The 57135-nt window shown below is 70.0% G+C and carries 47 protein-coding genes and 3 tRNA genes (1 of these 50 only partly in view); 34 read left to right on the top strand and 16 right to left on the bottom strand.

The genetic code is table 11. From position 1 onward, the window contains the following. The 4 genes in view from JMJ56_RS24535 to JMJ56_RS24520 are tightly spaced (at most 25 nt apart) and all read left to right on the top strand, a layout consistent with a single transcriptional unit that may run on beyond the window. On the top strand, positions 1 to 2181 hold the 3' portion of the coding sequence (locus JMJ56_RS24535) for a GumC family protein (RefSeq protein WP_202834394.1). The gene continues 57 nt to the left of window position 1, outside the view; only the last 2181 of its 2238 coding nucleotides appear in the window; its start codon lies off the left edge, out of view; its stop codon occupies positions 2179 to 2181. Positions 2182 to 2206: 25 nt separating this feature from the next. Further along, positions 2207 to 3373, top strand: a complete 1167-nt coding sequence (locus JMJ56_RS24530) for a glycosyltransferase family 4 protein (RefSeq protein WP_202834393.1) — start codon at positions 2207 to 2209, stop codon at positions 3371 to 3373. Next, positions 3373 to 4899, top strand: coding sequence for an O-antigen ligase family protein (locus tag JMJ56_RS24525; RefSeq protein WP_202834392.1), 1527 nt, complete (start codon positions 3373 to 3375; stop codon positions 4897 to 4899). Before JMJ56_RS24530 ends, JMJ56_RS24525 begins: the two co-directional genes overlap by 1 nt. Beyond that, positions 4896 to 6440: a lipopolysaccharide biosynthesis protein gene (locus JMJ56_RS24520; RefSeq protein ID WP_202834391.1), complete on the top strand. Its 1545-nt coding sequence runs from the start codon at positions 4896 to 4898 to the stop codon at positions 6438 to 6440. Before JMJ56_RS24525 ends, JMJ56_RS24520 begins: the two co-directional genes overlap by 4 nt. A gap of 468 nt (positions 6441 to 6908) precedes the next feature. On the opposite strand, the gene JMJ56_RS24515 is transcribed toward JMJ56_RS24520, so the two are convergent. The 3 genes from JMJ56_RS24515 to JMJ56_RS24505 form a co-directional block, all read right to left on the bottom strand. Next, positions 6909 to 7325 (bottom strand): hypothetical protein, encoded by a 417-nt coding sequence (locus JMJ56_RS24515; protein ID WP_202834390.1) that lies wholly within the window; start codon positions 7323 to 7325, stop codon positions 6909 to 6911. Beyond that, complete coding sequence (locus JMJ56_RS24510; RefSeq protein ID WP_202834389.1) at positions 7298 to 7525, bottom strand: hypothetical protein; 228 nt, start codon at positions 7523 to 7525, stop codon at positions 7298 to 7300. The genes JMJ56_RS24515 and JMJ56_RS24510 overlap by 28 nt, the downstream gene beginning before the upstream one ends. Before the next feature lie 446 nt (positions 7526 to 7971). Continuing rightward, positions 7972 to 8045 (bottom strand) — tRNA-Gln (locus tag JMJ56_RS24505). 197 nt (positions 8046 to 8242) lie between these two features. Here JMJ56_RS24505 and JMJ56_RS24500 point away from each other — a divergent pair. From JMJ56_RS24500 to guaB, 4 genes are all read left to right on the top strand, one after another. Next, positions 8243 to 9364 carry a Ppx/GppA phosphatase family protein gene (locus JMJ56_RS24500; protein WP_202834388.1) on the top strand — a complete coding sequence of 374 codons (1122 nt, stop codon included), beginning with the start codon at positions 8243 to 8245 and terminating at the stop codon, positions 9362 to 9364. After that, a complete protein-coding gene (locus JMJ56_RS24495; RefSeq protein ID WP_407927944.1) occupies positions 9319 to 10029 on the top strand; it encodes an RlmE family RNA methyltransferase in 711 nt (236 codons plus the stop codon). The genes JMJ56_RS24500 and JMJ56_RS24495 overlap by 46 nt, the downstream gene beginning before the upstream one ends. A gap of 53 nt (positions 10030 to 10082) precedes the next feature. Beyond that, the gene (gene cysE, locus JMJ56_RS24490; RefSeq protein WP_202834387.1) at positions 10083 to 10904 is read left to right on the top strand and encodes a serine O-acetyltransferase; all 822 of its coding nucleotides are present in this window, start codon (positions 10083 to 10085) and stop codon (positions 10902 to 10904) included. A gap of 140 nt (positions 10905 to 11044) precedes the next feature. Then, positions 11045 to 12580 carry an IMP dehydrogenase gene (guaB, locus tag JMJ56_RS24485; RefSeq protein WP_082012283.1) on the top strand — a complete coding sequence of 512 codons (1536 nt, stop codon included), beginning with the start codon at positions 11045 to 11047 and terminating at the stop codon, positions 12578 to 12580. A gap of 12 nt (positions 12581 to 12592) precedes the next feature. Here guaB and JMJ56_RS24480 read toward each other — a convergent pair whose 3' ends face one another. Next, positions 12593 to 13378: an SDR family NAD(P)-dependent oxidoreductase gene (locus JMJ56_RS24480; RefSeq protein ID WP_202834386.1), complete on the bottom strand. Its 786-nt coding sequence runs from the start codon at positions 13376 to 13378 to the stop codon at positions 12593 to 12595. 80 nt (positions 13379 to 13458) lie between these two features. Here JMJ56_RS24480 and JMJ56_RS24475 point away from each other — a divergent pair, with 80 nt between their 5' ends. The 3 genes from JMJ56_RS24475 to guaA are packed head-to-tail and all read left to right on the top strand — an operon-like array spanning position 13459 to position 17034. Beyond that, complete coding sequence (locus JMJ56_RS24475) at positions 13459 to 14787, top strand: RsmB/NOP family class I SAM-dependent RNA methyltransferase (protein WP_202834385.1); 1329 nt, start codon at positions 13459 to 13461, stop codon at positions 14785 to 14787. A 49-nt stretch (positions 14788 to 14836) separates the two neighbouring features. Beyond that, complete coding sequence (locus JMJ56_RS24470) at positions 14837 to 15418, top strand: GNAT family N-acetyltransferase (RefSeq protein WP_202834384.1); 582 nt, start codon at positions 14837 to 14839, stop codon at positions 15416 to 15418. Between the two features lie 41 nt (positions 15419 to 15459). Next, a complete protein-coding gene (guaA, locus tag JMJ56_RS24465; protein ID WP_202834383.1) occupies positions 15460 to 17034 on the top strand; it encodes a glutamine-hydrolyzing GMP synthase in 1575 nt (524 codons plus the stop codon). A gap of 10 nt (positions 17035 to 17044) precedes the next feature. Here the strand turns inward: guaA and JMJ56_RS24460 are convergent. The 7 genes from JMJ56_RS24460 to fsa form a co-directional block, all read right to left on the bottom strand. Beyond that, positions 17045 to 17134 (bottom strand) — tRNA-Ser (locus tag JMJ56_RS24460). A gap of 48 nt (positions 17135 to 17182) precedes the next feature. Continuing rightward, positions 17183 to 19387: a hybrid sensor histidine kinase/response regulator gene (locus JMJ56_RS24455; protein ID WP_202834382.1), complete on the bottom strand. Its 2205-nt coding sequence runs from the start codon at positions 19385 to 19387 to the stop codon at positions 17183 to 17185. 93 nt (positions 19388 to 19480) lie between these two features. Further along, a complete protein-coding gene (gene polA, locus JMJ56_RS24450; RefSeq protein WP_202834381.1) occupies positions 19481 to 22339 on the bottom strand; it encodes a DNA polymerase I in 2859 nt (952 codons plus the stop codon). Further along, the gene (locus JMJ56_RS24445; RefSeq protein ID WP_236038406.1) at positions 22320 to 22541 is read right to left on the bottom strand and encodes a zinc-finger domain-containing protein; all 222 of its coding nucleotides are present in this window, start codon (positions 22539 to 22541) and stop codon (positions 22320 to 22322) included. The genes polA and JMJ56_RS24445 overlap by 20 nt, the downstream gene beginning before the upstream one ends. Positions 22542 to 22619: 78 nt before the next feature. Next, positions 22620 to 23555 (bottom strand): tyrosine recombinase XerC, encoded by a 936-nt coding sequence (locus tag JMJ56_RS24440; protein WP_202834379.1) that lies wholly within the window; start codon positions 23553 to 23555, stop codon positions 22620 to 22622. Between the two features lie 4 nt (positions 23556 to 23559). Further along, complete coding sequence (locus JMJ56_RS24435) at positions 23560 to 24246, bottom strand: DUF484 family protein (protein ID WP_202834378.1); 687 nt, start codon at positions 24244 to 24246, stop codon at positions 23560 to 23562. Positions 24247 to 24257: 11 nt separating this feature from the next. Further along, the gene (gene fsa / locus JMJ56_RS24430; protein WP_202834377.1) at positions 24258 to 24914 is read right to left on the bottom strand and encodes a fructose-6-phosphate aldolase; all 657 of its coding nucleotides are present in this window, start codon (positions 24912 to 24914) and stop codon (positions 24258 to 24260) included. A gap of 120 nt (positions 24915 to 25034) precedes the next feature. Here fsa and JMJ56_RS24425 point away from each other — a divergent pair, with 120 nt between their 5' ends. From JMJ56_RS24425 to JMJ56_RS24385, 9 genes are all read left to right on the top strand, one after another. Beyond that, positions 25035 to 27272, top strand: a complete 2238-nt coding sequence (locus JMJ56_RS24425) for a primosomal protein N' (RefSeq protein ID WP_202834376.1) — start codon at positions 25035 to 25037, stop codon at positions 27270 to 27272. A gap of 75 nt (positions 27273 to 27347) precedes the next feature. Then, entirely contained in the window at positions 27348 to 27503 is a 156-nt protein-coding gene (locus tag JMJ56_RS24420; protein ID WP_202834375.1) for a hypothetical protein, read from the top strand. 238 nt (positions 27504 to 27741) lie between these two features. Continuing rightward, the gene (gene atpH, locus JMJ56_RS24415) at positions 27742 to 28344 is read left to right on the top strand and encodes an ATP synthase F1 subunit delta (protein ID WP_328702463.1); all 603 of its coding nucleotides are present in this window, start codon (positions 27742 to 27744) and stop codon (positions 28342 to 28344) included. Positions 28345 to 28346: 2 nt separating this feature from the next. Continuing rightward, complete coding sequence (gene atpA / locus JMJ56_RS24410; RefSeq protein ID WP_202834373.1) at positions 28347 to 29882, top strand: F0F1 ATP synthase subunit alpha; 1536 nt, start codon at positions 28347 to 28349, stop codon at positions 29880 to 29882. A 19-nt stretch (positions 29883 to 29901) separates the two neighbouring features. Continuing rightward, a complete protein-coding gene (locus JMJ56_RS24405) occupies positions 29902 to 30783 on the top strand; it encodes a F0F1 ATP synthase subunit gamma (RefSeq protein ID WP_202834372.1) in 882 nt (293 codons plus the stop codon). 16 nt (positions 30784 to 30799) lie between these two features. Then, on the top strand, positions 30800 to 32227 hold the full coding sequence (gene atpD, locus JMJ56_RS24400; protein ID WP_202834371.1) for a F0F1 ATP synthase subunit beta: 1428 nt from the start codon (positions 30800 to 30802) through the stop codon (positions 32225 to 32227). A 2-nt stretch (positions 32228 to 32229) separates the two neighbouring features. After that, entirely contained in the window at positions 32230 to 32640 is a 411-nt protein-coding gene (atpC, locus tag JMJ56_RS24395) for an ATP synthase F1 subunit epsilon (protein WP_202834370.1), read from the top strand. Positions 32641 to 32815: 175 nt separating this feature from the next. Beyond that, complete coding sequence (locus JMJ56_RS24390; RefSeq protein WP_202834369.1) at positions 32816 to 33670, top strand: ferritin-like domain-containing protein; 855 nt, start codon at positions 32816 to 32818, stop codon at positions 33668 to 33670. Beyond that, positions 33667 to 34800, top strand: coding sequence for an endo-1,4-beta-xylanase (locus tag JMJ56_RS24385; RefSeq protein ID WP_236038402.1), 1134 nt, complete (start codon positions 33667 to 33669; stop codon positions 34798 to 34800). Before JMJ56_RS24390 ends, JMJ56_RS24385 begins: the two co-directional genes overlap by 4 nt. A 51-nt stretch (positions 34801 to 34851) precedes the next feature. Here the strand turns inward: JMJ56_RS24385 and JMJ56_RS24380 are convergent, their stop codons facing one another. Next, complete coding sequence (locus tag JMJ56_RS24380) at positions 34852 to 36285, bottom strand: MDR family MFS transporter (RefSeq protein ID WP_202834368.1); 1434 nt, start codon at positions 36283 to 36285, stop codon at positions 34852 to 34854. Positions 36286 to 36374: 89 nt separating this feature from the next. Here JMJ56_RS24380 and JMJ56_RS24375 point away from each other — a divergent pair, with 89 nt between their 5' ends. The 11 genes from JMJ56_RS24375 (at position 36375) to JMJ56_RS24325 (ending at position 51071) form a co-directional block, all read left to right on the top strand. Next, entirely contained in the window at positions 36375 to 37217 is an 843-nt protein-coding gene (locus JMJ56_RS24375; RefSeq protein ID WP_202834367.1) for an NAD-dependent epimerase/dehydratase family protein, read from the top strand. A 4-nt stretch (positions 37218 to 37221) separates the two neighbouring features. Next, positions 37222 to 38076: an aldose epimerase family protein gene (locus JMJ56_RS24370; RefSeq protein ID WP_202834366.1), complete on the top strand. Its 855-nt coding sequence runs from the start codon at positions 37222 to 37224 to the stop codon at positions 38074 to 38076. A gap of 99 nt (positions 38077 to 38175) precedes the next feature. After that, a complete protein-coding gene (locus JMJ56_RS24365; RefSeq protein ID WP_236038401.1) occupies positions 38176 to 39897 on the top strand; it encodes a DUF3140 domain-containing protein in 1722 nt (573 codons plus the stop codon). A gap of 157 nt (positions 39898 to 40054) precedes the next feature. Then, positions 40055 to 41701 (top strand): acyl-CoA dehydrogenase, encoded by a 1647-nt coding sequence (locus JMJ56_RS24360; protein ID WP_202834365.1) that lies wholly within the window; start codon positions 40055 to 40057, stop codon positions 41699 to 41701. 103 nt (positions 41702 to 41804) lie between these two features. After that, on the top strand, positions 41805 to 43394 hold the full coding sequence (gene crtI / locus JMJ56_RS24355; RefSeq protein WP_202834364.1) for a phytoene desaturase family protein: 1590 nt from the start codon (positions 41805 to 41807) through the stop codon (positions 43392 to 43394). Between the two features lie 22 nt (positions 43395 to 43416). Further along, on the top strand, positions 43417 to 45018 hold the full coding sequence (locus JMJ56_RS24350) for a phytoene desaturase family protein (RefSeq protein WP_202834363.1): 1602 nt from the start codon (positions 43417 to 43419) through the stop codon (positions 45016 to 45018). Continuing rightward, the gene (locus JMJ56_RS24345; RefSeq protein WP_202834362.1) at positions 45015 to 45812 is read left to right on the top strand and encodes a lysophospholipid acyltransferase family protein; all 798 of its coding nucleotides are present in this window, start codon (positions 45015 to 45017) and stop codon (positions 45810 to 45812) included. The genes JMJ56_RS24350 and JMJ56_RS24345 overlap by 4 nt, the downstream gene beginning before the upstream one ends. A gap of 5 nt (positions 45813 to 45817) precedes the next feature. After that, on the top strand, positions 45818 to 46918 hold the full coding sequence (locus JMJ56_RS24340) for a glycosyltransferase (RefSeq protein WP_202834361.1): 1101 nt from the start codon (positions 45818 to 45820) through the stop codon (positions 46916 to 46918). Beyond that, positions 46915 to 48528, top strand: a complete 1614-nt coding sequence (locus JMJ56_RS24335; protein ID WP_202834360.1) for a squalene/phytoene synthase family protein — start codon at positions 46915 to 46917, stop codon at positions 48526 to 48528. The genes JMJ56_RS24340 and JMJ56_RS24335 overlap by 4 nt, the downstream gene beginning before the upstream one ends. A gap of 1 nt (position 48529) precedes the next feature. After that, on the top strand, positions 48530 to 49744 hold the full coding sequence (locus JMJ56_RS24330; RefSeq protein ID WP_202834359.1) for a hydroxysqualene dehydroxylase: 1215 nt from the start codon (positions 48530 to 48532) through the stop codon (positions 49742 to 49744). Further along, entirely contained in the window at positions 49728 to 51071 is a 1344-nt protein-coding gene (locus JMJ56_RS24325; RefSeq protein WP_202834358.1) for an aldehyde dehydrogenase family protein, read from the top strand. The genes JMJ56_RS24330 and JMJ56_RS24325 overlap by 17 nt, the downstream gene beginning before the upstream one ends. Here the strand turns inward: JMJ56_RS24325 and JMJ56_RS24320 are convergent. Next, positions 51068 to 51829 carry a hypothetical protein gene (locus JMJ56_RS24320; RefSeq protein WP_202834357.1) on the bottom strand — a complete coding sequence of 254 codons (762 nt, stop codon included), beginning with the start codon at positions 51827 to 51829 and terminating at the stop codon, positions 51068 to 51070. The two genes, JMJ56_RS24325 and JMJ56_RS24320, sit on opposite strands and share 4 nt — an antisense overlap. Positions 51830 to 51995: 166 nt before the next feature. Between JMJ56_RS24320 and pip the strand changes: the two genes are divergently transcribed. The 3 genes from pip to JMJ56_RS24305 all read left to right on the top strand — a co-directional run bounded on the left by pip (position 51996) and on the right by JMJ56_RS24305 (position 54852). Next, positions 51996 to 52946, top strand: coding sequence for a prolyl aminopeptidase (gene pip, locus JMJ56_RS24315; protein WP_202834356.1), 951 nt, complete (start codon positions 51996 to 51998; stop codon positions 52944 to 52946). A 20-nt stretch (positions 52947 to 52966) separates the two neighbouring features. Beyond that, positions 52967 to 53043, top strand: a tRNA-Arg gene (locus JMJ56_RS24310). A 633-nt stretch (positions 53044 to 53676) separates the two neighbouring features. Beyond that, on the top strand, positions 53677 to 54852 hold the full coding sequence (locus JMJ56_RS24305; protein ID WP_328702464.1) for an MFS transporter: 1176 nt from the start codon (positions 53677 to 53679) through the stop codon (positions 54850 to 54852). Between the two features lie 26 nt (positions 54853 to 54878). Here JMJ56_RS24305 and JMJ56_RS34120 read toward each other — a convergent pair whose 3' ends face one another. From JMJ56_RS34120 to JMJ56_RS34115, 3 genes are all read right to left on the bottom strand, one after another. Continuing rightward, positions 54879 to 55340: a recombinase family protein gene (locus JMJ56_RS34120; RefSeq protein ID WP_407927943.1), complete on the bottom strand. Its 462-nt coding sequence runs from the start codon at positions 55338 to 55340 to the stop codon at positions 54879 to 54881. Between the two features lie 829 nt (positions 55341 to 56169). Beyond that, positions 56170 to 56898, bottom strand: coding sequence for a CBS domain-containing protein (locus tag JMJ56_RS24295; protein ID WP_202834354.1), 729 nt, complete (start codon positions 56896 to 56898; stop codon positions 56170 to 56172). Between the two features lie 52 nt (positions 56899 to 56950). Continuing rightward, on the bottom strand, positions 56951 to 57135 hold a 185-nt coding region (locus tag JMJ56_RS34115; RefSeq protein ID WP_236038397.1), incomplete at its 5' end, for a hypothetical protein.

Raw genomic sequence — 57135 nt, 5'->3', positions numbered from 1 at the left:
GGTGGCGCGATGCTTTCGGCCGAGCCCGCCCGCGGCGTGAACCACCTGCAGTTGCTGAGCATCCTGCGTCGGCGCAAGGGCCTGATCCTGCTGACGGCCTGCTTCGGTGGGCTGCTGGTCGGGCTGGCGGCATTCGCCGTTCCCCCGGGCTTCACGGCCACCGCAGAGATCATCGTCACCCACGGCGCCGTCGCCTCGCGCGGCATGCAGTCTTCCGCAAATGCCGCGTCGCCGGAGGCCGCGGTGATCGATACCCACCTGGCGATGCTTGGCTCCGAGGCAAACCTCTGCGGCGTGCTGGACAGGCTCGCCGTGTCATCCGGCCCAGCGCAGGACGCGCAGCCCGACTGGCCGGAGGTGGCCCGCGCCTGGGTGACGGCTAGGCTCGCGGCGCTTCGGCACCTGCTGGCCTTCGAGGCGGCGCCGGACAAGGCTGAATCCGCCCAGCCGGCAGACTCCTGCTCGCGCAGTACGGCAGGCCTGCCGAGCTTGGAGCAACTGAAGCGCCGGCTGCTCATTTTCCCACGCCGCACCTCCCCGGTCGTTGCCGTGAGCTATACCGACCGGGATCCACGACAGGCTTCGGTCGTCGCCAATGCGATCGTCAGCGACTACGTGAACGGGCAGCGGGATCTGCTGCGCGAGCAGTCGGGGCAGCGCATCGACTGGTTCGTCCAGCAGCTCTCGGCAGCCGACCTGTCGCTTGCGGCGATGCAGGAGACGTTGCAGCGGGAGCGGGTGCGGAGCGGCGGCGCCTCCGGCAGCGACGAGCTCGATGCCCTCGCTGATGCACGCCAGCAGCGGGACCTGGCGCGGTCCGAAAGCGCACGCCGGCGGGCGGCACTCGACCGGGCACGTGGCCTGCAACGCAATGGCGGCGACACCCGGTCCCTTGCCGAGGCACTCGGCATCGCGGTCGAGGGGCGTACGGATGCCCAGTTGGCGGCCGACATCACCGATGCGATCGGCCGTCTCGATCAGGAGGCCGAGGTCAGCCGACTCCAGGCGGAGGCCATCGAGGCGCAGCTTGAAGTGCTGCAGCAGGCCCTCGAGCGGCGGTCGGACGAGCTGACGGCGCAGAATACGCTGGAGCAGCGGATCGCGCGGGAGCTGAGACGATCCGAGCAGCTTCTGCGTGGCCAGCTTGAGGCCAAGGAGCAGCAGCAGTTGACGGCGCCGCCCGTGGCCATCGTCGCGCTCGCGCGGCCGCCGCGGCAGCCAAGCTCCATCAGTCCCATCCTCCTGCTGGTGCCCGGCACCGTGGCATTCGCTTTCCTTGGGGCAGCCATCGCCATGGTGAGGGAGCGGATGGATCGCAGCTTTCGCAGCTGCCGCGAGGTCGAGCAGAGCTGCGGCGTCGAATGCGTCGGACTGGTGCCGGAGATGCCACGGACCCGCGGGGCGGATCCTGCCCAGGGGCTTGGCCGTCCCTCTACCATGCGGGCGATCCGCTCGGTCCTTGTTGGCATGCTGCCGATGCCGCATGCCGATCATGGCTCAAAGCTGGTGCTCGTCACCTCAAGCCTTCCCGGCGAGGGCCGGACCTTGCTCGCCACCTCCCTGGCGGCCTGCGCTGCCCGGCTCGGCCAGCGCGTATTGGTGATCGACCTCGATTGCGGCGGCTGCGATGCCGTCGCGGCCCGGGAGGGCGCCAGCCACAGGATCCGGCGCAACCCGGAATTCGGCTTCGACGTCCTGTCGCCAGGCAAGGACGGCATGGACCTGCTGGCCGTCCTGGCCGGTGGGCGGGGCGACCAGTTCCTCCAGCCGCTGCGCGCCAGCTATGGCTGCATCATCATTGACGGCCCTCCAGCCCTCACAGCGCCGGAGGCGCAGCTCCTGGCGGCGCTCGCCGACGAGGTGCTGCTGGCGATCCGCTGGGGTCATACCCGGCGCGAGGTGGTGGAGAACACGCTGCTGCTCCTCGGGCGCGCCGGTGCGACGCAGGCGAAGCTCAGGACGGTGCTGACGCGGGTGGATCTGCGCAAGTATGCGCTCTATCGCTTCGGCGATGCCGGCGAGTTCCTGGCGCGGCAGGGTGGCCACGCTGCGGCACGTCCTTCCGGCGCCGCACTGCCGGGGTGGCCCGCGGATGCGGAGCGGCCTGCCGCATCCATGGCCGAGGCGCCGGAAATCCCCCACGAGCCGCCCGCCTTCACCGGGGGCAGGACTCCGGCATGACCGGCCATGCCGGCGGTCCACTGCGATGAAGGGCGAGCCGTCGCAGCAGGGGGTGCTTCACTGGTGCTTCTACGCTCCGGGGCGCCGTGCCCTCGATGTGCTTGGCGGCCGCACGCATGCCTCCGGCGGCGCCGAGGCGCAGGTCGCGCATCTCGCCGGCTCCCTGGCGCAACTGGGCCACCGGGTCACCCTCATCTACGGCACCGGCCGCGGCGAGGATGCGCCCGGGCCGCGCATGGTCGGCGGTGTCACCTGCCTGGATGCTGCGCCGGCCTGGCGCCACCCGCGCAGCATCCCGCTGTTCTGGCGCCTGCTGGGCCGGCTGCGCCCCGATATCTGCTATGCGCGGCTGCCCGACGACTTCCTTTGGATGATTGGCCTCCATGCACGGCAGCGGGCAGGGGCCTGCTTCATCTATGCCCTGGCACATGATCGCCATTGCGTGCCCTGGTGGACCTACGACTACAAGCCCTGGTTCCATGGCCCGCTCTATGCCTTGGGGCTGGCCAGCGCGCATGTTATCGCCGCGCAGCATCGCCACCAGTCGGAGGCGGTCTCGCGTCGCCTGCGCAGGCGCATGGTGCACGTGCCGAACCTGATCCGGCGATGCCCGGGCCTGCTGGATGCCGCGTCGCCAAAGCGCTTCGACGCCATCTGGGTAGCCCAGATCCGTCCGGAGAAGCGGCTGGAGCGGTTCCTCGACCTAGCCGAGTCCCTTCCCGACCACAGCTTCGCCGTCGTCGGCGGTTTCGACGCGACCTTGGGCGCCAGGCAGCGGCAGCAACTCGAAACCCGCCTGCGCCGTGCGCCCAACCTGACCTATTTCGGCGCGCAGGATGCGACGGAGGTCGGCAAGTTGATGCTAGCGAGCAAGGTGCTCGTGAATACCTCGGAGGCCGAGGGCTTTCCCAATACGATGCTGGAGGCGTGGAGTCTGGGCGTCCCCGTCGTGTCGATGGACGTGGACCCAGGCTCCGTCATCCGCGACCGGCAACTTGGCTTGGTGAGCGGCAGCGCGGCGGCATTGCGGCAGGATGTGCTCAGCCTCACGCAGCCTGGGATCGGATGGGACTTCGCGGAACGCGGGCTGGCCTATGTGAGGAGCAGCCATAGCATCAATGCCGTACACCAAGCCCTCCGCCTGGCGCTGGAGGCTGCCGGCGGGCATCTCGGTAGCCGGTGGACCGCCTGATGATGGGCCCGGTCGCCCGACAGGTCAGCATGATCGCGCTGGGCTCGCTCTGCTTCGTCATGGCCGGCGTCGCTCTGCTCATGCTGAACGAACCCCGCGGCCCGCTGGTGCTGATTGGGCTCGCCTGTGGTGCCACCGCCAGCCTCGTTCTGCTAGCGCAGCCGATCCTGGCGCTCGAGTTGGCGCTGATGCTGCGCCTCTTGCCGAACGGCCTCTATGCCCCAGAACTCGACATGCTGTTCACGGTCGTGGTCAACGGCCTGCTGGCACTAGCGCTCGGAGCCTGGGTGCTCCAGGCGCTGAGCAGGCGCGAGCCGGTAATCTGGAATCCAACCTGTGTCCTGCTAGGCTGCCATATCGCCTGGTGCGCTGTGACTGTGGCCTGGGCGGCTGACCCCGTCGCGGCACGGCGCAGCCTGGTAGCCTACAGCGCAGGCTGGCTTTTACTCTTCCTCCTGACCAACGAGGTGCGGACTGTCCGCGCACTAGATTCGGTCATGCGGGCGCTGCGCTTCGTCGGCTGGATCATGATCGGCGGCGGCTTCTACGCCGCGCTCTTCTCTGCTTTTGAATTCGGTGAACGGCTGAAGGTCCACAACGTCAACGGGAACCAGTATGGGGTGATCCTGATCGCCATGCTGCCGGGTGTCATCTGGCCGGTTCTGCGGCGGTCCGGTGCCGGGCATAGCCGCTACCTTGGCCTTAGCGTGATCTTCATTGTCAGCATGCTCGTGCTGGTGGCGCTCACGGGGTCGCGGGGAAGCTCGCTGTCCCTGCTGCTGGTCCTCTTCTTGTTCTGGTTCTGGAAGCCGGTGCGCCCCTGGGGCCTGGTCGGTCTGGTGCTGCTCTGTGGCCTGACCGCCGTAGCTCCCTTCGTGCTGGATTCGGTCATGACGCGGTTTGAAACCGGTGACGGCGACCTCGGTGGTAGAAGCGCGATCTGGCAGGCAAGCTTCTGGATACTGCAAGATGTCCTCTGGACCGGCGTGGGCACGGGCAACGGCCCGGCCAGGTTGGCTGCCTATATTGCCGCGGTGACCAGCGACTTCCGCTATCGAGTGGACTTGCCGAGCCACAATCCATTCCTGGAAGTGGGTCTGGATGCCGGGCTCCTGGGCATCCTGCTCTATGGCGCGACCGTCGTCAGCGCGGTGTTGCAGCTTGTCGCAGCCAGGAGCCGGCTGGCCGGCACGGGCCAAGGTCTTGCCGGCTACTACCCGTTGGTCCTAGTGGCCGCGATCGGATATTTCACGGTCTGGATCAAGGGCGGTGGCCTGCAGAGCGACTTGGCCTTCTTCACCATACTTGCCCTGCTGATCATGCCCTCGCAGCTCAGGCCGGCGCCTGCCGCCGCACCCAGCACCCCGACGCCGTCTGGCAAGGCATGGAAGGGCCCCTGGGAACCTGGACGCTACCCGGCAGCGATCCCACCCGCGCTACCGCCTGTCGGCGTTGGGCCAGCCGCGGCCGGCCATGGCCCGCCCAGCCTGGGTCGGACCACTGCGAGGCGCGGCCCCTCCCGATGAGGCGCGCGAGCGACGGCGAGTCTGGGCGCTTCGCCCTCAACGTCGCCTCAAACATCGGCTTCGCCGTCATGAACGTAGCGCTGATGCTGTGGTACGTCCCATTTCTGCTGCAGCATCTCGGTTTGGCAGCCTTCGGTGTGATCCCGCTGGCGAATACGCTGGTCATGTATACGACCATCCTCTCGGCGAGCCTGGATACGTCGGTGACCCGCTTTCTGGCGATGGACCTGAACCGCAGCGACGAATCCGCCGCCAATCGCACCTTCAACGCGGCCGTCATCCTGTCGTTGGTTTCCTCGGCCGCACTTCTGCTGCTGTGCCTGGCCATCGCCGGCCTGCTGCCGGCCCTCTTCAATCTTCCGGCAGGCCTCGAAACCGGCACTCGGTATGTCTTTGGTGGCGTTGCCGCGACCATGCTGACCGGTATCCTGGGCTGCAGCTTCAGTGCCATCAGCGTCGTCATGCACCGCTTCGAACTGCGCAACCTGGTCCGCGCGCTCACGGCGCTCAGCCGGGTGGGCGTGGTTGCCCTCTGCTTCGCCCTCTGGTCGCCGAGCCTTTGGCACGTCGCGCTCGGCTTCGTGGTATCGGCGGTCGTGCAACTCACAGGTGACATTCTGGTCGCGCGGCGGCTGGCCCCGGGCCTGCGCTTCGACCTCCGGTCCGCGGATCAGCGGCAGGTCGTGGCGATGACGGGGTTCAGCGGCTGGTCCAGCGTGAACCAAGTCGGCAACCTGTTGATGCTCCAGGTCGACCTGTTGCTGGTCAACCTGCTGTTCGGTGCGGAAGCCACTGGTCGGCTCGGGGCCTTGCTGCTCCTGGTCGTCGTCATCAACAGCATGACCGAGACGGTCGTGACGGTGCTCAGTCCGCTTGTCATGGCACGCTACGTCGAGGGCGACCAGGCGGCTCTGCAGCGCTTCGTCGTCCGTTCGGTGCGGCTGCTCGGTGTCGCACTCGCCTTGCCGATAGGCTTGCTGTGCGGCCTTGGCTCGCCCATGCTCCGGCTGTGGCTCGGGCCGGAATTCACCAGCCTCGACCTTCTGCTGACCTTGCTCGTGGGACATCTCGCGGTCAGCCTTGCCTGCCGACCGCTGTCCTATGTCCTGATGGCGCATAACCGCGTCAGGCTGCAAAGCGTCGTGACACTGGCCGCCGGCATCGTGGCCATTCCCCTGGCGGTGGGGCTGGCCTCGTGGGCCGATTGGGGCATCGCCGGGGTGGTGGCGGCAACCGCCGCAATGTGGGTCGCCCGAAACGTCCTGTTCCTGGCGCCCTACGCAGCTAGGACCCTGGGGCTGCGGGCGACGAGCTTCCTCGCGTCGCTGGCCATCATTGCCGGCTGCACAGTTGGTGTGGGGCTCGCCAGCGCGGTGGTGGACAGGCTCCTGCACCCGTCAAGCTGGACGGGCCTCGCCGGGGCGGCCGCGTTGGTGACCCTGGTTTATCTGGTAGTGGCCTATGCCCTGGCCTTGGATCGCTCGGATCGGCGCTTCGTCCGCGGCGCCCTCTGGCGGATGCGCGAGGGTGTGCCCGGTTGAGACAGGTTACGCTCCGGCGTCGCTCATTCCCTGCGACGACGGAGGGCTGTGCCGCCCAAGCGGACGAGGGCTGTCGCCGGCGCCCCCCGCGGCGGCAGGCCTTGCGGCGCTGGTGAGACCAAAGCTCGTGCCCTGCGGACCCAGGTCCGCGGCAGCGAGCATCCTGACTGATCAGTTGCCCCTTGCGGTCGCAATCGGTGGCGAGCCACACCTCCGCCGCCGTCTGTAAGGCGCCGCGGATCGCCTTCAGCTTGCGGACCTGTTTGCCGCCGGTGGCCAGTTTGGTGCCATAGAGCCCTTGCGTGCGCGGCAGCATCGACGTCCAAGGCCTCCATTCCGCTGCTATCTCCTCCCGTTCAATGCAGCGGCAACCACGGCGGAAGGGGCGGGCGGGGCGACAACTGGAGCGGCGGTGGAGATTTGAACAATGACCCTGACCAGCCCCCATGAGGAGGTCCGAGCGGATTTTTAATGAAGCGTTGCGGCGGCTTGGCCTGAACCGGAGGATGGTGGGCCAGCGGGGACGGCGGAGTTGATGCCAGGAACACCTCCGGCGCTGGTGCTGTGGCCAGCCACCGCAAGGGCCGGCGAGACCGGTATGGTCGCGGCTGCGGCCAGGATGCCATTGGCCGCCTTAAACGCGGTTTCAAGGCCATCGTCGTACTCGCCCAGCTCGCGCCGGGCGTCCTCGCGGGTCACCTCGGCGAGGACGCGCAGCGCGCGGCGGGCGGCGTCGTCGGGCTTGAGGCCGGCGATTGGGCCAGCCGACGCGCCGATCCGCTCTGCCCAGGCCCGCCCGGAATTGAAATCCTTGCAACGCAAGCCATGCTTCAGCGCCTGCGCTCGTCCCCGCGCCGCTAGATGCCGGCCCTCGGGCGCGGCCAAGGCGGAGCGCTGTGGTCGTCCCGCTTAATGCCGGTCACGGCGGCTAGCAACTGTTCCGCGAGCCCGCCCAGTATCTCGATCCCGCCCGAGGCTTCCAACTCGCCCGGCGCGAGCTGCGCCTCGACCTCGTCCTCGATTGTCGCCGCGACGTCGTAAGGGAGGCTCGCGCCTTGCCAAAGCCGGACGAATTCCTCCAACATCAGCGGGCCACGCCGCCCGGCACCCCTCGCCCTCAACTAACGCCTGGTCGCGCAGCAGCCGGGCGAAGGCAGTCGGGGTAAGCCCGACGGCCGCTGGGGTGATGGGCGGGGTCATGGCAGGGCACCTCATCTAGAGCGGCGTCCACCTGCAGCACGAAGGCGCACGTAACCCGCCGATCCTGGGTGCCTAAGGATAGCCGGGGGAAAACCTGTTTCTGTTTCGCATCGGCCCCTCGCCTAGCCCGAGGTAGGCGCCATGACCAATACCGGATCTCAGTCCGAACCAGGAGGTACAGAGCAGGGCAACGAAAACAAAGTGAGGCATGAGAGGCGGGCGAGGATTCCGACCCGTATGTGGTACAGAGTTGTGGAACAGCATCGCGGCCTCACGTTCGGGGTTCGCGTGATCCCCTAAGATGCTGATTTTTCTGCAAGTTTCCAGAAAGTGGCTGGGGGACCTGGATTCGAACCAAGACTGCCCGAGTCAGAGTCGGGAGTTCTACCGTTAAACTATCCCCCAACGCCCCCGCCAATCGGCAGGGTGGGCTGGCCTGCGAAGCGTCACCACCTCGCAGGGCGCCGCACCTACCATTTCCCTTCGCAGCCTGCAACCCGCCCTCGAAGGAAAGCGCTTGCCCCCGGGGCCGCATCCCCGGATCATGTCCTTCGGGGGAGGTGCGGAGCAGCCCACCCTGGGGAACCCCTTGGCCCAAGACGATGCCGGATGACCTACAGCACCTTCGGCTGACAGAGCCCCCGCTTCCCAACCCGGCCTTGCCGGAGCGGCCGGCCCAGGTTCATGGCCGCTTCGCCGTCTCGCCCGCCCCGGCCTATGCAGCCCTCGACCTCGGCACCAACAATTGCCGCCTCCTGATCGGCTCGCCCACCGCCAGCGGCTTCCGCGTGGTGGACAGCTTCAGCCGCATCGTCCGGCTGGGTGAGGGCCTGGCCAGCACCGGCGAACTTGCCGAACCGGCCATGGACCGCGCCGTGGCCGCGCTCGCCGCCTGCGCCGACAAGCTCTTCCGCCGGCCGATTCGGCAGTTCCAGGCCGTCGCCACGGAGGCCTGCCGTCGCGCTGGCAACGGCGCCGCCTTCCTTGCCCGCGTTGAGGCGGAGACGGGCCTCCGCCCCCGCATCATCTCGGCGCGGGAGGAGGCGGAGCTGGCGATGGAGTCCTGCGCCCCCCTGCTGGAGGAGACGGACCGGCGCGCCCTGCTTTTCGATATCGGCGGCGGGAGTACCGAGATCGCCTGGATCCGCGTGCCGCCCCGCGGCAGCCGCCTGCCCGGCGCGCCGACGGCGGAGCTAATCGGATACATCTCGCTGCCTCTCGGCGTTGTGACCCTGGCCGAACGTGCGGGTGCCTCCTGCTTCACCGAGGAGGGCTTCCATGCCGTGGTCGAGGAGGTGGCGACGCATCTTCTCGCCTTTGACCGTGTCCATTGCATCGGCCAGGAGATCAGAGCCGGCGGCGTCCGGCTGATCGGCACCAGCGGCACGGTGACGACGCTGGCCGGCGTGGCGCTTGCCCTGCCGCGCTACCGCCGCCCGCTCGTGGATGGCCGGACGCTCGACATGGGCATGGCCGACCAGGCGCTCGGCGACCTCTTCGCCCTCGGCCGGGCCGGGCTCGCGGCGCATCCCTGCGTCGGGCCGGACCGGGTGGATTTCGTCCTGCCGGGCTGCGCGGTCTATGCTGCCATCCGCCATGTCTGGCCGCTGCCGGCGCTCACCGTCGCCGACCGTGGCCTCCGCGAGGGGATGCTGCTGAGGATGATGCGCGCAGATCGGTGGCCCGGTGCCCGGGCCGCCACGAGCCGGCGGGCCGTGACCTGAAGGGCCCGCCACCCGGTGCGCGGGGGCTCACCACCCGGTTGAAGACCGCCAAGAAGCGCAAGATCGGCAGCCAGCGCTGGCTCGAGCGGCAGTTGAACGATCCCTATGTGCGGGCCGCGCAGCAGCAGGGCCTGCGCTCGCGCGCCGCCTTCAAGCTGATCGAGCTGGACGAGCGGTTCCACCTGCTGAAGCCCGGCATGCGCGTGGTCGATCTCGGCGCCGCGCCGGGCGGCTGGACCCAGGTGGCGGCACAGAAGGGCGGCGCCCGCATCGTCGCTCTCGACCTGTTGCCGATGGACCCGCTCCCCGGCGCCATCATGTTGCAGGGCGACTTCCAGGACGAGGCGGTGGAGCAGGCCGTGCTTGCCGCCCTCGACGGCCCGGCCGACCTCGTTCTCTCCGACATGGCCCCCAACACCACCGGCCATAACGCGACCGACCATCTCCGCATCATCGCCCTCGCGGAGCTGGCGCTCGATTTCGCGCTGAAGGTGCTGGCCCCGGGCGGCAGCTTCGTCGCCAAGGTGTTCCAGGGCGGGACGGAAAAGGCGCTGCTCGAACTGCTCAAGCGCCACTTCTCCAGCGTGAAGCATGGCAAGCCTCCGGCCAGCCGCAAGGACAGCGCGGAGCTCTACGTCGTGGCGACGGGCTTCCGGCCCGGCTGACCCTTCCCTCGGCCCGCCCGCGCACCGATATGCCGGGGTGGAGGACATCGCCCATGCCACCCAGCACGCCTGCCACCGAGGCGGCGCTCGATCCCTGGCACTCCCTACTGGCGGAGGCGGAGCAAACAGCCGCCGCGGAGCCGCTGCTTGGCGCCCTGCTCCATGCCATGCTGCTCAGCCGGGGCAGCTTCGCCGAAGCACTGGGGGCGGTGCTGGCGGAGCGGCTGGCCGATCCCTTCCTCGGCGCCGACCGCCTCGCTGCCCTGGCCGGGGAGGTGCTGGCTGCCGAGCCGGGCATCGCCGAGGCCGCCCGGGCCGACCTCCGCGCCATCGGCACGCGGGACCCGGCGGCGGCGACCGGACTGCTCGGGCCCTTCCTGTACTACAAGGGCTTCCATGCGCTTGAGGCGCACCGCATCGCCCATTGGCTCTGGGCCGGAGGGCGGGTGGCGCTGGCCGGCTTCCTCCAGGCCCGCATCGCCCGGGTGCTCGCCATCGACATCCATCCCGCCGCCCGCTTCGGCCATGGCGTCTTCATCGATCACGGCACCGGCGTCGTCGTCGGCGAGACGGCGGTGGTCGGCAACGACGTGTCCATCCTCCAGGGCGTAACTCTCGGCGGCACCGGCAAGGAGACAGGCGACCGGCACCCCAAGGTGCGGGACGGGGTGCTGCTCGGCGCCGGGGCCAAGGTGCTTGGAAATGTCGTCATCGGCCGCGGTGCCAAGGTTGGCGCCGGCAGCGTGGTGCTGCGGGACGTGCCGCCCTGTGCCACCGTCGCCGGCGTCCCCGCCCGCATCGTCGGCTGGTGCGGGGAGGCGGTGCCGGCGCTCGCCATGAACCATGCCCTGCCAGCCGGGGAGGACGCCTCCTGAAACGCGGGGCGGATATCACCGCCCTGCAATGCTCGCAGCCGCACCGGTGCTGGACGCGGCCGCTGCCCTGGGGGTAAAGGGGGCCGCCAAGGTAGCGGATCGCCCGCCCCCGCGACGAATCTCGCGCGAAAGGTCCCCCTATGGCCCCCGAGTCCCTTCCCGATGCCGGCCCCGCCCGCAGCCAGCCGCGCTCGCCGATCACCATCGCCGAGGCCTATGCCTTCGACGACGTGCTGCTGGTCCCAGCCTACTCGACCGTCCTGCCGCACCAGACCGATACCCGCACCCGACTGACGCGGGAGATCGCCCTCAACATCCCGCTCGTCGCCGCGGCGATGGACACCGTGACCGAGGCGCCGATGGCCATCGCCATGGCCCAGGCGGGGGGCATCGGCGTCATCCACAAAAACATGACCGCCGAGGAACAAGCCGCCCAGGTCCGGCGGGTGAAGAAATTCGAGAGCGGCATGGTGGTGAATCCGGTGACCATCCATCCCGACCAGACGCTCGCCGATGTCCGCGCGCTGCAGGAGCAGTACCGCATCAGCGGCATCCCGGTGGTGGAGCGCGGCAAGAGTGGCGAACCGGGGGGCCGCCTGGTCGGCATCATCACCAACCGCGACGTCCGCTTCGCAACCGACCCGGGCACCCGCGTCTATGAGCTGATGACGCGGGACAACTTGGTGATCGCCAACGGCGACATCTCGCCCGAGCAGGCGCGCGCCCTGCTGCACCGCCACCGCATCGAGAAGCTGCTGGTGGTGGACGAGGCCGGGCGCTGCGTCGGCCTCATCACCGTCAAGGACATGGACAAGGCCCAGGCCAACCCGAACGCGGTGAAGGACGCGCTCGGCCGGCTCCGCACCGCGGCCGCGACGGGCGTCGGCGAGGACGGCTTCCGCCGCGTCGAGGCGCTGATCGCCGCCGAAGTCGATGTGGTCGTCGTCGATACCGCCCATGGCCATTCCGGCGGTGTCCTGGCGGCGATCGAGCGCATCAAGCGCCTCTCCAACACCGTCCAGGTCGTCGCCGGCAACGTCGCCACGCCGGAGGGCGTCGAGGCGCTCATCCAGGCCGGCGCCGATGCGGTGAAGATCGGCATTGGTCCGGGCTCCATCTGCACGACGCGCGTCGTGGCCGGCGTCGGCGTGCCGCAGCTGACCGCGGTGATGGAATGTGCCGCGGCAGCGAAGGAGCGGGGCATTCCGGCCATCGCCGATGGCGGCATCCGCACCTCGGGCGACATCGCCAAGGCCGTCGCCGCCGGCGCCGATTGCGTGATGATGGGCAGTCTTTTCGCCGGCACCGACGAGGCACCGGGCGAGGTCTTCCTCTACCAGGGCCGTTCCTACAAATCCTACCGCGGCATGGGCTCGATCGGGGCGATGGCGCGCGGCTCGGCCGACCGCTACTTCCAGCAGGATGTGCAGGACAGCCTGAAGCTCGTCCCCGAGGGCGTCGAGGGGCGCGTCGGCTACAAGGGGCCGGTCGGCACGGTGATCCACCAGCTGGTCGGCGGCCTCAAGGCAGCCATGGGCTATACCGGCAATGCCACCGTCGCCGAGATGCAGTCCAATGCCCGCTTCCGCCGCATCACCGGCGCGGGGCTGCGCGAAAGCCACGTCCATGACGTGGCGATCACGCGCGAGGCGCCGAACTACCGCCTCGAGGGCTGAGCCCAGCGCCGCTCAGGGCTGCATGTGGCTGCCGCCGCTGACCGTCATGTTCTCGCCGCTGATATAGACGGCGCCGTTGGAGAGCAGGAAGCAGATCAGCGGCGCCACCTCCGCCGGCTGCGCCACGCGGCCGAGCGGGATGCGCGAGAGCGTCTGCTCGCGGAAGCGGTCGCTGCGGATCACCTCCGTCATCGGCGTCTCCACCGTGCCGAAGCCGACGGAGTTGCACCGCACCCCGTAGCGCGCCCATTCCCGCGCCGCCGTCATCGTCATGCCGAACAGCCCGGCCTTGGCGGCAGAGTAATTGACCTGCCCGATGCTGCCGCGCTTCCCGGCGGTGGAGGAGATGTTGACGATGGCGCCCGTGGTGCCGCTCGGCTCCGGCATTGCCTCCCGCGCGCGGCTGCACATGTGCCGGCCGACGGCCTGCAGCATGAGGTAGCATCCGGTCAGGTTCACGTCGATCACCGCCTGCCACTGCTGGAAGGTCATCTTCTCGATCATCGCCGGGCGGGTGATGCCGGCATTGTTGACTAGCCCATGCACCGCCCCGAACCGCGCCGCCGCCTGGGCGACGCAATCCTCGCCGAAGCCCTCCTCGGCGACATTGCCTTGCACGGCAAGCGTCCGGTCCGCCGGCAGCGCCGCCGCCGTCGCCGCCAGCGTCTCGGCATTCCGCTCCACCAGCACGGCATTGCCGCCGAGATCGAGCACCAGCTCGCTGATGGCCCGGCCGATGCCCTGGCCGGCGCCGGTGACGATGACCGTACGCCCGGTGAGCTCCATCGGGTTGCGCATGTGTGTTTCCTCCCATTCCCGTCCGGGCAGTCTGCGCGGCGTGGCGGCTGGAGGCCAGAGGGGCTAGGGTCCTCCGCCTCATGACCCCTGCCGCACGCCTTGCCGCCGCCATCGACCTGCTCGATGCGCTGGAGGCCCAGCCCCGCCGCCCGGCCGATGCCACGGCCAATGATTTTTTCCGCGCCCGCCGCTATATCGGCGGCGGCGACCGCCGCGCGATCAACGAGCTGGCCTGGAGCGTCGTCCGCCAGCGCCTGCGCCTCGACTGGTGGCTGACGCGCATCCGCTGCCGGCCGACCGCCCGCATGCTGGTCGCGGCGGAGCTATTGCTGGATGGGGGCCTCGACCTGACGCAGGTCCTAGCTTCCTTCCCCGGCGGGCAATACGCCGCCGAGCCGCTGTCCACGCTGGAGGAGCGGCTGCTCCGCCAGCTCGATGCCAGCCGCAGCGGCATCGAGGGCCTGGTCCATCCGGAGATGCCGGAGGCCATCCGCCTCGATCTGCCGGAATGGGTACTGCCCGGCTTCCGCGCCCGCTTCGGCGAGCGGCTGGCGGAGGAAGCGGCTGCGATGGAGGAGGAGGCGCCGCTCGACCTCCGCGCCAACCTGCTGAAGACGACGCGCGAGGAGGCCGCCGCGGCGCTCGCCGCCGAGGGTATCGAGACCCGGCCGACCCCGTTCTCTCCTTGGGGCCTCCGCCTGCCGCAGCGCCGCCCGGTCACTCAGACCCGTGCCTTCACTGAGGGGCTGGTGGAGGTGCAGGACGAGGGCAGCCAGCTCATCGCTCTGCTGACCGATGCCCGGCCGGGGATGCGCGTCGTTGACCTTTGCGCCGGCGCCGCCGGCAAGACCCTAGCGCTGGCCGGAGCGATGCGGAACCGTGGTCGCATCACCGCCTGCGACGTCTCGGCCCCGCGGCTCGAGGGGGCGGTGAAGCGCCTGCGCCGTGCCGGCGCCGACAATGTGGAGCGGCACCTGCTTGCACCCGGCGACCGCTGGGCCAAGCGCCGCGCCGGCCAGTTCGATCGCGTCCTGGTGGATGCTCCTTGTACCGGTACCGGCACATGGCGGCGCAACCCCGATGCACGCTTGCGTACAAACCAAAATGATCTCGCACAATTGTGTACGAAGCAGGCCGAAATTCTCGCAGGAGCCGCAGATCTCGTGCGGCCCGGCGGGCGTCTGGTCTACGCTACGTGTTCGCTGCTGCCTGATGAGGATGAGGCGCAGGTAGAAGCCTTCCTCGGCCGCCACCCCGATTTCGCCCCTTTTCCCCTGGCCGAAGCCTGGGCCGAGGCGGGCGGCACCGGAGTACCGCCGGCCGAAGGCCCCTATCTCGTAACCTCCCCCGCCCGGCACGGCACCGACGGCTTCTTCGCCGCGGTCCTGCAACGCCAGCCCGAGGGGTAGCCGACAGGGGGTCGGCTTCGGGCCTTTCCGGGGGAGGAAAGCGCGCCCCATGATCTGCATTCGCCGCGCCCGGCCTGCTGACGCCGCCGCCATCGGCGCCGTCCACGTGGCCACCTGGCGCACCACCTATGCGGGGGTGCTGCCGGAGGGCTATCTCGCCGGCCTCTCCACGTTCCGCCACGCCACCGGCTACGAGGCCGCGATCGGCGACCGCCGGCACGGCCATGCCGTCTTCGTCGCCGTTGCCAAGGGCGCTGATGCCCCGGCCGGGCAGGAGGAGACGGAGGGAGGCACCATCATCGGCTTCGTCTCCGGCGGCCGCTCGCGCCGGCCGCAGATCGGCGAGGGTGAGGTTGAGACGCTCTACCTGCTCGACGACTACCGCGACCGCGGCGTCGGCCGGCGGCTGATGCGCGCCATGGCGGCGCATCTGGCGGCCATCGGCTGCCGCTCCGCCATGCTCTGGGTGCTGAAGGACAACCCGACGCGCTGGTTCTACGGACGCCTCGGCGGGCGGCTGGTGGCCCGCGAGGCGATCCGCTTCGCCGGCCAGGGGCTGGAGCAGCTCGCCTTCACCTGGGACCCGATCGAGGCCCTGCTGCTGGCGACGGCCCCCGCGCCGGAAGTGTAACCTCCGCTTGCTCTTCCCGGCGCCTTGTGCTGTGAGGCGCCATGAACGAGCCCCTCGCCGCCGCGGCCCGGCACGACCGCATCCTCATCCTCGATTTCGGCAGCCAGGTGACGCAGCTCATCGCGCGCCGCCTGCGCGAGGCCGGGGTCTATTGCGAGATCTGGCCCTTCACCGCCGACGAGGCCCGCATCCGCGAGTTCAATCCGCGCGGCATCATCCTCTCCGGCGGCCCAGCCAGCGTGACCGAGGGCGAGAGCCCGCGCGCCCCGCAGGCGGTGTTCGAGATGGGCCTTCCCGTGATGGGCATCTGCTACGGCCAGCAGGCCATGGCGCACCAGCTTGGCGGCCAAGTCGAGAGCGGCCATCACCGCGAATTCGGCCGCGCCTTCATCGAGGTAACGGCGGAATGCGCCATCACCCAGGGGCTCTGGGCCAAGGGCTCGCGCGAGCAGGTCTGGATGAGCCATGGCGACCGCATCACCCGCCTACCGGAGGGCTTCCGCGTCGTCGCCGCCAGCGAAGGCGCGCCCTTCGCCCTCATCGCCAATGACCAGCGCCATTTCTATGGCACCATGTTCCATCCGGAGGTGGTCCACACCCCGCACGGCGCCGCCCTGCTGAAGAACTTCACCAACCTCGTCTGCGGCTGCCATGGCGACTGGACCATGGGCGCCTTCCGCACCGAGGCGATCGAGCGCATCCGCGCCCAGGTGGGGCAGGGGAGGGTGATCTGCGGCCTTTCCGGCGGCGTCGATTCCAGCGTCGCTGCGGTGCTGCTGCATGAGGCGATCGGCGACCAGCTCACCTGCATCTATGTCGACCACGGGCTGATGCGGGCCGGCGAGTCGGAGCAGGTGGTCAGCACTTTCCGTGACCGCTTCAACATCAAGCTGGTCCACCGCGACGCCTCCGACCTCTTCCTCGCCCAGCTCGCCGGCGTCACCGATCCGGAGGGGAAGCGGAAGATCATCGGCCGTCTTTTCATCGAGGTCTTCGAGGAGGAGCAACACAAGATCGGTGGCGCCGACTTCCTCGCGCAAGGGACGCTCTACCCGGACGTGATCGAGAGCGTCTCGGCGACCGGCGGCCCCTCCGTCACCATCAAGAGCCACCACAATGTCGGCGGCCTGCCGGCCTACATGCGCATGAAGCTGGTCGAGCCGCTGCGCGAGCTGTTCAAGGATGAGGTTAGGGCGCTCGGCCGCGAACTCGGCATGCCGGAGGCCATCATCGGCCGCCACCCCTTCCCGGGGCCGGGGCTGGCCATCCGCATCCCCGGTGAGGTGACGCGCGAGCGCGCCGACATCCTCCGCCAGGCGGACACCATCTTCCTTGAGGAGATCCGCCTCGCCGGCCTCTACGACGCTATCTGGCAGGCCTTCACCGTGCTGCTGCCGGTGAAAAGCGTCGGCGTGATGGGCGATGGCCGCACCTATGAGAGCGTCTGCGCGCTCCGCGCCGTTACCAGCACGGACGGCATGACAGCTGATGTCTACCCCTTCGACATGGGCTTCCTCACCCGCGTCGCCAGCCGCATCGTCAACGAAGTGCGGGGTATCAACCGGGTGACCTACGACATCACCTCGAAGCCACCGGGGACGATCGAGTGGGAGTAGGGAAGGGGGCTGGCGGAGAGGGTGGGATTCGAACCCACGGTACCCTTGCGAGTACTTCGGTTTTCGAGACCGACGCGATCGACCACTCCGCCACCTCTCCTGGTCGAGGGCAGCCCTATAATCGGCCCCGGCCCGGAGCGCAACGCCCTCAAGCGACCCGCTGCCGCTCCGTCACCAACTCGGCGATGCGGCGGACCAGGGCCGCCTGGTCATAGGGTTTCGCCAGCACCTCGAACCCATGCTCGGCCGGACCCTCCGCCAGGCCCGCATACCCCGTCGCCAGCAGCACCGGCAGCAGCGGGCGCAGGTGCCCTGCCTCCTGCGCCAGCTCGATCCCCGTCATGCCGCCAGGCATGACGATGTCGCTGAACAGCAGGTCGAAAGCCTCGCGGCCCTGGAGCAAGGCCAAGGCCTCCGGCGCATCCGGCACGGCGATCACGCGGAAGCCGGCATCACGCAGCGTCTCGGCCGTGACCTCGCGCACCCGCTCGTCATCCTCCACCACCAGCACTGTGGCGCGGGCGACGGTGCGGAGGCGCTCCGGCATCACGCTCGACGGGCCGGGCTCCTGCGCCGGCGCCTCGGCCGCGGCGGGCAGGAAGAGCGTCACCGTCGTGCCCTCGCCCGGGGCGCTGCCGATCGCCACGTGGCCACCCAGCTGGCGGATGAAGCCGAAGACCTGCGAGAGGCCGAGCCCCGTCCCCTTGCCGAGCGGCTTGGTGGTGAAGAAGGGCTCGAAGGCCCGCTCCTGTACCTCGGGCGGCATGCCCGTGCCGGTGTCGCGGAGGGCAATGGCGACATGCAGCCCCGGCTTCGCATCGGTGTTGCCGGCCAGCCGCTCCGCTCCCAGCCAGGCCGTCCGGGTCGAGAGCGTCATCGTGCCGCCGCGCGGCATTGCATCCCGCGCATTGATGGCGAGGTTCAGCAGCGCCGCCTCGAGCTGCGCGGCATCGGCCCGGCAGGGCGGCAGATCCGGGTCGGCTTCCACCACGAGCGTCGCCGATTCGCCGAGCGCGCGCTGGATGAGCGGGGCAAAGCCCCGCACCAGCTCGTTCGCATCTAGGCTCGCGGCATGCAGCCTTTGCTGCCGGGCGAAGGCCAACAGGCTGGCATTCAGCCGGGCGCCGCGCTGCACGGCGTCCCGTGCCAAGCCGAGATATTTCCGCGTCCGTTCATCGGCGCCGCCGAGATGCCGCTCCAGCAAGTGCACGGTGCCGAGGATGGCGGTCAGGAGGTTGTTGAAGTCGTGCGCCACGCCGCCTGTCAGCCGGCCAAGGGATTCCAGCCGCTGCGACTGGAGCAGCCCGGCTTCCGCCGCCTCGCGCCGGAGGATCTCGGCGCTCAGCTCGTCGCGGCTTTGGCTCAGTCGGTGCAGCACCGCCTGCTCGGAGCGCCAGCGACGAATCGCAAGCCAGGTGGTGAAGCCGAGCGCCAGCGCGACAGCCAGGCAGAAGGTCGCAGTCCAGGTTGTGTTGGTCAGCCACTGCGCCCGGATCTGGTCGAGCGAAAGGGTGACGGAGACGACCAGCGGATACTCCCCGACCTGGCGGAAGGCGGTCAGCCATTCCCGCCTTTCGCCGAACCGCTCGATCGCTGGGCCGGTATTGCTTGGATGGCGGACGGCCTCCGGCACGCTGCCGGGCTCCGGCGGGTCGAAGAGACCATTGCCGGCGGAGGGATGGCTGGCGAGCACCTGCCCGTCGGTCCGCAACAGCGCGAAGCTGGCCTGGCCCTCCGGGTCCATCGCATGCCATTGCGCCTGGAAATAGCCGGGCAGGACGGAGCCCAGAAGAACCCCGTCGAACTGCCCGTCCGCACCTTCCCGCCGCCGGGCGATGGCGAAGGTGACGATGCCGGTCAGCCGCGCCAGCATCGGCTCACCGAAGACGAGGCTTTGCTCCCCCTCACGGAGGCGGCGGAAATAGGCGCGGTCCGCGATTAAGAGGGGCGGCGTCGGCCAGGCGATGCTGAGCGCCGCCACCCGCCCGTCGGGCCGGGCGAGATGCAGCGAGCTGATCTGCGCCAGCCCGTCGTCCAGGCCGCGCAGCCAGCGATGAATATCCTGGCCGCGAGCCTCGACCTCGTCCCAGCTCAGGCCGCGGATGCGGTCCGCCATGTGGTCGAGGACGAGGGCGTTGGTCTCGACGACCTTCAGCGCATGCTCGCGGGCGATGGCCGAAAGCCGGGTCAGGTCGGCATGGGCCTCGGCATGAAGGCGGCGATGGTCGTGCCAAGCAGAGCCAAGAAGGAAGCCGAGCGGCACGGCCAGCGAGGCGAGAAGCAGCAGCCGTAGCGACATCGGCAGCCTCGTCCGCAGCCAGCCGGACCGGGCCGGGTCCGCAGCCCCCATCATCACGCCATCTCCAAGAATGTTGCGGCGGCGGGCAATGCCACGCCGCCGCCACCATATCACATCAAAGAGAGGTTGGTCGCGTAACCGATTGCGTCAATGCGCCTCGGCCCAGCTCCGGCCGGTGCCGACCTCGACGGCGAGGGGCACGCGGAGGGTGGCAACGCCCTCCATCACTTGGCGGACGAGAGCGGCGGTCGCCTCCACCTCCTCCTCCGGCACTTCGAGCACCAGCTCGTCATGCACCTGGAGCAGAAGCCGCGCCTTGAGGCCGGCTTCCGTCAGGGCCCGCGGCAGGCGGACCATGGCGCGCTTGATGATCTCCGCCGCCCCGCCCTGGAAAGGGGCGTTGATCGCCGCCCGCTCGGCGCCGGCCCGGCGCACCGGGTCCTTGGTGCCGATATCCTGAATCCAGAGCCGCCGCCCGAAGGAGGTGGAGACGTAGCCGCGCAGCCGGGCCTCCTCCTTCAGCCGCTCCATCGCGGCGCGGATGCCAGGATACTGGCCGAAATAGGCATCGATGATGCCCTTGGCCTCGCCCGCACCAATGCCGAGCCGCCCGGCCAGGCCGAAGGCCGACATGCCGTAGATGATGCCGAAATTGATGGTCTTGGCCCGCCTGCGCGCCTCGCGGTCCACCGCCTCCGGCGCGAGGCGGAAGATGTCGGCGGCCGTGCGCGAGTGGATGTCCTGCCCGGTCTCGAAGGCCTCGCGCAGCGCCGGCACGTCGGCCATGTGTGCCAGCAGCCGCAGCTCGATCTGCGAGTAGTCGGCCGACATCAGCACATGGCCGGGGTCGGCGACGAAGGCGCGGCGGATGCGCTGGCCCTCCTCGGTGCGGACCGGGATGTTCTGCAGGTTGGGCTCGGTCGAGGCCAGCCGCCCGGTGCTGGTATTCGCCATGGAGAAATCGGTGTGGACGCGCCCGGTGCGCTGGTCGAGCTGCGCCGTCAGCCCATCCACATAGGTCGATTTCAGCTTCGAGAGCTGCCGCCAGTCGAGCACCTTGCGGGCAAGGGGGATGCCCTGCGCGGCCAGCTCCTCCAGCACCGCGGCATCGGTGCCCCAGGCGCCGGACTTGCCCTTCCGGCCGCCCGACAGCCCCATCTCGTCGAACAGGATCTCGCCCAGCTGCTTCGGCGAGCCGACGGCGAAGGGACGGCCGGCGAGGCCGTGGATCTCCCCCTCCAGCACCGCCATGCGGGCGACGAAGTCCTCGCCGATGCGGGCCAGCTCGGCGCCGTCGACCTTGATTCCCTCCACCTCCATGTCGCGCAGCACGGCGACCATCCGCCGCTCCACCTGCTCGTAGAGGGCGAGCGCGCCATCCTCCCGCAGCCTTGGCCGCAGCACGTGCCAGAGGCGGAGCGTCACATCGGCATCCTCTGCGGCATAGGCGGTTGCCTTGTCGAGCGGGACGGCGGCGAAGCTGATGCGGGCGCGACCGGTGCCGGTCACCTGGTCGTAGGGGACGGGCGTGTGGTCGAGATGGAGGCGGGAGAGCTCGTCCATGCCATGTCCATGCTTCCCCGCCTCCATGGAGTAGGAGATCAACATGGTGTCGTCGATCGGGGCGACGGCGATGCCGCCATTCTCCGTCCGGCCCAGCACTTCGAGGTCGTACTTGGCGTGCTGCAGCACCTTCAGCACGCCGGGATCTTCCAGCAGCGGCTTCAGCGCCGCCATGGCCTCGGCGAAGGCGAGTTGCGGCGGGGCGGCCTTCTCGGGCTCGGTCACCAGCATGTCGCCCTGGCCGGCGCCGGGCGAGACATGCCGCAGCGGTATGTAGCAGGCCCGGCCCGGCGCCGTGGCGAGGCAGACGCCGACGAGATTGGCCTTCAACGCATCGAGGCTGTCCGTCTCGGTGTCGAGGCCGATGACGCCGGCAGTCCGCGCCTCAGCGATCCAGGCGGCGAGCGCCTCGGGCCTCGTCACCGTCTCGTAGGGACCGAATGGCGTGGCGCTCGGGTCTGCCGGGGCGGTGGGCGCGGCGGCGGTTTGGGCGGCGCTGATGGCGCTGTTGCGCGCCCGCGTCGCCGCATCGCCCGCTGCCTCGCCGAGGCCCATCCGCGCGATGACGCTGCGGAAGCCCTGATCGGCCAGGAATTTGGAGAGCGCCGCCGGCTCCGGCGGCCGCACCGCCAGCGCCTCGATCGGCACGGTGAGCGGCGCCTGGTCGTCAAGCGTCACCAGCCGCTTCGAGAGCCGCGCCTGCTCGGCATATTGCTCGAGATTCTGCCGCCGCATCGGCTGCTTGATCTGCGCGGTATTGGCCAGCACCGACTCCAGGTCGCCATAGGCGAGGATCAGCTCGGCCGCGGTCTTCGGCCCGATCTTCGGCACGCCAGGGACATTGTCCACCGGGTCGCCGATCAGCGCCTGGACCTCGATGACCTTCTCGGGCGGCACGCCGAATTTCTCGACCACCTCCGCCTCGCGGATCGGCTTCCGCTTGATCGGGTCGAGCATCTGCACGCCCGGCCGGACCAGTTGCATCAGGTCCTTGTCAGAGGAGACGATGGTCACCTCGCCGCCGGCCTCGCGGAAGGCGCGGGCATAAGCGGCGATCAGATCGTCGGCCTCGAAGCCCGGCGCCTCCACCTGGGCGACGCCGAAGGCTTCCGTCGCCTCGCGGATGAGGGCGAATTGCGGGACCAGCTCCTCCGGCGGCTCGGGCCGGTGGGCCTTGTAGTTCGGGAAGATCTCGTTGCGGAAGGTGCTGCGGCTGGCATCGAAGACCACTGCCAGATGGCTGCCGCGATGCTCGGCGAGGAAGCTGGAGAGCATCTGGGTGAAGCCGAAGACGGCATTCACCGGCGTGCCGTCCGGCCGCGTCATCGGCGGCAGGGCGTGATAGGCGCGGAAGATGTAGCCCGAGCCATCGACCAGGACGAGGTGCCGGGTTCCCGGCGCCGCGACCGGGACGGCGGCCTCTTCAGTGATGGTCGTCGCCACCCGCACCCGCCTTCAGTACATAGGTGATGGAGCAGTAGGGGCAGGTCACCTGGTTCTGGTTCGGGTTCATCGGCAGCCAGACCCGAGGATGGCCGAGGCCGGGGCCCGCCACCTCGCCGTCGCAGGGAACCTTGCGGCTGGTCACCTCGATCCGCTGCACCGGGGTGACTCCCTCGATGAGCTTCGGGGTGTATTGGGTCATTCTGCCGTCGCGCATCGGCGGTCCTCAATGGGAAGTCGGGTCGGGCGCACCATAGTCGCGGGCGGCCCCTGCGTCACGTCACCCCGCGCGGGGATGAGCCCGCCGCCAGGTCTCGAGCAGCGCCGCCGCATCCACCTTGGTGTAGCGCTGGGTGGTGGAAAGGCTGGCATGGCCGAGCAGTTCCTGGATTGCCCGCAGATCGGCCCCGCCGCCCAGCAGGTGGGTGGCGAAGGAGTGCCGCAGCGCATGCGGCGTCGCATGTTCCGGCAGGCCGGCGAGGCGGCGGTAATGCTGCAGGCAGCGCTCCGCGACCGTGGGGCTGAGCCGCGCCCCGCGCGCACCGCGGAAGAGCGGCGCCTCGGGCGGCGGGCTGCCCCGCTCGCGCAGATAGGCGGCGACCGCTTCCCGCACCGCCGGCAGGACCGGCACCAGCCGCTCCTTGCCGCCCTTGCCCAGGACGCGCAGCGCCGCCTGGCTGCCGGGCAGGGGGGCATCCCGCACATCGAGGGCCAGCGCCTCGCTGATCCGCAGCCCGCAGCCGTAAAGCAGGGTGAAGAGTGCCACGTCCCGCGCTGACTGCTCGGCCGGGCGCTCGGCATGGCCGGGCTGGTGGATGCTGCCGGTCCGGGCCGCCACCTCCTTCGCCTGCTCCGGCGTGAGTGCCCGCGGTACCGGCGGCCTGGCCCGTGGCCCGCGGATGGTGGCGATGGCGAGTGGTGCCAGGCCCCTCGTTTTCGCCAGGTGGCGGAGGAAGCCGCGGATGGCGGCGAGCTGCCGCGCCCGGGTCGCATTGCCCGCGCCCGCCTTGGCCCGGGCCGCCAGGAAGGCGCGGATATCGGCCGGCCGGAGCGCGGCGAGGGCCGCAAGATCGGGCTCCTCGCCCAGATGCCCGGTCAGGAAGGCGAGGAAGTCGCGGAGGTCGAGCCCATAGGCCTCGACCGTGTTCGCCGCCGCCCGGCGCTCCCGCGCCAGCCAGTCGAGATAGCCGGCGGCGAGGGCGCGGGCTTCCGCCAAACGCCTACCGCGCCAGCGCCGCCGCCACCGCGCGGCCGAGGAAGGCGAGGGTCGCCGTCGCCTGCCGGGTCGGCAGGGCCTGCGGGTCCCGCGCGCCGAGCGTCATCAGCGTCGGATGCCCGGTCCAGACCGGCACGCGCACCAGCGCATCCCGCATGACGAGGGAGGCGGCTTCCTGGTGCAGCAGCTCGATATCGGTCGGCGCAGGCCGCACCAGCGCGTCCTTCCCGGGGCCGAGCAGCGCCGCCACCATGCCGCGCGGCAGCTTCGGCACGCCGCGCCGGTCCGGCGTCTCGGCGAGCAGAGTGCAGCTCTCGACGCCGAGCAGCGCCGGCAGCTCCTCCGTCACCGTCTCCACCACGTCCTGCGCCCGCATCAGCGCCAGCACGGCGAGGCGGACGCGGATGGAGAGGCCATGGCCGGCCCGCCCGGCAGTGACGGCGGCATCCACCTCCGCCTCCAGCGAGCGGACGCGGCGGCGCTCGGCAGCCAGCATCGCCGCCATGTGGTCGGCCAGGCGCTCGCCATGGATGCGCTGCGGCGGCGTGAGGGCGCGGAACAGGTCCGGCCGCTCCGCCAGGAAGTCGGGGTTGGTCCGGAGGAAGGCGGCCACGGCCTCAGGCGCTGGGGGCGCCGCGGGCAGGGGGGCAGCTTCGGGTGCCGGAAGCAGCACCAGCTCGGCGCCTGTCAAGGATATGGAGCTCACAGAATGCTCTGGCCCGTCTTGCGCCAATCGGCCAGGAAGCTTTCCAGACCGCGGTCGGTCAAGGGATGCTTGATGAGCTGGCGGATGACATTCGGCGGCAGCGTCGCCACCTCCGCGCCAAGCTTCGCCGCCTCGACTAGGTGGACCGGGTGGCGGATGGACGCGACCAGGACTTCCGTCTTAAAATAGGAGTAGTTTCGGTATATCTTGAGGATATCGGCAATGAGGAGCATGCCATCATAGGCAATGTCGTCGAGCCGGCCGACGAAGGGCGAGATGTAGGCCGCCCCCGCCTTGGCGGCGAGCAAGGCCTGGGCTGCCGAGAAGCACAGGGTGACATTCACCTTCGTGCCCTCGTCCGCAAGGCTGCGGCAGACGCTGAGCCCGGCCTCGGTCAGCGGCACCTTCACCGCGACATTCCTGGCAATGCCGCGGAGGAAGCGGCCCTCGGCCAGCATGGTGTCGAAATCCGTCGCGGTCACTTCAGCGGAGACCGGGCCGGGGGTGATCTCGCAGATCTCGGCGATGACCTCCGCCATCTTCCGCCCGGATTTGGCGATGAGGCTCGGGTTGGTGGTGACCCCGTCCACCAGCCCGGCTTCGGACAGGGCGCGGATCTCGGCCACCTCGGCAGTGTCGACGAAGAACTTCATACGGATGGGCCCTCAGGCGAACCCCTCATGGGGCCGCATTGGATGTGGGCTCGGCCGGCCAGGCCGAAGGGACTCAAGGACCTGAAATCGTTGCCTAATTGCTCAGTATCAGGATAACCGATGCAGGCCGGGTCGGGGAAGCGGCGCGATATGAAGGACACGCCACCTGTGTTTTCCGCGCAACGGGTCAAGGTGCTTTTGCCGCTCCCTCTGTCGGGAGCCTACGATTATCGCGTGCCGGCGGAGATAGATATCCATCCAGGCGATTTTGTGACCGCCTCTCTCAATCACAGGCCGATGATTGGCGTGGTGTGGGATGCCGGGGAGGGGAGCGAGGCGCAGCCGGTGGCCGATCACCGGCTGAAGCCCATCACCGGCGTGCTGCCCGCCCCGCCCATGACGCCGAGCCTCCGCCGCTTCATCGACTGGGTTGCGGCCTATACGTTGAGCCCACCCGGCGCCGTGCTGCGCATGGCGATGGGCTCCACCGCGGCGCTGGAGCCGCCGACCCAGCAGGCCGGCTGGACGCTGGCCGGCCCCGGGTCCAACCGCCAACCGCGCATGACGCCGGAGCGGCAGCGGGTGCTGGCGCAGATGCAGCCCGGCCGGGTCTATGCCGGGGCGCCGCTCGCCGAGGCGGCCGGCGTCTCGCTCGGCGTGTTGCGCGGCATGGCGGATAACGGGCTGATCCGCCCGGCCCTCCTGCCCCATGCCAGCCGCTTCAACCGGCCCGACCCAGAGCATCCCGGCCCGAAGCTCGGCGGCGCCCAGGCCGAGGCGGCGGCGCGTCTCGTCGCCAAGGTCGCCGCCCGGCAATTCGCCGTGACGCTGCTGACCGGCGTCACCGGCTCCGGCAAGACCGAGGTGTATCTGGACGCGGTGGCGGAAGCGCTGCGCCAGGGCCGCCAAGCGCTGGTCCTTTTGCCGGAGATCGCCCTCTCTGCGCAATGGCTCGAGCGGTTCAAGGCGCGCTTCGGCGTCGCCCCCGCCCTCTGGCATTCCGAGGTGACGCCGCGCACCCGCCGCGACACCTGGCGCGCCGTGGCGGAAGGGGAGGCGCCGGTAGTGGTCGGTGCCCGCTCCGCCCTCTTCCTGCCTTTCCCCGATCTCGGCCTCATCATCGTCGACGAGGAGCACGAGACGGCCTTCAAGCAGGAGGACGGCGTCGTCTACAATGCCCGCGACATGGCCGTGGTCCGCGCCCGGATGGCGTCGGCCTCCTGCGTGCTGGTCTCGGCGACGCCCTCGCTGGAGAGCCTCACCAATGCCGAGACCGGCCGCTACGAGGCGCTGGACCTGCCCGAGCGCCATGGCGGCGCCAGCCTGCCGGCGGTGGAGACGATCGACCTGCGCCGCACCCCTCCAGAACGCGGCCGCTTCCTCTCCCCGCCGCTGATCGAGGCCGTGACCGCGACGCTGGAGCGCGGGGAGCAGGCCATGCTCTTCCTCAACCGCCGCGGCTATGCGCCGCTGACGCTCTGCCGGCACTGCGGCCACCGGATGCGCTGCCCGAATTGCACCGCCTGGCTGGTGGAGCACCGCGCCCGCCGCCAACTCCAGTGCCACCATTGCGGCCATGCCGAGGCGCCGCCGGCCGAATGCCCCGAATGCGGCACCGCCAACAGCCTGGTCGCCGTCGGCCCCGGCGTGGAGCGGGTGCTGGAGGAGGCCGCCGCGCATTGGCCAGAGGCCCGGCGCCTGGTGATGGCGAGCGATACGCTTCCCGGCCCCGCCGCGGCGGGGATGGCCGCGCAGCAAATCCAGGACCGGGAGGTGGATCTCATCATCGGCACCCAGATCGTCGCCAAGGGCTGGCACTTCCCCCACCTCACGCTGGTCGGGGTGGTCGATGCCGATCTCGGCCTCGCCGGCGGCGACCTGCGCGCCGCGGAGCGGACGGTGCAGCTGCTCCACCAGGTCGCCGGCCGCGCCGGCCGGGCCGAGGCGCCGGGCCGCGTGCTGCTGCAGAGCTTCAGCCCGGAGCATCCGGTGATGGGGGCACTCATCTCGGGCGACCTCGACGCCTTCATGGCGGAGGAGGCGGCGATTCGCCGGCCCGGTCACTGGCCGCCCTTCGGCCGCCTCGCCGCGCTGATCGTGAGTTCCGAGGACGAGCGGGAGGCGGACCGCACCGCCCGCGACCTCGGCCTCGCCGCGCCGGGCGGGGAGGGGGTGCAGGTGCTCGGCCCCGCGCCGGCGCCGCTTGCCCTGCTGCGCGGCCGGCACCGGCGGCGGCTGCTGCTGAAGACGAGGCGGGAGGTCGCGGTGCAGCCCATCCTGCGGGAGTGGCTGGCGCGGGTGCCGGTGCCGAACAGCGTCCGCGTCCAGGTCGATGTGGATCCCGTCAGCTTCCTTTGATTCCACTCGCAGGGCGTGGTTGGGACATGGTATAAGGGTTACCTACAAGTAATTTGTCCCAGGGAGGACTGCGCCATGCCCATCCTCGACGCTACTGAAATCGCCGCCTGGGCGCTGATCGCTGGCGCTGTGGTCTATGCCGGCCTTGCTTCGCGTGGTGTGACGACGGCGGCGGTTGCTGCGGCGCTTGCGGCCATAGCGGCAAAGACGGTGCTGATCGGCTACGCCTGAGGCGAGCGGAGTTTCTGCGACCGAACGCCCGCACCTCCGATGCGCCGGGCGAAGTTTTCTGCGTGGCCCCGCCACGGGCGCATGGCCGCTGAAAATGCTGCGCGATGGAGTGATTTCGGCCCGCCAGCGCGGATTGCGGGGCTGTAAACCCCATGGTAAAGCCCGCCCGCCGCGACGGGAGACCCCGTCACGGACCCGCGCTTGCGCACCACCAGGTAATCAAGGACCGGGATCGCCCGTGGCCTCTGCCGAGACCATCGCCTCCGACGCGCCCAAGGCGCCTACCCCGACCGGCATTGCCGAGCGCTATGCGCTGGCGATGCTGGGCCTCGCCGATGATCGGCGCGCGACCGATCCGGGCGCGCTTGACCGCATCGCCGGCGATTTGGAAGCGCTCGCTTCCCTTTGGCTGGGAGACGCGGATTTCCGCGGCTTCATCGCCGATCCGCGGCTTGATTCCGTTGCCCAGCGCAAGGGTACCTTTGCGGTGCTCGACCGCGTTGGGACGGGGCCAGAGGTGCGGAACCTGGTTGGCGTGCTGATCGGCAACCGGCGCCTCGCGCTGCTGCCGCAGGTGGCCGCCGCCTTCGGCGCCCAGCTCGCAGCGCGGCGCGGCCAGCAGGTGGCCGAGGTCATCAGCGCTCATGCGCTGACCGACACCCAGCGGACGCAGATCGCCGCCCGCCTGACGGAAGCCGGCTATTCCGGCGTCAAGCTTAAGGAGCAGGTGGATCCCTCGATCCTCGGCGGGCTGATCGTTCGGATCGGCTCCCGGCTCTACGACAACAGCATCAAATCCAAGCTGCAGAGATTGCAGTACGCCATGAAGGGGGCCGCCTGACCATGGAAATCCGTCCCGCCGAGATCTCCGAGATCCTCAAAAAGCAGATCGCCGGCTTCGATTCCGAGGCGAACGTGGCCGAGGTCGGCACCGTGCTTACCGTGGGTGACGGTATCGCCCGCGTCTACGGGCTGCAGAACGTCATGGCCGGCGAGCTGGTGATGTTCCCCAGCGCCGGCATCCGCGGCATGGCGCTGAACCTCGAGACCGACAACGTCGGCATCGTCATCTTCGGCTCTGATGCCGAGATCAAGGAAGGCGACACCGTCGAGCGCACCGGCGACATCGTCGACGTGCCGGTTGGCCGCGGCCTGCTCGGCCGCGTGGTCGATGGCCTCGGCAACCCGATCGACGGCAAGGGCCCGCTCACCGACGTGACGCGCACCCGGGTCGAGGTGAAGGCACCCGGCATCATCCCGCGCAAGTCCGTGCACGAGCCGATGCAGACCGGCATCAAGGCGATCGACGCTCTGATCCCGATCGGCCGCGGCCAGCGCGAGTTGATCATCGGCGACCGCCAGACCGGCAAGACCGCCGTCATCATCGACACCATCATCAACCAGAAGGGCATCAACGCCGGCACGGACGAGAGCAAGAAGCTCTACACGATCTATGTCGCCGTCGGGCAGAAGCGCTCGACCGTTGCCCAGCTGGTCCGGACTCTCGAAGAGAACGGCGCGCTCGAGTACTCGATCGTCATCGCCGCCACCGCCTCCGAGCCGGCGCCGCTGCAGTTCCTGGCGCCCTATACCGGCTGTGCCATGGGCGAGTATTTCCGCGACAACGGCATGCATGCGGTCATCTTCTATGACGACCTCTCCAAGCAAGCCGTCGCCTACCGCCAGATGTCGCTGCTGCTGCGCCGTCCGCCGGGCCGCGAGGCCTATCCGGGCGACGTCTTCTACCTGCACTCGCGCCTGCTCGAGCGCGCGGCGAAGATGAACGACGACTTCGGCAACGGCTCGCTGACCGCCTTGCCGGTCATCGAGACCCAGGCCGGCGACGTCTCGGCCTATATCCCGACCAACGTGATCTCGATCACGGACGGGCAGATCTTCCTTGAGACGGAACTCTTCTTCAAAGGCATCCGCCCGGCGGTGAATGTCGGGCTTTCGGTCTCGCGCGTCGGCTCTGCCGCGCAGATCAAGGCGATGAAGCAGGTTGCCGGCCGCATCAAGCTGGAGTTGGCGCAGTACCGCGAGATGGCGGCCTTCGCGCAGTTCTCCTCAGATCTCGATGCCTCGACCCAGGCGCTGCTGGCCCGTGGCGCGCGCCTGACCGAGCTGCTGAAGCAGCCGCAGTACAAGCCGGTCCCGGTGGACGAGCAGGTCGTCTCGCTCTTCGCCGGCACGCGCGGCTATCTCGACAAGCTGCCGGTCTCGGCGGTCGGTGAGTTCGAGCGGCGGATGCTCTCCGAGCTGAAGTCGCGCGACCCCTCGATCCTCGAGGCGATCCGCAGCGACCGCGAGATCAAGAAGCCGACCGAGGAGAAGCTCGTCGCCTTCCTCGACGGCTTCGCCAAGTCCTTCTCGGCCTGAGCCAGGAGACGCGGGCCCGATGCCTAGCCTCAAGGACCTGCGCGGTCGCATCAACAGCGTGAAGTCCACGCGGAAGATCACGCAGGCGATGAAGATGGTGGCCGCGGCGAAGCTCCGCCGGGCCCAGGCCCAGGCGGAGGCTGCGCGCCCCTACGCGCAGCGGATGGAGGCGATCCTCGCCTCCCTCGGCGCCGCCGTCGCCGCCTCACCGGATGCGCCGCAGATGCTGGTTGGCACCGGCGCGGACCGGGTGCACCTGCTGGTGGTCGTCACCGCGGACCGTGGCCTGGCTGGCCCCTTCAATACCCAGGTCGGCCGGCTCGCCCGCGCCCGCATCCGGGCACTGGAGGCGGAAGGCAAGCAGGTCAAGCTGCTGACCGTCGGCCGCAAGGGCGCGACCTTCCTGAAGCGCGAATTCGCCAGCCGCGTCGTCGGCGAGGTGAACTTCGCTGGCAAGAAGCGTGTCGACTTTACCGATGCGGAGGCGATCGCCCTGCAAGTGGCGGGGCTGTTGGAGGAAGGCGGCTTCGATGTCTGCAGCCTGATCTACAACCGTTTCCGCAACGTGATCAGCCAGATCCCGACCGAGCAGCGGCTGATCCCGACGCCGCTGCCGGAAGGCTCGGCCGCGGCCGAGGGGCCGCAGGCGCTCTATGAGTACGAGCCGGCCGAGGACCAGATCCTTGCCACGTTGCTGCCGCGCAACCTCGCCATCCAGATCTACCGCGCGATCCTCGAGAGCACCGCAGGCGAGCACGGCGCGCGCATGACGGCGATGGACAATGCCACGCGCAATGCCGGCGAGATGATCAACAGGCTTACGCTCAATTATAACCGCACGCGCCAGGCCAACATCACCAGGGAGCTGATCGAGATCATCTCCGGGGCCGAGGCAGTCTGACGAGGGGCATGACACCATGAAGAACAATGTCGGGCGCATCGCGCAGGTCCTGGGCGCCGTGGTGGACGTGCAGTTCCCGGGCGAACTGCCGGCCATGCTGAACGCCCTGACCACGAAGAACGGCGACAACTCGCTGGTCCTCGAGGTCTCGCAGCACCTGGGCGAGCGCACGGTGCGCTGCATCGCCATGGACAGCACCGATGGCCTGGTCCGCGGCCAGGAAGTGGTCGATACCGGGACCGGCATTGCCGTTCCGGTGGGCGAGGGTACGCTCGGGCGCATCCTGAACGTCATCGGCCAGCCGATCGACGAGCGCGGCCCCGTGCCGCACGAGAAGACCTACACCATCCACCGCGCCGCACCCTCCTTCGAGGACCAGGCGACGGCGGCCGAGATCCTCGTCACCGGCATCAAGGTCATCGACCTCCTGGCGCCCTACCTGAAGGGCGGCAAGATCGGCCTGTTCGGCGGCGCCGGCGTCGGCAAGACCGTCACCATCCAGGAGCTGATCAACAACATCGCCAAGGCGCATGGCGGCGTGTCGGTCTTCGCCGGCGTCGGCGAGCGGACGCGTGAAGGCAACGACCTCTACCACGAGATGGTCGATGCCGGCGTCATCAAGCTCGGCGAGGGCACGACCGAGGGTTCCAAGGTGGCCCTCGTCTACGGCCAGATGAACGAGCCGCCGGGCGCCCGCGCCCGCGTGGCGCTGTCGGGCCTGTCCATCGCGGAGTACTTCCGCGACGAGCAGGGCCAGGACGTGCTGTTCTTCGTCGACAACATCTTCCGCTTCACCCAGGCGGGTGCCGAGGTCTCGGCGCTGCTCGGCCGCATCCCCTCGGCGGTGGGCTACCAGCCGACGCTCGCCACCGACATGGGCGCGCTGCAGGAGCGGATCACCTCGACCAAGAAGGGCTCGATCACCTCGGTGCAGGCCATCTACGTGCCGGCCGACGACCTGACCGACCCGGCGCCTGCAACCTCCTTCGCCCACCTCGACGCGACGACGGTGCTCAACCGCTCGATCGCCGAGCTCGGCATCTTCCCGGCGGTGGACCCGCTCGACTCGACCAGCCGCGCGCTCGACCCGCGGATCGTCGGGGACGAGCACTACCGCGTCGCCCGCGAGGTGCAGCGCATCCTGCAGACCTACAAGTCGCTGCAGGACATCATCGCCATCCTCGGGATGGACGAGCTGTCTGAGGAAGACAAGCTGGTCGTGGCCCGCGCACGCAAGATCCAGCGCTTCCTCAGCCAGCCCTTCCACGTGGCCGAGGTCTTCACCGGCTCGCCGGGCGTGTTCGTGAAGCTGGAGGACACCGTCCGCAGCTTCGCCGCCATCTGCGCCGGCGAGTACGACCACCTGCCCGAGGCCGCCTTCTACATGGTCGGCACCATCGAGGAGGCCGTGAAGAAGGGCGAGACCCTGAAGGTCGCCGCCTGATCATGGCGACCTTTCTGCTCGAACTGGTCTCGCCGGAGAAGCTGCTGCTCTCCCGCCCGGTGGAGATGGTCACCATCCCCGCCGAGGAAGGCGAGATGGGCGTTCTCCCCGGCCATGCCCCGATGATCGTCGCCCTCCGGGGCGGCGTGATCCGGGTGCGGGAGAATGGTAGCGAGACCGAGGCGTTGTTCATCGCCGGCGGCTTCGCCGAGGTTTCGCCGGAGCGGGTGACCCTGCTGGCCGACGAGGCGACGCCGCTGGCCAGCCTCTCCCGCGCCGCAGTCGAGCGCCGCCTGGCCGAGGCCGAGGCTGCCCTGCAGGCGGCCATCGCCGAGCCGGAGGCGAAGCGGGACGCCGCCTATGCCCGGGTCCAGGCCTTCCGCACCGCGGTCTCCGTCGCGCAAGCGGCCTGAGCATCGCATCCCGGACACGGTGGGGCGAAATCCGCTCGCCACACCGTGCCTTTCCGGCAACGCCGCTTGAAACCTCCGCCGCCCTGCCGAACATTGCGCTCGGGCATGGCGTGGCTGGCCCTGCCCGGATCGCGGGTGTCGCAGGATAACGGCCCCCACGGGCCGCGGGGACAGGATGAAGCACTGGCGCGTCGAACAGGTTTCCTGGGATCGTTTCGATCCAGCGAAGGTCGACCCGGAGATCGTACCGCTGGTCAAGGCGGCGGCTATGGTGGAGCGCAACGGTGGCGACTACGCCATCTATCTGAACCGGGTCTTCAAGGACGACCCGGATTTCGCTCGCGCCGCGGACCACTGGGCGGAGGAGGAAATCCAGCACGGCGACGCCCTTGGGAAATGGTCGAGTCTCGCCGATCCAGGGTGGGACTATGCTGCGGCCTTTGAGCGCTATCGCAACGGCTACAGCATCGACATCAATGCCGATGCCTCCATCCGTGGGTCCCGTACCGGCGAGCTGATCGCCCGCTGCATCGTCGAGACCGGCACCAGCAGCTACTACACGGCGCTGGCCGAGGCGACGGAGGAGCCGGTGCTGCGCGAGGTCTGCAAGCTGATCGCCGCCGACGAGTACCGGCATTTCAAGCTCTTCTACGATCATATGAAGCGTTACCTGGCGCGGGAGGACCTGTCCTTCGCCAAGCGGCTGCGGGTCGCTTTCGGCCGCGTCGGCGAGTCGGAGGATGACGAGCTCGCCTTCGCCTTCCACTGCGCCAATGAGGATCCGAGCCTCACCTACAGCCATGAGCGCTGCATCACAGGCTATATGGGCCGGGCGATGGGCTTCTACCGCTACCGGCACCTGGAGCGGGGCATGGGCATGATCTTCAAGGCGGTGGGGCTGGAGCCGCGCGGCAGGCTTTCCCAGCTGGCCGCCCGCGGCGCTTGGCGGCTGCTCTGCTGGCGGCGGGACCGCTACCGGGAGGCCATCCGCCGCATGGCGCCCCCCGTGCCGCTCGCGCAGGCCGCTTGAGCCTCCACCCGCCTCGGCGGCATCTGTTCGGGGCGGCCCTTGCCGGGCTGCTGGCGCGCGAGGCCGCGGCCCAAGGCGAGCGGGGATCGGGCGGGGAGGGGCTGGCGGCCATCGGCCGGGCCAACGGCATCACCTTCGGCACCGCCGTCGATTCGAGGAAGCTCGGCGATGCCGCTTATGCCGCCCAGGTGGCGGCCGAGGCGCAGCTTCTCGTCCCGGAATGGGAGGCGAAATGGGCGGCCCTGCAGCCGAGGCAGGGCAGCTTCGATTTCGGCCCGCTCGGCATCATCGCCAGCCTCGCCCAGGCCAATGGCAAGCAGCTCCGCGGCCATGCCCTGGTCTGGCATGCGGCCATGCCCTCCTGGCTGGCCGAGGGACTGGCCGAAGGAGCGGCCAAGGCCCGTGGCCTGCTCGCCGCACATCTGGACGGCGTGCTGCCGGCCACCCGCCCCGCCATCCGCGACTGGGACGTGGTGAACGAGGCCATCGCCAATGCCGAGGGCAATCCCTTCAGCGCCCGCACCCCGGCCCAGGGCGACCTGCGCGACACGCCCTGGCTCCGCGCCCTCGGCCCCGGCTATGTCGAGGAGGCCTTCCGTGCCGCCCGCGAGCGGGACCGCACGCTCCGCCTCACCTATAACGACTACGGACTCGAGGGCGACAACCCTTGGGCGGAGGAGAAGCGCCAACGCGTGCTTCGCCTGTTGCGGCGGATGGTGGGCACGCAGTGCCCGGTCGATGCGCTCGGCCTCCAGGCCCATCTGTTGATGGACGAGCCCTTCCGGCCGGAGCCCTTCACCGTCTTCCTGCGGTCGGTGCGGGAGCTCGGCCTCGCCGTGCTCGTCACCGAGCTGGACGTGCGCGAGGCGCAGCAGCTCCCCGCCGGCCTCGCTGCCCGCGACGCGGCGGTGGCGGAGCGGGTGCGCCAGGTCATCGGCACCGCCCTCGATGCGGGCTGCCGCACCGTTCTCACCTGGGGGCTTTCGGACAAGGACAGCTGGCTGGCGCGGGACCCGGATGTGACGCGGAAGGACGGCCAGGTGCATCGTGGCCTGCCCCTCGACGAGGGTGGAGCGCGCAAGCCCATGTGGCAGGCTCTCGCCACCGCCTTCGGCAGCCGCCGAGGTTAAAGCGGTTCCGTCCCCTCCGGCTCACGGACCCGCTCCGGCTCCGCGCTGGCCCTAATCACGGCCTCGCAGCGGGATCTCCTTCAGGCAGAGCGCCGCCACCAGCGACAGCGCAGCGATCGCACCGGCCGCCAGGAACACGGCGGAGAAGGCGGGTGCCGCGGCCTCTGGCGCCACTCCCTCAGCCCGTCCGCCCGGCAGGTGCCAGAGCAGCACGGAGGAGAGCACGGCGACGCCGAAGGCCCCGCCGATCAGCCGGAAGAACATCATGCAGGAGATGGCGATACCGCCGTCGCGCGGATCGACCGCATTCTGGATGGTCACCGTCATCGGCGAGAACTGGCAGCCGAAGGACAGCCCCAGCAGCAGCGTCACCGCCGTGTCCAGCAGCAGGGAATGGCCAAGGCCGACGAAGGAGATGACCAGGCACATCGCCGTCGCCACCGCCGCGCCGAGGATGGAGAAGGGCCGGTACCGCCCCGTCGCGGCCACCGCCTGCCCGGCGAGGAAGCTGCCACTGACGCTGCCGAGCGTCATGGCGATCATCCGCAGCCCCGCCTCCTTCGGCGACAGGCCGCTGACCAGCTGGTAGTCGAGCGGCACCAGGATCACGAGGGCCATCATCACCATGGAGGTGAGTCCGGTCACCAGGATGCTCATGGTGAAGATGCGGTTGCCGAAGAGCTGCAGCGGCAGCATCGGCTGTGAGGCCGAGCGTTCCTGCAGGATCAGCGCGCCGAGGAAGACGATGCCGAGGGCGAAGCAGAGCAGCGCCTCCGGCGCCGTCCAGCTCCCGGCGCGCTGCACCAGGGTGATGCCGAGCAGCAGCGGCGTGCAGGAGAGCAGGATCAGCACCGCCCCTGCCCAGTCGATCTTCGGCCGCCTGCCCGGCTTCGGCAGGCGGCGGAGCTGGAAGTAGGTGGTGGCGAAGGCGGCCGCGCCGAGCGGCAGGTTGATCCAGAAGATCCAGCTCCAGGACAGGTATTCGACGAAGAGGCCGCCGAGCAGCGGCCCGATGATGTTGGCGGTGGCGAAGGTCGCCGAGAGGTAGCCCTGCACCTTCGCCCGCTCCCGCGGCGGCAGGATGTCGCCCACCACGGCGAGCGAGATCGCCCGGAGGCCGCCGCCGCCCAGGCCCTGCACCACCCTAGCCGCGATCAGCGCCGGCATGTTGGGCGAGAGCGCCGCCAGCACCGAGCCGCCGACGAAGACGGAGACCGAGACCAGCAGTACCGGCCGCCGCCCGTAGAGGTCGGAAAGCCGCCCGTAGATCGGTGTCGTCACGGTGGAGGCGATCAGATAGGCCGAGACGATCCAGGGCAGCAGCCCCCAGCCGCCGAGGTCGCCCGCGATGGAGGAGAGGGCGGTGGCGACGATCGTCTGGTCGAGGCTGGAGAGGAACAGCGCCAGCATCAGCCCCATGACGATGGTGCGGACCTCGCGGGGCGAGAAGGCGGTGACGCTCGGGGATGTCGCTTGATCGGGCACGAGGCGGGACGCTATGCCCCGAAGTGGTTGCCGCCAAGCCCACCGGCCCCGCACAGTGCGGCCGGACAAGTCCTCATGAAGGCTTCGACATGCCCGCACCGCACAAACACGTCCTTCTCACCGGCGCCAGCGGCAATCTCGGCCGCGTCCTCGCGCCCGCGCTCGCCGCGCAGGGCTGGACCTTGCGCCTGACCGACATCACGCCCTTCCCGGATGCGCTGCCCGCGGGCGCCACCTTCACCCGCCTCGACCTGAACGAGGGCCTCGGCCTCGCCCGCCTGGCGGAGGGCTGCGGCGCCATCCTGCATTTCGGCGGCATCAGCGTGGAGCAGCCCTTCGAGGCGGTGCTCGGCCCCAATCTCCGCGGCCTCTATCATGTGTACGAGGCCGCACGGCGCGAGGGCGCCCGCGTCCTCTTCGCCAGCAGCAACCACTCCATCGGCTTCCACGAGCGCCCGCAGGACAACGAGGCGAAGATCGATGTCGACTGCGCCTTCCGCCCGGACGGCTATTACGGCCTCTCCAAAGCCTATGGCGAGCTGATGGGCCGGCTCTACTGGGACAAGCATGGCGTCGAGAACGTCAACTGCCGCATCGGCTCCTGCTTCCCGAAGCCGGTGAATGCGCGGATGCTCTCCACCTGGCTGTCCTTCGGCGACCTGACGCGGTTGGTGACGGCCGCCGTCGAGGCGCCGCGCACCGGGCATTGCGTGATCTGGGCCTGCTCCAACAACCCGGCCAGCTTCTGGGGCCGCGACCACCGCGAGCGAATCGGCTGGCAGCCGCAGGACACGGCGGAGGATTATCGCACCGAGGTCGGCCACATCCTCTCCGGCGACCCGGTGGAGGAGCGCTACCAGGGCGGCGGCTACACCAGCATCGAGTATTCCCGCAGCACGCCCTCGCCGCGCGACCCCTTCGCCCTGGACTGAGCCCATGCTGGAACTCGCCGCCGGCGACTGGCGCGCGCAGCTCCTGCCGGAGGCGGGCGCGGCCGTCACGCAATTGGCCTGGCGGGGGCGGGACGTGCTGGTCCCGCTGCCGCTCGGCGCCGACCCCAATGCCAGCTTCGGCGGGGCCTTCGTCATGCTGCCCTGGACCAACCGGCTGGATGCCGGGCAGCTCCCCGTCGCCGGCACGGTGCATCACCTGCCGGTCAACCGCCCGGAAGACAACACGGCGATCCACGGCCTGGCGCGCAACCGCACTTGGGTGGTGGATTCGGAGACGGGCGACCGCTGCACGCTGACGCAGGTGCTCGACGGCGCGGCCGAGGGCCTGCCCTATGCCTATCGCGCGCAGCTCTCCCTCGAGCTGGGTGAGGAGGGTGCGCGCCTCTCGCTAGCGGTGACGAACGTGGCCGGGCAGCCCTTTCCCTTCGGCCTCGGCTGGCACCCCTTCTTCCTCCGTCCGGCGGGGACGGGGCTGCGCTTCCGCGCCGGCGCGCTCTTCGCCCGCGATGCGCGCACGCTCCCCGTCGCCGTGCAGGCAAGCGACGGGCTGGTCGGCGACGAACAAGCGTATGAAGGACTCGACACGCATTTCGCCGGCTGGGACGGCGCGGCGGAAATCCTCCGCCCCGATCTCCGCCTGCATCTTGCGGCATCGGGTGCCTGGTCGCGCAACCTGCATGTCTTCGCGCCTACCGGCAGCACCGTCCTTTGCCTGGAGCCGGTGAGTCATGTGCCGGATGCGCCGAACCGGCCGGACTTCGCCGGCTATGGCCCGCTGACGATGCTGGCACCCGACTCGACGCTGACAGCCTCGCTGCTGCTGCACGCCACGATCTGACCGGCCCGTGTTGACTCCCGCGTGCGCAAAGCGGCGCGCGCGGGAACGCTTGCCTTGGCGTGACGTTGCCGGATGCAACCATGTCGAAGGAAGCGCAGCATGGCAGGCACCGCGCGCAAGTCCGATCCCGAACTCTGGGAGCAGGTGAAGGAGGAAGTGACCGCGGGCGACAAGGGCGGCAAGCCCGGCCAGTGGTCCGCCCGCAAGGCGCAGATGGCGAGCGCCGAATACCAGAAGCGCGGCGGTGGCTACGAAGGCCCGAAGCAGCCCGACAATCACCTCGCCGAATGGACCGAGGAGGAATGGGGCACGCGCTCCGGCCAGGAGTCGCTCGAGACCGGCGAGCGCTACCTGCCGAAGGCCGCGCGCGAGAGCCTCACCGCCGAGGAATACGATCGCACCACCGCCGCCAAGCGGCGCGACCTGGAGGCTGGGCGGCAGTTCTCGCCCCAGCCCGAGGATGTCGCGGAGAAGAGCGCGGCGGCCCGTCACCACCCGCAGCAAGGGAGCAGCACCCGCATGCCGGAGGAAGATTTCGAGGAGTCGACCGGGGCGGTCTTCCGCCGCCTCGTCAACCTGTCCGCCGCCGAGCTTCGCCGCTGGCTCGACAGCGATGACAGCCGCACCGCCGGCTTCACCCGCGAAGGCGAGTCGGAAGCCGTCGGCCACCAATCCGGCCGCCGCATCCTGGCCATGCTCGATGGCGGGGAGACGGCGGACGAGGACTTCCAGCGCGAGGTCATCGGTTTCATCCGCCGCCACCTGGCCCAGCGCCCGGACGGCGACGTCACCGACACGCGCTGGCGCCATTCACTGATGAACTGGGGACATGATCCGATGAAGGACGACACCGACTCCACCCCGATGACCGACGAGACGCAGCAGGACGCCGCCCCCGAGGCCGCGTCCGAACCCGCGCCGCGCAAAACCCGCGCGCGTCGCAGCAGCGCCGCCTCGGCCGATGGCGAGGCCCCGGCCCGCAAGCCGCGCCGCACGGCCGCCGCCACGCCCACCAGGCGCGCATCCGCCGCCACCACCACCAAGCGCGCATCCGCCACGACCACCAAGCGCGGCACGGCCAAGACGGCCACGCGCGGCGCCGCCGGCCGCACCACTGCAGCGGCCAAGGGCGGCCGCGCCAGCGCCTCTACCACCCGCAGCGCCGCCGGCCGTGCGGCGCAGAGCGAAGGCGGCCGCAAGGGCGGCAGCGCCCGCACTCCGCGCAAGGCGGCAGCGGCGCGCAGCAACGGCGCCAAGGGCGGCGCGGCCCGCAGCGCCTCGGCGAAGGGCACCGCTACCCGCCGCAGCAGCACGGCGAGCCCTAAGCGTGCCACTGCCACCACGGCCACGCGCGGCGCCGCCGGCCGCACCACTGCAGCAGCCAAGGGCGGGCGTGCCAGCGCCGGCACGACGAAGCGTGCCACCGCCACCACCGCCAAGCGCGGCGCCGCCGGCCGCACCACTGCAGCAGCCAAGGGCGGGCGCGCCAGCGCCGGAACGACGAAGCGCGCCGCCGCCTCCACCGCCAAGCGTTCGACCGGCACCGCCAAGACGGCAACACGCGGCGCCGCCGGTCGCACCGCCGCGGCAGCCAAGGGCGGGCGCGCCAGCGCTGGCACGACGAAGCGCGCCACCGCTTCCACCGCCAAGCGCAGCACGGCGAAATCCGCCAATGGCAGCACGGCCAAGCGGGCAGCCGGCGGCACCGCCGCCAAGCGCGGCACCGCGAAGACGACCACGCGCGGCGCCGCCGGCCGCACCGCCGCGGCGGCCAAGGGCGGGCGCAGCAGCGCCGGCACCTCCCGCAGCCGGAGCCGCTAGGGCAAGCTCCGGTCAGGCGCCGCCTGACCGGACTACTTCGCTGACCGGAACGGCAGGCCGAATCCGGCTTCGGTTCGCAGCCGATGCGGCTCGCACGGGCCGCATCGCGCTGTGCTAGGCTCGGCAAAACCGCCACCGGGGAGAGCCGATCCAGCCGATGACCCATGCCACGACCCCCGCTGAGGATCTCATCCTCGGCCTCACCCGGGTTGTCGACCTGCCCGGCATCACCGCCGCCACCGGCCTACCGATCAGCCCGGACGACATCACCGCGATCATCCGCGAGGCGGAGCGCTATGCCCGCGAGCTGCTCTGGCCAAATGCCCAGGCAGCAGACCGGCACGGCGCGATCTATGAGGACGGAGTCGTGCGCGTCCCGCCCTCCTACCACGCCGCCTACAAGGGCTGGATCGAGGGCGGCTGGCAGGGCCTCGCCGCGCCCTCCGAGGTGAACGGCATCCCGGTCGGCGGGCAGGAGCTGCCCCAGGCGCTGTGGATGGCGGTCTCGGAGCTCGTTACCAGCGGCGACATGGCCTTCAGCCTCTGCCCGCTGCTGACCGGCGGCGCCATCGAGGCACTGGCCCGTTTCGCCAGCCCCGCCCAGCAGGAGGCCTGGCTGCCACGCCTGGTCTCCGGCGAATGGACCGGCACCATGTGCCTCACCGAGCCCCAGGCCGGCAGCGACCTCTCCCAGGTCCGCACCAAGGCCGAGCCGGACGGCATGGGCGGCTACACGATCACCGGCCAGAAGATCTACATCACCTTCGGCGACCACGACCTGACGCCGAACACCCTTCACCTGATCCTCGCCCGCCTGCCCGATGCACCGCCCGGCACCAAGGGGATCAGCCTCTTCGCCGCTCCCAAGGTCCTGCCGGACGGGCGGGCCAATGCGCTGCGCTGCGGCGGCATCGAGCGGAAGCTCGGCATCCATGCGGCGCCGACCTGCGTGATGCTCTTCGAGGGCGCCGAGGCGCAGCTGGTCGGCGAGCCCAATCGCGGCCTCAACGCCATGTTCGCCATGATGAATGCCGCCCGCCTCGGCGTCGGCGTCGAGGGCGTGGCCCAGGGCGCCCGGGCCCTCGCTCTGGCGGAAGCCTATGCCGCCGACCGCATCCAGGGCGGCGGGCCGATCAGCCGCCATCCGGATGTCGCCCGGATGCTGGCCGAGATGCGCGCCATCACCCTGGCCGGCCGGCTGCTGGCGCTCGAGGCCGGCGCCGCGCTCGACCGTGCCCGCCTCTCCGGTGCCAGCGAGGCCCGCGTCGCCCTGCTGACCCCGATCGTGAAGTCCTGGTGCACCGATCGCGGCGTCGATGTTGCCTCGCTCGGCATCCAGGTGCATGGCGGCATGGGCTTCGTCGAGGATACCGGCGCCGCCCAGGTGCTGCGCGATGCCCGCATCGCCCCGATCTACGAGGGCACCAACGGCATCCAGGCCATCGACCTCGTCACCCGCAAGCTGTTCCGCGACGGCGGGGCGGAAATGGCGGCCGTCATCGCCGAGATCCGCGCCGCCGACCCGCGCCTCGCCGAGGCTGCCACGGCGCTGGAGCGGGCGACGGCCTGGATGCTCGACCGCGGCCAGCGTGACCCGTCCGCCGCCCAGGCCTCGGCCGCCGCCTATCTGGATGCTGCCGGCTGGACCATGGGCGGCTGGATGCTGGCGCGCGCCGCCAGGGCCGATGACCGCTACGCCCCACTCTGCGCCTTCTACCTGGCCCGCCTGCTGCCCCGCGCCGCCGCCCGGCTGGCGGAGATCGAGGCGGCCGACAGCCTGCTCGCCCTGCTACCCGCCGCGTGACGCGGCGGGTGCTTTATTGCGCGCTCGGACCCTTGCGGACGGCCGGTTGCACCGCATCTGGCCCAAGGCCGCTCCCTTCGTTTTGCCTGGATGACCGACGCGCATGAATGCACCGCTTGCCGCCCCCGCCCTGCAGGCCTCGCGTCCGCGTATCGCCATCATCGGGGCCGGTCCGGGCGGGCTGGCGGCGGCCATGCTGCTGGCGGCGCAGGGCGCCCGCGTCACCCTGCACGAGAAGGACGAGGTGGTCGGCGGCCGCACCCGCACGCTGACGACCGATGAGGGCTACCGCTTCGACCTCGGCCCCACCTTCTTCCTCTATCCCCGCATCCTCTCCGAGATCTTCTCGAGCTGCGGCGCCAGCCTTGAGGAGGAGGTGGCCCTCAAGCGCCTCGACCCGCAATACCGCCTAGTCTTCGAAGGCAGCGAGACCATCGAGGCCACCTCGGACATCGCCCGGATGGAGGCCGAGATCGCCCGGCTCAATCCGGGCGATGCCGCCGGCCTCCGCCCCTTCTTCGAGGCGAACCGCCGCAAGCTGGAAGCCTTCCGTCCGGTCCTGGAGAATGCCTTCTCCTCGCCGGCGCGCTTCCTCTCGCCCGGCCTGCTGAAGAGCCTGCCGCTGATGCGGCCGCACCAGACGGTGGACCAGGACTTGGCGCGGTACTTCAAGGACCCGCGGGTGCGGCTCGCCTTCTCCTTCCAGACCAAATACCTCGGGATGAGCCCGTTCCGCTGCCCGAGCCTCTTCACCATCCTCTCCTTCCTCGAATACGAGCACGGCGTCTTCCACCCTGTCGGCGGTTGCGGCGCCGTCTCGGACGCGATGGCCCGCGTCGCCGGCCGGCTCGGCGTCGACATCCGCCTCGGCTCGGAGATCGAGCGGATCAGCTTCGACGGTCGCAAGGCCACGGGCGTCGAGCTCGGCGGCACCCGCCAGGCCGCCGATGCGGTGGTGGTGAACGCCGATTTCGCCCATGCCATGCCGCGGCTGATCCCCGATGCGCTGCGCCGCCGTTGGCCGGACCGGCGCATCGCCAAGGCGCGCTACTCCTGCTCCACCTTCATGCTCTATCTCGGCGTGGAGGGAACATTTCCCGACCTCGCCCATCACACGATCCTGCTCGCCGAGGACTACCGCCGGAACATCGGCCAGATCGAGTCAGGCGAAATTCCGGACGTGCCGAGCCTCTACCTGCATCATCCCGGCAAGACCGACGACAGCATGGCGCCCGCCGGCCATACCAGCCTCTACCTCTTGGTGCCGGTGCCGAACATGCGCGATGCCGAGGAGCATGGCTTCGACTGGGAGGCGGAAGCGCCGCGCTACCGCCGCCTCGCCCTCGACCGGCTGAAGCTGCTCGGCCTGCACGACCTCGAATCCCGCATCCGCTACGAGCGCATGGTGACGCCGCGCGAATGGCGCGACGAATATGCCGTGGGCTTCGGCGCCACCTTCAACCTCTCGCACGATCTCGGCCAGATGCTCTGCTTCCGGCCGCGCAACCGCTTCGACGGGGTGGAGGGCGTTTATCTCGTCGGCGGCGGCACGCATCCCGGCAGCGGATTGCCGGTGATCTATGAAGGCGCGCGCATCAGCTCCGGGCTGCTGGCCCGCGACCTTGGCATGGGAGCCGTGCCGCAGGGCACCGGCTTCGCCGAGATCGCGCCCAGCTACCAGACCGCGCGCTAAGAACAGGGAAGGAAGACCAGCCATGGTCTCGCATGTGGTGGTGGTGGGTGGTGGCCTCGGCGGGCTCGCGGCGGCGGCGGTGTCGGCGGCGCGCGGTCACAAGGTGACGCTGCTCGACAAAAATCCATGGCTCGGCGGCAAGGCGGCGGTGCTGAACCTGCCCGACCCGGAGCGCCCCGGCAGCAACCAGGGCTTCCGCTTCGACATGGGCCCGACGATCCTGACGGTGCCGCGCGTCCTCCGCCGCATCTTCGCCGAGGCGGGGCGCGACCAGGCGCAGGACCTGCCGCTGATCCGGCTCGATCCGCAATGGCGCTGCTTCTTCGAGGATGGCACGCGGATCGACCTGATCGAGGACGTGGCGAAGATGGCCGCCGCCATGGATGCCTTCGCCCCCGGCACCGGCCAGGGCGCCGGCTACCAGCGCTTCCAGGCCGAGGCGCGGCGGCTGCACGAGATCTCGGAGAAATTCTTCTTCTGGAAGTCGGTCGAGGGCCTCTCCGACACCATCGACCTGAAATCCAATTTCGACCCGAACACCATGCGCGACGTGCTGGCGCTGCGCATGGGCAAGCGGGTGGCGAACATCATCCGCGGCCATGTGCCGGATGCCCGCCTCGCCCAGATGCTCGACCATTTCTGCCAGTATGTCGGCTCCAGCCCCTATCTGGCGCCGGCCGTGCTCTGCTCGATCGGCGACATGCAGGCGAGCGAGGGCATCTGGTATCCGAAGGGTGGCACCCGCGCCGTGGCCGAGGGCTTGGCCAACCTCGCCGCCTCGCTCGGCGCCGATCTCCGCCCGGGCGTCGAAGTGAGCGGCTTCGACATCGAGAACAACACGGTGAAGGCGGTCCGCACCGCGGGCGGCGAGCGCATCGCCTGCGATGCCGTCATCTCCAACATGGACGCCATCCGCACCTACACGGAGCTAGTTGGCGGCCCCGTCGGCCAGAAGGTGGCGAAGAAGAGCCATGAGCCGGCCTGCTCGGGCGTCGTGCTCTATCTCGGCCTCAACAAGCGCTACGACCACCTGGCGCATCACTGCTTCGTCTTCTCCCGCGATGCGGAGGAGGAGTTCGACGCCATCTACAAGCGCGGCATCCCGGCGGCCGACCCGACCGCCTATCTCGCCGCGCCCTCCGGCACCGATCCGACCGTTGCGCCCGAGGGCGGCGAGGCTCTCTACGTGCTGGTCCACACGCCCTGGCTCCGCCCCGGCCATGACTGGTCTAAGATGTTCGCCCCTTACCGGCAGACCATCCTCGACAAGCTGAAGCGCACCGCGGGGATGGAGGACATCGAGTCCCGCATCGTCACCGAGAGCGCACTGACGCCGGTCGACATCCATGAGCGCTACAAGGTGCTGAACGGCGCCATCTACGGGCTTGCCAGCCACGGCGCCTGGCTCGGCGCCTTCAAGCCGGGCAACCGCTCGAAGCGCATCAAGGGCCTCTACCTCGCCGGCGGCGCCGCCCATCCAGGGCCGGGCATGCCGATGGTGATGATGAGCGGCTGGATCGCCGCCGACAGCCTCGACCAGGATCTCGGCGGGCGCGGCATGAGCGCGGCGGCGCGGGAGGCCGGTTTGCCGGATGCCTTCCGCATGCCGCTCGCCGCCGAATGAGCCAGTCCGGGCCGACGGAGCTCTTCTCGCCGGCCCACTTCGCCTTCTTCCGCTTCATCTTCATCCGCCATGCGCAGCGGCGGCTACGGGCGGTGCGCCTCGCCAACTGGGGGGCGCCGCGGCCGGGGGAGGGGGAGGGACCGCTCGTCATCTATGCCAACCATCCTTCCTGGTGGGATGGCGTGGCCTTCATGATCCTCTCGACCGAGCTGCTGCCCGGCCGGCGCATGTTCATCCCGATGGAGGCGGAGGCGCTGTCGCGCTACGGCTTCATGCGCCGCCTCGGCGTCTTCGGCATCGAGCAGCAGTCCGCCCGCGGCGCCGTCGCCTTCCTCCGCACCGCGCAATCCGTCCTCGCCGATCCGGGCCACATGCTCTGGATGAACGCCCCCGGCCGGTTCTGCGACGTGCGCGAGCGCCCGGTCCCCATCGCCCCTGGCCTCACCCGCCTCGCCGAGCTGGCACCCAAGGCACGCTTCCTGCCCCTCGCCCTGGAATACCCCTTCTGGACCGAGGCGATGCCCGAGATGCTGGCCGGGTTCGGCCCTCCGATCCCGGCGGCGGAGCTGGCCGCGCTCGACCGCGAGGCCCGCACCAACCGCCTTCGCACCGCGTTGGAGGCGGTGATGAACCGCCTCGGCGAGGATGCCATCGCCCGCGACCCGGGCCGCTTCCGGGTGGTGCTGGAGGGGAGGGCCGGGATGGGCGGCATCTACCAGGGTTGGCGCCAGGCGAGGGCCGCGCTGCGAGGCGAGACCTTCGACCCGCGCCACGACCCGCGGGCCGGGGGCTGAGCGCGATGCTGCTAGCCTGGATCGCCCTCGGCCTCGCCGCCCTGCCGGCGCTGTTCGGCCTGCTGAATCTCTGGCTCCTGCCGCGCCTGCGGTCGCCCGGGGGCGAGCGGGAGGGGCTGGTCTCCATCCTCATCCCCGCCCGCGATGAGGCGGCCAATATCGAGGCCTGCCTCCGCGCCGCGCTGGCCAGCCGCGGCGTCGCCGTCGAGGCGGTGGTGATGGACGATGCCAGCCGCGACGGCACCGGCGAGATCGTCGCCCGCCTCGCCGAGGCGGATCCGCGGATCCGCCTGGTCCAGGCGCCACCCCTGCCGCCCGACTGGACCGGCAAGGTCCATGCCTGTGCCCGCCTCGCCGAGGCCGCGCGGGGCACCCACCTTCTTTTCATCGATGCCGATGTCCGCCTGGCGCCCGAGGCCGCCGCCGCCATGCTCGCCCATGGCCGCGCCCACCGTATCGCCATGCTGAGCGGCGTCCCCCGCCAGCTCATCGGATCGCTCGGCGAGGCGCTGACCGTTCCCGCCATCAACCTGCTGCTGCTCGGCTACCTGCCCGCGGTTGGTCGCGCCTTCACCCGCCGCGCCGACCTCGCCGCCGCCTGCGGCCAGCTCATCCTCTGCGACCGCGCGGTCTACGAGGCGGTGGGTGGCCATGGTGCCGTCCGCCACGTCCTGCATGACGGGCTGGCGCTCGCCCGCCGCTTCCGCGCCGAGGGCCACCGGACCGAGGTGGTGGACGGCGCCCCGCTCGCCACCTGCCGCATGTATGGCGGCTTCGCCGAATCCTGGGCGGGCTTCATGAAGAACGCGCGGGAGGGGATGGCGACGCCGCTCGGCCTGCCGGTCTGGACCGTGCTGCTTTCGGGGGCACATCTCTGGCCCTGGGCGCTGCTGCCGGCGCCCCCCGCCATCGCCGCAATCCTGCTCATGTTCGCCCTGCGCGCCGCCATCACCTGGCGGGCGCGGGAGCCCTGGTGGACGGTGCCACTGCACCCGCTGACGGTGCTCGTAGCGCTGGCGATCCAATGGGTGGCGCTGATCCGCTGGCTGCTCGGTCGACCGGCGGGCTGGAAAGGCCGCGCATATCCGGCCACAAAGGCGGCATGAGCAGCGCAGCCAGCATCGCCGTCACCCCGAACCGCGACCACGACACCGAGAATTTTCCGACCGCCTCGCTGCTGCTCGCCCGTCCGGCGCGGGCGCAGGTGATGGCCTTCTACCGCTTCGTCCGCACCGCCGACGACATCGCCGACAGCGCCGAGTTGCCGGCCAAGGAGAAGCTCGCCCGGCTCGATGCCATGGAGCGGAGCCTCGATGACCCCTCGATCCCGCTGAACCGGTTCGGCGTCGGCACGGCGGAGGCGCGGCTGATGCTCTCGGCCTTCCGCCAGGACGCCACCTGCGCCCGCTACGAGGACTGGGCCGCGCTGGAGGATTACTGCCGCCGTTCGGCCGACCCGGTCGGGCGGATGCTGCTCCGCCTTCACGGCGACGGCGACAACCGGGAGGCCAATGCCGCCGCCGACGGGCTCTGCACCGCCCTCCAGGTGCTGAACCACCTGCAGGACTTGGTGCCTGATCGCGACCAGCTGGATCGCATCTACCTGCCTCGGTCCTGGATGGGCCTCGCCGGTGGCGAGGCCGCGTTCTTCGACCCTGCCAACTCTGCCCGCCGCCGCGAGGTGCTCGACGCCGCCCTCGACCGCGTCGAGGAGCAGCTCGACCGCGCCACGGCCCTCCCGCGCCTGCTCCGCGCCCGCCGCCTCGCCTGGCAGAGCACCGTGACCATCGCGCTGGCCCGGCGCCTGCTCGCACGCCTCCGTGCCTCCGACCCGGTGCTCGGTCGCGTGGCGCTGGGCAAGGCCGATTTCGCCCGCGCCTTCGCCGCCGCGCCCCTGCTCGGCCCGCGCGACGCGCCGATCGTTGCAAGCCGCGTCTCCCGCGCCGGCTCCTCCTTCGCCCGCGGCATGGCGGCGCTGAAGGGCGAGCGGCGTCGCGCCCTCTGGGCCGTCTATGCCTTCTGCCGTGCCGTCGACGACATCGCCGACGGCGCCATGCCGGAGGCGGAGAAGCGCCGCTTCCTCGCTGATTGGCGGGGCAAGCTGGAACGGCCGGATTGCGTGCTCTCCCGCGAGCTTGCCTGGGCCCGCGACGCCTATGGCGTGCCGCTCGAGGAATGCAGGGCGATGATCGCCGGCATGGAGACCGACAGCGCTGACCGCCTCCGCCTCGCCACTGAGGAGGATCTCGACCTCTATTGCCGCCGCGTCGCCGGCAGCGTCGGCGCCATGGCCGTCCGCATCTTCGGCGCGCCGGAGGCGGAGGGCTTTGGCCTCGATCTCGGCCATACCTTCCAGCTCACCAACATCCTGCGTGACGTGGACGAGGATGCGCTGCGGGAGCGGGTTTATATCCCCCTCGACCTGCTGGCCGCGGAGGGCATCCCGGACGGGCCGGCGGAGGGGATCGTCCGCCACTCCCGCTTCGCCGCCATCTGTGCCCGGCTGGGGGAGCGCGCCCAGGCCGGCTTCGCCCGTGCCGAGGAGGAGATTCGCCGGTACAGCCCCGCTGCCCTTCGCCCCGCCGCCGTCATGGCCTGGGGTTATCGCCGCCTGCTCGACCGCCTGGTCGCCCGCGGCTGGGAGGGCGCGCGGCCGCGACCGCGGCTGACCAAGGGCGAGAAGCTGCGCATGGCCTGGATGGCGCTCGGCCGCTGACATGACCATCCATGTGATCGGTGCCGGCGTGGCCGGCCTCGCCGCCGCCCTACGCCTCGTGGACCGTGGCCGCCAGGTCGTGCTGCACGAAGCCTCGCCCGGTGCCGGCGGCCGCGCCCGCGCCCTGCCGGACGGCACCGATAACGGCACCCATGCCCTGCTCGGCGCCAATACCGCCGCCCTCGGCCTGCTGAAGCGGGTCGGCGCGCTGGAGGGTTGGGTGGAGCCGGAGCCGGCCGGCCTGCCCGTGCTCGACCGGCGCGACGGCCGTGCCTTCCGCGTCGCCCTATCGCCCTTCCATTGGCGCGACCCGTCGCTCCGGCCACCCGGCGTCTCAACGCGCTCCATGCTGGCGCTCACCCGCCTCGCCGCGCCATGGGGCGACCGGCCGGTGGCCGAGGCCATGGCCGCCCACCCCGAATTCCATCGCGGCTTCGTCGATCCGCTGGTGATCGCGGCGCTGAACACGCCCTCCGTCGAGGCCTCCTCCCGCCGGCTCGGTGCCGTGCTGCGGCGGATGGGTGGGCCAGGGGCGACGCGGCTGCTGGTCGCCCGCTCCGGCCTCGGCCCCGACCTCGTCGCCCCGGCGCTGGCTGCGCTGGAGGCCGCCGGCGCCGAGATCCGCTTCGGCGCCCGGCTGCGGCGGCTGGTGCAGCAGGGCGGGCGGCTTGCTGTGCTCGATTTCGGCGAGGATGCGGTGCGGCTCGGTTCTGGCGATGCCGCGGTGCTGGCGACGCCGCCTTGGGAGAGCCTCCGTCTCCTGCCCCATCTTCCGGCGCCCGAGGCCTATGCCCCGATCGTCAACCTGCACTATGCCCATCCCGGCTCGGGCCCGGTGCGCTTCCTCGGCCTGCTGGACGCGCTCTGCCAATGGGTGCTGGTGCGCCCGGCCGGCGTGAGCGTCACCGTCAGCGCCGGCGACGAGGCGGCGCGGGAGGACCAGGAGAGCCTTGCCCGCCGCGCCTGGGCCGAGCTGCGCGAGGCGGCGCTCGCCTTCGGCCTCGCCGGCGACTGGCCGGAGCAGGCGCCGCCCTGCCGCGTGGTGAAGGAGCGACGCGCCACCCCGCGCCACACCCCGGGGCCCCCGCCGCGCCCGCCCCGCCTGCCGCTGCCCAACCTGGCGCTAGCCGGAGACTGGACCGATCCCGTGCTCCCCGCCACCATCGAGGCCGCGACCCGCAGCGGCGAGGCAGCGGCCGATGCCCTCCGCGGCTGAGGCGCTCGCCGCCCTCCGCGCCATCGAGGCGCGGGACGGCCCCCCAGACCTCGCCCGCCGCCGCGCCCTCCTTGGCAAGCTGGCCGCCGTGCTGCTGCGCCGGGCCGATGAGGCGGCCGCGGCCATCGATGCCGATTACGGCGGCCGCAGCCCGGAGGAGACGCTGCTCGCCGAGGTGAAACTGGTGGTCGATGCCGCTCGACATGCAGCCCGCTACCTGCCTCGCTGGGCGCGGCCAAGCCGCGTCGCCGTCCCCTTTCCCTTCCAGCCCGCCCGCGCCTGGCAGGAGCCGGTGCCGAAGGGTGTCATCGGCATCATGGCGCCCTGGAACTACCCGCTCCAGCTTGCCCTGCTGCCGGCCGTGGATGCGCTGGCCGCCGGCAACCGCATCGTGGTGAAGCCCGCCGAGGCGACGCCCCGCACCGCCGCCCTTCTGGAGGTGCTGCTGGCAGAGGCGCTCGGCGCGGACATCGCCCGCGCGGTCCAGGGTGGCCCCGACATCGCCGCCGATTTCGCCGCCCAGCCCTGGGACCACCTGGTCTTCACCGGCGGCACCGCGACCGGGCGGCGCGTGATGCAGGCCGCCGCCGCCAACCTCACCCCGCTGACCCTGGAACTGGGCGGCAAATGCCCCGCCCTCATCCTGCCCGGCGCCGACCTCGCCCGCGCGGCCCAGGCGATCCTTGCCGGTAAGGCGGTAAATGCCGGGCAGACCTGCATCGCGCCGGATACCGTGCTGCTGGTCGGCCATCGCCGGGAGGATTTCGTCGCCGCCTGCCGCGCGACCGGCATCGGCCTGCCCGAGACTGCCGTGGTGAACGACCGCCAGGTTGCCCGCCTTGCCGGGATATGCGCCGGCGCCGCGCTGACGCCGCTGGCCGAGCCGGGCCCTGGCCACCGCCAGCCCCTGGCGCTGGCCGAGGCGCCGCCGGGCCATCTGCTGCACGAGGCGGAGCTGTTCGGCCCGGTCCTCGCCGTGCAGCCGCTGCCCGACCTTGCCGCAGCCATCGGTTGGATCGCCGCGAAATCGCCGCCGCTCGCCATCTATCTCTTCGGTGCCAAGGCGGTGGAGCGCGAGGCCGTTGCCGCCGGCACCAGGAGCGGCGCCATCATCGAGGGCCGCTGCGTCGAGTACGCCGCGTTTCCAAGCCTCGCCTTCGGCGGCGTCGGCGCCTCGGGCTTCGGCCGGCGCAACGGCGAGGCAGGCTTCCGCGAGTTCAGCAACCTCCGCGCCCGCGTCTCGCATGGTGGCTGGAGCCTCTCCCGCCTTCTCGACCCGCCCCGCACGGAGCGGGCGAAGGCCCTGGTGCGGCGGATCCTGCGTTAATCCCTGCCGAACCAGCGCCGCAGCCGGCCAAGGAAGCCCGTCGTCCCGCCCTTGGGCTGGCTCCGCTGATGCGTCACATGCGGCCGGCGCGCCGGCGGGGGGAGGGCGCTCGCCACCGTGTGCCGCCCGGCATCCTGCGCCGCGATCAGCCGCATCTCGAGCCCAACCACCTGCGCCACGGCTTCCGGCGTGTCCGCCTGGGCGAGGGCCTGGGCCGTCGTCCGCGCATCCTCCCAGGCCTCGGCCCGGCGCAGCGCGTCGATGATGCGTACCGTCTGCTCCTGGTCGAGCGGCGGCCCGCCCCGCCAGAGCGCCACGGCCTCGAGCCGCCAGAGCCGCGCCAGCTCCGGCTGGCCGAGATCGTCCGCCACCCAGGCCGCCTGGAGCGTCGCCTCGGCCGCGGCATGCAGCGCGCCCGTTTCCTCCAGCACATGGGCCCAGGCGAGGAAGCGCCGGGCGAGCGGCGGATAGGCTGCTTCCGCCATCAGCGCGCGGAAAGGCGCCGCCGCCACGGCCTGCGCCGCCGCCGGATGGGCGCGGGTGATGTTCGGCGCTGAATAGCCGCAGCTCGGGCATTGCTGGAGCCAGCGCGCCATGGTGGAGCGCACCGGCTCGCCCGGCCGCAGGTCGAGATCCGGTGCCTGTTCCGGCGGGCCGGGGCGGAACGGGGACTGCCGGCTGCCCGTGCCGCAGACCGCGCAGCGCGGCAGGGCTTCGGGTGCCGTCGGGCGTGAATGGGCGGGGGAGGGCGTGGCCATTGGCGCCAAGTTAGGGATGCTCTGGCGAAAGGCGAAGGGGCGCCGCGCGCCCAGAACCTTGCCGATGTCGGGAATCTGTCACTTTCCGGTGCCATGTGGAGGAAACCGCATGTCCGGACCCTGCGCTGGCAGTTGCCGAGCCGCCTCCGGCCGCGGATATTGGGACATGCCCCGCGGCGACCTCTTCCCCGATATCGCACCCTTCGAAACCGGCCTGCTGCCACTCGCCAGTGGCCATGTCATGTACTGGGAGCAGGTCGGCAATCCGCGCGGCCAGCCCGCGCTCTTCCTGCATGGCGGGCCGGGGGCGGGGGCCGGCGCAGTGCACCGGCGCTTCTTCGACCCCGGCCATTGGCGCGTGGTAATCTTCGATCAGCGTGGCGCCGGGCGCTCCCGTCCGCTTGGCGAGCTGCGGGACAACACCACGCCGCACCTGGTCGAAGACATCGAGACGCTGCGCCGCTTCCTCGGCATCGAGCGGTGGCTGCTGTTCGGCGGGTCCTGGGGCAGCACGCTGGCCCTGGCCTACGCCCAGGCGCATCCGGAGCGGGTGACGGGCTGCGTGCTGCGCGGCGTCTTCCTCGGTCGGCGCTCGGAGGTGGAGTGGTTCCTCACCGGCCTCCGCCGCATCTTCCCCGATGCCTGGGCCGCCTTCGAGGAACACCTGCCACCGGAGGAGCGCGGTGACCTGCTGGGCGCCTATCTCCGGCGGCTGTGCGACCCGGACCCGATGGTCCATCTCCCCGCCGCCCGCGCCTGGAGCCAGTACGAGGGCAGCTGCTCCACCCTGCTGCCGAGCCCGGAGACGGTGGCGAGCTTCGCCCAGGACCGCACCGCCCTCGGCCTTGCCCGGATCGAGGCGCATTACTTCGCGCATGATCTCTTCCTGCCGCGGGCCGGGCTGCTCGGCCATATGGACCGCATCGCCCATATCCCGGCCGAGATCGTGCAGGGGCGCTACGACATGGTCTGCCCGCCCGAGACCGCCTTCGACCTGGCCGCAGCCTGGCCTCGTGCCCGGCTGACCGTGGTGCCCGATGCCGGCCATTCCGCTCTCGAACCCGGTGTGCGCACGGCGCTGGTGAGCGCGGTGGAGCGGTTCCGGCGGCGCGGCTGATGTGGTAAGGCCCTGACTGGGTCTCCGTAGCTCAGCAGGATAGAGCACCAGATTCCTAATCTGGGGGCCGTGGGTTCGAATCCCGCCGGGGACACCAGCTTCGTTCTTGCAGGAAAAATCAGGCGCTTAGCCGTTCTTGGCTGAGCCGATCTTAGCAAAGGGTTGTAGCAGCCCCGGGACTTCGGTCCGTCGCACGAACTGGCCGGTTGCGTCTGCCTTGAGCCACTCCGTCATGCGCCCACGGCCTTCGTATCAGGACCATGAGGAACGGCGTGGCAGCGATGCCAGCCAGCGTCAGAAAGATGTCGCTAGCAAATCCGCCGACGCGGATATGCGCTAGCTCCTGCAGTCCTCAAGCCGCGTCTGCTTCTCAAACGCCGCTTGCTCAGCCGCCATCCCCTCCGCAAACGACATCGCATCCGATATCGGCATGCTCTCCGTCAGTTTAGGAAGCCGGAAGTAGCTCGGATGAGCCGTATTGACGGTCGACGGTTAGAAATAAAACCCCGAAAGAAAAGCCCAACATGTGGCATTTCATATTAGGGTATGGTGTAAGTTTTTCTGCGTATTGAAATTTGGATCTAACGCGATGCTGATTCAGATCTAGTAAATGCCTCCCTGCGGCTGTGCCTGAGCATGTTGCAGAGGCATCGGAGCAGCGGATACCGGAAATTCGTAATGCGAGTTGGCTGGTCCGGAACGGAAGCGGCTGCCCTTTGCTTTGGGCGGCATGGCTGACTCTCGTACGATGCTTCCGCCCCCGTCTGCGGCTCCCGCAACCTCCACCATAGACACCGGTCGAACCCGCCTCGCAACGCGCCTTACCTTCTTCGCCGCCGGCTTTGCCATGGCCTGTTGGGCACCCGTCGTGCCGTTCGCCAAGGCCAATGTGGGTGTCAGCGATGGGCAGTTGGGGCTCCTGCTCCTCTGCATCGGAGCTGGCTCGATCATCGCTATGCCCGTGACGGGCTGGGTCAGCGCACAATTCGGAGGTAAGCCCATGATCCTGGCCGGGGGCTTCGGGCTGGTCGCGCTCCTGCCGGTGCTTGCCGTCGTCGGCGATCCGTTCCTGCTCGCCGCAACCTTGCTTGGCTTTGGGGCGTCCCTCGGTGCCATCGACGTGGCGATGAATGTCCATGCCGTCGAGGTTGAAAAGGCTGCCGAGGGGCCGCTCATGTCCGGGTTCCACGCGATGTTCAGCCTGGGCGGCTTTGCAGGAGCGGGTGGAATCACCCTCCTTTTGTCCAACGGAGTTTCGCCTTTACCCGGCGTGCTTTGCGGTAGTGCAATTGTCCTGGCCGCGATTCTGGTGGCTTGGCCGCGTTTATTGACGGTCCAGGGCGGAAGCCCTCCCGCCTTCGTCGCACCCCGCGGCATCGTGCTCCTGCTGGCGGCACTTGCTGCCGTCAGCTTCTTAGTCGAAGGCGCAATCCTGGACTGGAGCGCGCTGCTCCTTCTCGGCCGCGATCTGGTCGATCCCGCGCAAAGCGGACTTGGCTACACGCTCTTTTCCATCGCCATGACCATCGGCCGGCTCACGGGCGATCGGGTGGTGCGAGCTCTGGGCAATCGGCAGACGCTCCTTTGGGGTGGCCTGCTCACGGTTGCCGGCTTCTTCCTGCTGCTTGCTATGGAGGGAATGGCAGCGCTTGCGGGATTCGGTTTGATCGGGCTTGGCACAGCGAACATCGTCCCGGTGCTATTCAGTCAGGCCGGGCGGCAGGCGGGGATGCCAGCAGGCCTTGCGGTGGCCGCTGTCACGACGATCGGCTACGCGGGCGTGTTGGCCGGCCCAGCGGTGATCGGCTTCGTCTCGCATGTGAGCAGCCTTTCGATCGCCTTCTGGCTGCTGGCGGGCTTGATGGCATTGGTTCCATTATGCAGCCGGCATGCTGCTCGGGCATGAAAAGCACATCAAGCGGTACGTTGCTTTTAGCTAACACAAGGAAGCATCACAATTGGCGCGCTGCGAAGTGCCATGATGGAAGCCTCCACATTCGGCACCGAACCCTTCAGCACCCGATAAACGCTCGCCCAGCCGGTCCCGAGGCGAGCCGCAATCTCGACCGGCCGCATGCCTTCAATCCGGAGCTTCCATACTGCAGCCGCTTGGCGCTGCGCGCTGGGCCGTCCCTGGTACTCGCCCTCAGCCCTCACCTCAATGCCCACGCGCTGCCGTTCGAGCTCTGCCACGAGGCCAAGTATTGTCAGCATCAATGGGCCGGTGCGCGTGCGACTATCGGCTCTGGATCCGCCCATAAACGGCACCCAAAGCGCGATGCCCTTGGCTCCAAGCGGCCCAATAGCGGCGAGCATGTCTGCGCCACTCCGGACGCATCTGTCGGGCTTGGCGACGGTGAGTGTGTCGCGCCCCCCGGAGAGAGTCCAAGGCACCTTCCAAGTGCTCCCTGCGCGCCACTGGCGACACCCGCTTCGCGAACACCCTCTCGCACCCAGCGTCCTTCAGGTCACACTCTGGCATGTCACGAAGCCAGGCACCTTGCTTAATGGTGGAGGTCCGCGCACAGCCGACTGTCAGGCCCATGGTTCGAGGCCCTATCCCCGTAGAGGGTCCCAGACGCGTCTCAATCGTCGACCTCATCCGTCGTATCGGCCACCTCGGAACACCCCACACAGTATGCTGCACTGATACAAATGCCGATGCATTTATCGCTTGTCACTCACATGTGAGTGAGGCATAGTGTGGATGTTCAGGCGTTGCCTTGGACGTCTCCTCCCAGTGGTTCAGCGCCGCGACCTGGGGTCGGGTGCTTCAACCCTAACTTGGGGCCGGCAGGAAACTGCCGGCCCTTTTTTTGTCGTTGAGGTTGGCTGCGTCGCGAAACGGACGCGTGCAGCTTCAATACCGTTCCACCCCCTTGGCTATAGACCCCGCCTCACATCGTTCAGGCGGGGTTCCGTTTACGAGATGCCGCGGCACCGTATGGCCTGAAATCAAGGCTGTGGGGCGAGCCGTAAACTTCGCGTTTCGGGAGCGTGATGCGATCGTTACCCGCCTGGGCGATCCGATGGCGAGCCGGCGGGGGTGGGCTTGGACCAGCCGTGCCACCCCGATAGCGGATGTAGCCAAACGCGTAACAATCCTGACAGAAGCCGGAGATCACATTGCCGGCTCTCATAGGTCCTGTCAGAGGCTTTGGACTGGCAGTCCGAACCCCGTAAGCTTGGGGAGCAGTACCCGGTCAAGGGCGCCGCTTACGGCTCAAGCCGGCTCCCACCTGTTCCGACTGCTGGTGCGGTCCACGACGCGCTTCACCCCTGGTACATTTTCGGCCAGCACATAGAGCGCGCGGCTGACCGCTTCTGAGCGGCTGAAGCCGAAAATTTCCACCACCCCGTCTTGCACATGCACGGCGGTATGAACCGTGTCCGCCCAAGGTTCTCGCTGCATGGCAGCGATGATGGCGCGGTGGATTTCGTCGTCGGTGGTGTTATCGGCCTGAGGCATCTCCTGCGAGACGAGAGCGCGGACAAGATCGGAGCGAGCAACGACACCAAGCAGCTTCCCGTCCTCGGTGATCGGCACGCGGCGAATTCGATGGTTCTCCATGATGCGGGCCACGTGGGCGGCGCTGTCCCTGGGGCTCGCCGTAACCACTCGCTCGGTCATGACCTCGCTTGCCTTGACGCCGTGGCTCCGGGCGTAACGGTCTGCCCTTCCAACCGGGCTGTCGAACAGACGCGATAACCATCCGGACGGCTGGTCGTCCTCATCGGCCAAGCGCCGGATCAGATCTGATTCTGTAACGATACCGAGCAGCGTTCCCGCCGTGTCAGTTACCGCGACAGCGGAAATGCCGCGATCGGAAAACATGCGAGCGATGGCGGCAACCGGCGTTTCGGACGAGACCGTCGTCATCCCAGCCGTCATTACGTCGCGGGCACAAAGCGAGGTCATGATGTCCTCCTTGTTCTTGCGCCTGGGCAGCATGCTCCTTCAGCGAGGGGCTGTTCTAGCGCCAACTTGGGGTAGTCAGGGCTATTCATGCATCATGCATCGCATTGCTTCTTTTCAACGGAGCTGGCAGCACGCTGTGGTGTTGCTGGTCGGGGCCATCCCGGCGCCGGTCCGGCATATGATGAGCAGCCAACCGGCATGGCGAAGGCGAGCGCATCGTGGAGATCGGCTCCGGCGCCGCCATCCGGCGCCATGCCGGTTCGCCGGGTG

Origin of the sequence: Belnapia arida, from assembly GCF_016773205.1 — a bacterium.
Lineage (GTDB): Bacteria > Pseudomonadota > Alphaproteobacteria > Acetobacterales > Acetobacteraceae > Belnapia > Belnapia arida.
This window is presented reverse-complemented; position numbering and strand designations above follow the sequence as displayed.

What these genes read in the sequence shown, in the direction of transcription:
- JMJ56_RS24530 (WP_202834393.1), top strand. Translation starts at nt 2,207, where the DNA reads ATGAAGGGCGAGCCGTCGCAGCAGGGGGTGCTTCACTGGTGCTTCTAC.
- JMJ56_RS24525 (WP_202834392.1), top strand. Translation starts at nt 3,373, where the DNA reads ATGATGGGCCCGGTCGCCCGACAGGTCAGCATGATCGCGCTGGGCTCG.
- JMJ56_RS24520 (WP_202834391.1), top strand. Translation starts at nt 4,896, where the DNA reads ATGAGGCGCGCGAGCGACGGCGAGTCTGGGCGCTTCGCCCTCAACGTC.
- JMJ56_RS24510 (WP_202834389.1), bottom strand. Translation starts at nt 7,525, where the DNA reads ATGTTGGAGGAATTCGTCCGGCTTTGGCAAGGCGCGAGCCTCCCTTAC.
- JMJ56_RS24500 (WP_202834388.1), top strand. Translation starts at nt 8,243, where the DNA reads ATGCCGGATGACCTACAGCACCTTCGGCTGACAGAGCCCCCGCTTCCC.
- cysE (WP_202834387.1), top strand. Translation starts at nt 10,083, where the DNA reads ATGCCACCCAGCACGCCTGCCACCGAGGCGGCGCTCGATCCCTGGCAC.
- guaB (WP_082012283.1), top strand. Translation starts at nt 11,045, where the DNA reads ATGGCCCCCGAGTCCCTTCCCGATGCCGGCCCCGCCCGCAGCCAGCCG.
- JMJ56_RS24480 (WP_202834386.1), bottom strand. Translation starts at nt 13,378, where the DNA reads ATGCGCAACCCGATGGAGCTCACCGGGCGTACGGTCATCGTCACCGGC.
- JMJ56_RS24475 (WP_202834385.1), top strand. Translation starts at nt 13,459, where the DNA reads ATGACCCCTGCCGCACGCCTTGCCGCCGCCATCGACCTGCTCGATGCG.
- JMJ56_RS24470 (WP_202834384.1), top strand. Translation starts at nt 14,837, where the DNA reads ATGATCTGCATTCGCCGCGCCCGGCCTGCTGACGCCGCCGCCATCGGC.
- guaA (WP_202834383.1), top strand. Translation starts at nt 15,460, where the DNA reads ATGAACGAGCCCCTCGCCGCCGCGGCCCGGCACGACCGCATCCTCATC.
- JMJ56_RS24455 (WP_202834382.1), bottom strand. Translation starts at nt 19,387, where the DNA reads ATGATGGGGGCTGCGGACCCGGCCCGGTCCGGCTGGCTGCGGACGAGG.
- JMJ56_RS24445 (WP_236038406.1), bottom strand. Translation starts at nt 22,541, where the DNA reads ATGACCCAATACACCCCGAAGCTCATCGAGGGAGTCACCCCGGTGCAG.
- fsa (WP_202834377.1), bottom strand. Translation starts at nt 24,914, where the DNA reads ATGAAGTTCTTCGTCGACACTGCCGAGGTGGCCGAGATCCGCGCCCTG.
- JMJ56_RS24425 (WP_202834376.1), top strand. Translation starts at nt 25,035, where the DNA reads ATGCAGGCCGGGTCGGGGAAGCGGCGCGATATGAAGGACACGCCACCT.
- JMJ56_RS24420 (WP_202834375.1), top strand. Translation starts at nt 27,348, where the DNA reads ATGCCCATCCTCGACGCTACTGAAATCGCCGCCTGGGCGCTGATCGCT.
- atpA (WP_202834373.1), top strand. Translation starts at nt 28,347, where the DNA reads ATGGAAATCCGTCCCGCCGAGATCTCCGAGATCCTCAAAAAGCAGATC.
- JMJ56_RS24405 (WP_202834372.1), top strand. Translation starts at nt 29,902, where the DNA reads ATGCCTAGCCTCAAGGACCTGCGCGGTCGCATCAACAGCGTGAAGTCC.
- atpD (WP_202834371.1), top strand. Translation starts at nt 30,800, where the DNA reads ATGAAGAACAATGTCGGGCGCATCGCGCAGGTCCTGGGCGCCGTGGTG.
- atpC (WP_202834370.1), top strand. Translation starts at nt 32,230, where the DNA reads ATGGCGACCTTTCTGCTCGAACTGGTCTCGCCGGAGAAGCTGCTGCTC.
- JMJ56_RS24390 (WP_202834369.1), top strand. Translation starts at nt 32,816, where the DNA reads ATGAAGCACTGGCGCGTCGAACAGGTTTCCTGGGATCGTTTCGATCCA.
- JMJ56_RS24375 (WP_202834367.1), top strand. Translation starts at nt 36,375, where the DNA reads ATGCCCGCACCGCACAAACACGTCCTTCTCACCGGCGCCAGCGGCAAT.
- JMJ56_RS24370 (WP_202834366.1), top strand. Translation starts at nt 37,222, where the DNA reads ATGCTGGAACTCGCCGCCGGCGACTGGCGCGCGCAGCTCCTGCCGGAG.
- JMJ56_RS24365 (WP_236038401.1), top strand. Translation starts at nt 38,176, where the DNA reads ATGGCAGGCACCGCGCGCAAGTCCGATCCCGAACTCTGGGAGCAGGTG.
- JMJ56_RS24360 (WP_202834365.1), top strand. Translation starts at nt 40,055, where the DNA reads ATGACCCATGCCACGACCCCCGCTGAGGATCTCATCCTCGGCCTCACC.
- crtI (WP_202834364.1), top strand. Translation starts at nt 41,805, where the DNA reads ATGAATGCACCGCTTGCCGCCCCCGCCCTGCAGGCCTCGCGTCCGCGT.
- JMJ56_RS24350 (WP_202834363.1), top strand. Translation starts at nt 43,417, where the DNA reads ATGGTCTCGCATGTGGTGGTGGTGGGTGGTGGCCTCGGCGGGCTCGCG.
- JMJ56_RS24345 (WP_202834362.1), top strand. Translation starts at nt 45,015, where the DNA reads ATGAGCCAGTCCGGGCCGACGGAGCTCTTCTCGCCGGCCCACTTCGCC.
- JMJ56_RS24340 (WP_202834361.1), top strand. Translation starts at nt 45,818, where the DNA reads ATGCTGCTAGCCTGGATCGCCCTCGGCCTCGCCGCCCTGCCGGCGCTG.
- JMJ56_RS24335 (WP_202834360.1), top strand. Translation starts at nt 46,915, where the DNA reads ATGAGCAGCGCAGCCAGCATCGCCGTCACCCCGAACCGCGACCACGAC.
- JMJ56_RS24330 (WP_202834359.1), top strand. Translation starts at nt 48,530, where the DNA reads ATGACCATCCATGTGATCGGTGCCGGCGTGGCCGGCCTCGCCGCCGCC.
- JMJ56_RS24325 (WP_202834358.1), top strand. Translation starts at nt 49,728, where the DNA reads ATGCCCTCCGCGGCTGAGGCGCTCGCCGCCCTCCGCGCCATCGAGGCG.
- JMJ56_RS24320 (WP_202834357.1), bottom strand. Translation starts at nt 51,829, where the DNA reads ATGGCCACGCCCTCCCCCGCCCATTCACGCCCGACGGCACCCGAAGCC.
- pip (WP_202834356.1), top strand. Translation starts at nt 51,996, where the DNA reads ATGCCCCGCGGCGACCTCTTCCCCGATATCGCACCCTTCGAAACCGGC.
- JMJ56_RS24305 (WP_328702464.1), top strand. Translation starts at nt 53,677, where the DNA reads ATGGCTGACTCTCGTACGATGCTTCCGCCCCCGTCTGCGGCTCCCGCA.
- JMJ56_RS24295 (WP_202834354.1), bottom strand. Translation starts at nt 56,898, where the DNA reads ATGCTGCCCAGGCGCAAGAACAAGGAGGACATCATGACCTCGCTTTGT.